Annotated in this window: 49 protein-coding genes and 1 other annotated feature (1 of these 50 running past the window's edge); of the genes, 35 read left to right on the top strand and 14 right to left on the bottom strand. The window is 71.5% G+C overall.

Annotated elements, in window-relative coordinates; translation table 11 throughout:
- The 5 genes from ASG29_RS04015 to ASG29_RS16975 all read left to right on the top strand — a co-directional run.
- Positions 1–434, top strand: partial view of a periplasmic heavy metal sensor gene (locus ASG29_RS04015; RefSeq protein WP_055980372.1) — the 3' portion only. It extends 4 nt beyond the left edge of the window; only the last 434 of its 438 coding nucleotides appear in the window; the start codon falls outside the window, past its left edge; the stop codon is at positions 432–434.
- Positions 431–991, top strand: a complete 561-nt coding sequence (locus ASG29_RS04010) for an RNA polymerase sigma factor (protein ID WP_055980369.1) — start codon at positions 431–433, stop codon at positions 989–991. The genes ASG29_RS04015 and ASG29_RS04010 overlap by 4 nt, the downstream gene beginning before the upstream one ends.
- A 95-nt stretch (positions 992–1,086) precedes the next feature.
- Entirely contained in the window at positions 1,087–2,931 is a 1,845-nt protein-coding gene (locus tag ASG29_RS04005; RefSeq protein WP_082515640.1) for a copper resistance system multicopper oxidase, read from the top strand.
- Positions 2,928–4,163: a copper resistance protein B gene (locus ASG29_RS04000; RefSeq protein ID WP_055980366.1), complete on the top strand. Its 1,236-nt coding sequence runs from the start codon at positions 2,928–2,930 to the stop codon at positions 4,161–4,163. The genes ASG29_RS04005 and ASG29_RS04000 overlap by 4 nt, the downstream gene beginning before the upstream one ends.
- A 175-nt stretch (positions 4,164–4,338) precedes the next feature.
- Entirely contained in the window at positions 4,339–4,713 is a 375-nt protein-coding gene (locus tag ASG29_RS16975) for a response regulator (protein ID WP_162242931.1), read from the top strand.
- Between the two features lie 41 nt (positions 4,714–4,754).
- On the opposite strand, the gene ASG29_RS03990 is transcribed toward ASG29_RS16975, so the two are convergent.
- Complete coding sequence (locus ASG29_RS03990; protein WP_055980361.1) at positions 4,755–5,123, bottom strand: hypothetical protein; 369 nt, start codon at positions 5,121–5,123, stop codon at positions 4,755–4,757.
- Between the two features lie 179 nt (positions 5,124–5,302).
- Between ASG29_RS03990 and ASG29_RS03985 the strand changes: the two genes are divergently transcribed.
- A complete protein-coding gene (locus ASG29_RS03985) occupies positions 5,303–8,665 on the top strand; it encodes a glycosyltransferase (protein WP_055980357.1) in 3,363 nt (1,120 codons plus the stop codon).
- 19 nt (positions 8,666–8,684) lie between these two features.
- On the opposite strand, the gene ASG29_RS17770 is transcribed toward ASG29_RS03985, so the two are convergent.
- Positions 8,685–11,534, bottom strand: coding sequence for a PAS domain S-box protein (locus ASG29_RS17770; protein WP_082515592.1), 2,850 nt, complete (start codon positions 11,532–11,534; stop codon positions 8,685–8,687).
- Between the two features lie 267 nt (positions 11,535–11,801).
- Between ASG29_RS17770 and ASG29_RS03975 the strand changes: the two genes are divergently transcribed.
- On the top strand, positions 11,802–13,313 hold the full coding sequence (locus ASG29_RS03975) for an ATPase domain-containing protein (protein ID WP_082515591.1): 1,512 nt from the start codon (positions 11,802–11,804) through the stop codon (positions 13,311–13,313).
- Between the two features lies 1 nt (position 13,314).
- Complete coding sequence (locus ASG29_RS03970) at positions 13,315–15,291, top strand: PAS domain-containing hybrid sensor histidine kinase/response regulator (protein WP_055980355.1); 1,977 nt, start codon at positions 13,315–13,317, stop codon at positions 15,289–15,291.
- A gap of 22 nt (positions 15,292–15,313) precedes the next feature.
- Here ASG29_RS03970 and ASG29_RS03965 read toward each other — a convergent pair whose 3' ends face one another.
- Complete coding sequence (locus ASG29_RS03965) at positions 15,314–16,807, bottom strand: diguanylate cyclase domain-containing protein (protein ID WP_082515590.1); 1,494 nt, start codon at positions 16,805–16,807, stop codon at positions 15,314–15,316.
- Positions 16,808–16,975: 168 nt separating this feature from the next.
- Between ASG29_RS03965 and ASG29_RS03960 the strand changes: the two genes are divergently transcribed.
- The 9 genes from ASG29_RS03960 (at position 16,976) to ASG29_RS16285 (ending at position 24,344) form a co-directional block, all read left to right on the top strand.
- Positions 16,976–17,764, top strand: coding sequence for a DUF1206 domain-containing protein (locus ASG29_RS03960; RefSeq protein ID WP_055980349.1), 789 nt, complete (start codon positions 16,976–16,978; stop codon positions 17,762–17,764).
- Between the two features lie 227 nt (positions 17,765–17,991).
- The gene (locus tag ASG29_RS03955; protein WP_055980346.1) at positions 17,992–19,503 is read left to right on the top strand and encodes a B12-binding domain-containing radical SAM protein; all 1,512 of its coding nucleotides are present in this window, start codon (positions 17,992–17,994) and stop codon (positions 19,501–19,503) included.
- Positions 19,500–20,768, top strand: coding sequence for a nitric oxide synthase oxygenase (locus ASG29_RS03950; RefSeq protein WP_055980342.1), 1,269 nt, complete (start codon positions 19,500–19,502; stop codon positions 20,766–20,768). Before ASG29_RS03955 ends, ASG29_RS03950 begins: the two co-directional genes overlap by 4 nt.
- Positions 20,769–20,852: 84 nt before the next feature.
- Entirely contained in the window at positions 20,853–21,047 is a 195-nt protein-coding gene (locus ASG29_RS03945; protein WP_055980341.1) for a hypothetical protein, read from the top strand.
- A 106-nt stretch (positions 21,048–21,153) separates the two neighbouring features.
- The gene (locus ASG29_RS03940; protein ID WP_055980338.1) at positions 21,154–21,519 is read left to right on the top strand and encodes a CsbD family protein; all 366 of its coding nucleotides are present in this window, start codon (positions 21,154–21,156) and stop codon (positions 21,517–21,519) included.
- Positions 21,520–21,526: 7 nt separating this feature from the next.
- Entirely contained in the window at positions 21,527–23,047 is a 1,521-nt protein-coding gene (locus tag ASG29_RS03935; RefSeq protein ID WP_055980334.1) for a PAS domain S-box protein, read from the top strand.
- Positions 23,044–23,244: a hypothetical protein gene (locus ASG29_RS03930; protein WP_055980331.1), complete on the top strand. Its 201-nt coding sequence runs from the start codon at positions 23,044–23,046 to the stop codon at positions 23,242–23,244. The genes ASG29_RS03935 and ASG29_RS03930 overlap by 4 nt, the downstream gene beginning before the upstream one ends.
- A 35-nt stretch (positions 23,245–23,279) precedes the next feature.
- Entirely contained in the window at positions 23,280–24,161 is an 882-nt protein-coding gene (locus tag ASG29_RS03925; RefSeq protein WP_055980328.1) for a hypothetical protein, read from the top strand.
- Positions 24,162–24,185: 24 nt separating this feature from the next.
- Positions 24,186–24,344, top strand: coding sequence for an entericidin A/B family lipoprotein (locus ASG29_RS16285; protein WP_082515588.1), 159 nt, complete (start codon positions 24,186–24,188; stop codon positions 24,342–24,344).
- 100 nt (positions 24,345–24,444) lie between these two features.
- Here the strand turns inward: ASG29_RS16285 and ASG29_RS03920 are convergent, their stop codons facing one another.
- Positions 24,445–25,953, bottom strand: a complete 1,509-nt coding sequence (locus tag ASG29_RS03920; protein WP_235532751.1) for a DUF389 domain-containing protein — start codon at positions 25,951–25,953, stop codon at positions 24,445–24,447.
- 191 nt (positions 25,954–26,144) lie between these two features.
- Here ASG29_RS03920 and ASG29_RS03915 point away from each other — a divergent pair, with 191 nt between their 5' ends.
- Entirely contained in the window at positions 26,145–27,842 is a 1,698-nt protein-coding gene (locus ASG29_RS03915) for a class I adenylate-forming enzyme family protein (protein ID WP_055980325.1), read from the top strand.
- Positions 27,843–27,878: 36 nt separating this feature from the next.
- Here ASG29_RS03915 and ASG29_RS03910 read toward each other — a convergent pair whose 3' ends face one another.
- The 6 genes from ASG29_RS03910 to ASG29_RS03885 form a co-directional block, all read right to left on the bottom strand.
- Complete coding sequence (locus ASG29_RS03910; RefSeq protein WP_055980322.1) at positions 27,879–29,123, bottom strand: acyl-CoA dehydrogenase family protein; 1,245 nt, start codon at positions 29,121–29,123, stop codon at positions 27,879–27,881.
- Positions 29,124–29,154: 31 nt separating this feature from the next.
- A complete protein-coding gene (locus ASG29_RS03905; protein ID WP_055980319.1) occupies positions 29,155–30,138 on the bottom strand; it encodes a LysR family transcriptional regulator in 984 nt (327 codons plus the stop codon).
- Entirely contained in the window at positions 30,135–31,853 is a 1,719-nt protein-coding gene (locus ASG29_RS03900) for a tryptophan-rich sensory protein (RefSeq protein ID WP_162242930.1), read from the bottom strand. The genes ASG29_RS03905 and ASG29_RS03900 overlap by 4 nt, the downstream gene beginning before the upstream one ends.
- Before the next feature lie 67 nt (positions 31,854–31,920).
- Positions 31,921–32,157 (bottom strand): hypothetical protein, encoded by a 237-nt coding sequence (locus tag ASG29_RS03895; RefSeq protein ID WP_055980317.1) that lies wholly within the window; start codon positions 32,155–32,157, stop codon positions 31,921–31,923.
- Positions 32,154–32,546: a hypothetical protein gene (locus tag ASG29_RS03890; protein WP_055980314.1), complete on the bottom strand. Its 393-nt coding sequence runs from the start codon at positions 32,544–32,546 to the stop codon at positions 32,154–32,156. The genes ASG29_RS03895 and ASG29_RS03890 overlap by 4 nt, the downstream gene beginning before the upstream one ends.
- 244 nt (positions 32,547–32,790) lie before the next feature.
- On the bottom strand, positions 32,791–33,396 hold the full coding sequence (locus ASG29_RS03885; protein ID WP_055980311.1) for a TetR/AcrR family transcriptional regulator: 606 nt from the start codon (positions 33,394–33,396) through the stop codon (positions 32,791–32,793).
- An 89-nt stretch (positions 33,397–33,485) separates the two neighbouring features.
- Here ASG29_RS03885 and ASG29_RS03880 point away from each other — a divergent pair, with 89 nt between their 5' ends.
- Entirely contained in the window at positions 33,486–34,748 is a 1,263-nt protein-coding gene (locus ASG29_RS03880; protein ID WP_055980309.1) for a serine hydrolase domain-containing protein, read from the top strand.
- Between the two features lie 8 nt (positions 34,749–34,756).
- Here ASG29_RS03880 and ASG29_RS03875 read toward each other — a convergent pair whose 3' ends face one another.
- Positions 34,757–37,948 (bottom strand): TRCF domain-containing protein, encoded by a 3,192-nt coding sequence (locus ASG29_RS03875; RefSeq protein WP_082515587.1) that lies wholly within the window; start codon positions 37,946–37,948, stop codon positions 34,757–34,759.
- Positions 37,949–38,089: 141 nt separating this feature from the next.
- Between ASG29_RS03875 and ASG29_RS03870 the strand changes: the two genes are divergently transcribed.
- The 9 genes from ASG29_RS03870 to ASG29_RS03830 all read left to right on the top strand — a co-directional run bounded on the left by ASG29_RS03870 (position 38,090) and on the right by ASG29_RS03830 (position 46,366).
- Positions 38,090–38,407 carry a hypothetical protein gene (locus tag ASG29_RS03870; RefSeq protein WP_156457855.1) on the top strand — a complete coding sequence of 106 codons (318 nt, stop codon included), beginning with the start codon at positions 38,090–38,092 and terminating at the stop codon, positions 38,405–38,407.
- Complete coding sequence (locus tag ASG29_RS03865; protein ID WP_055980305.1) at positions 38,404–39,999, top strand: methyl-accepting chemotaxis protein; 1,596 nt, start codon at positions 38,404–38,406, stop codon at positions 39,997–39,999. Before ASG29_RS03870 ends, ASG29_RS03865 begins: the two co-directional genes overlap by 4 nt.
- A 131-nt stretch (positions 40,000–40,130) precedes the next feature.
- The gene (locus ASG29_RS03860; protein ID WP_082515586.1) at positions 40,131–41,249 is read left to right on the top strand and encodes a glycosyltransferase; all 1,119 of its coding nucleotides are present in this window, start codon (positions 40,131–40,133) and stop codon (positions 41,247–41,249) included.
- Positions 41,246–42,166 (top strand): glycosyltransferase, encoded by a 921-nt coding sequence (locus tag ASG29_RS03855; protein WP_055980302.1) that lies wholly within the window; start codon positions 41,246–41,248, stop codon positions 42,164–42,166. The genes ASG29_RS03860 and ASG29_RS03855 overlap by 4 nt, the downstream gene beginning before the upstream one ends.
- Positions 42,163–43,194, top strand: coding sequence for a glycosyltransferase (locus ASG29_RS03850; RefSeq protein WP_055980299.1), 1,032 nt, complete (start codon positions 42,163–42,165; stop codon positions 43,192–43,194). Before ASG29_RS03855 ends, ASG29_RS03850 begins: the two co-directional genes overlap by 4 nt.
- Positions 43,191–44,288 (top strand): acyl-CoA dehydrogenase family protein, encoded by a 1,098-nt coding sequence (locus ASG29_RS03845; RefSeq protein ID WP_055980296.1) that lies wholly within the window; start codon positions 43,191–43,193, stop codon positions 44,286–44,288. The genes ASG29_RS03850 and ASG29_RS03845 overlap by 4 nt, the downstream gene beginning before the upstream one ends.
- A complete protein-coding gene (locus tag ASG29_RS03840; RefSeq protein ID WP_055980292.1) occupies positions 44,279–44,959 on the top strand; it encodes a PIG-L deacetylase family protein in 681 nt (226 codons plus the stop codon). Before ASG29_RS03845 ends, ASG29_RS03840 begins: the two co-directional genes overlap by 10 nt.
- Complete coding sequence (locus ASG29_RS03835) at positions 44,949–45,533, top strand: SAM-dependent methyltransferase (protein ID WP_055980288.1); 585 nt, start codon at positions 44,949–44,951, stop codon at positions 45,531–45,533. Before ASG29_RS03840 ends, ASG29_RS03835 begins: the two co-directional genes overlap by 11 nt.
- Positions 45,530–46,366 carry a glycosyltransferase family 2 protein gene (locus ASG29_RS03830; protein WP_055980835.1) on the top strand — a complete coding sequence of 279 codons (837 nt, stop codon included), beginning with the start codon at positions 45,530–45,532 and terminating at the stop codon, positions 46,364–46,366. Before ASG29_RS03835 ends, ASG29_RS03830 begins: the two co-directional genes overlap by 4 nt.
- A gap of 21 nt (positions 46,367–46,387) precedes the next feature.
- Here ASG29_RS03830 and ASG29_RS03825 read toward each other — a convergent pair whose 3' ends face one another.
- A complete protein-coding gene (locus ASG29_RS03825; RefSeq protein ID WP_055980286.1) occupies positions 46,388–47,884 on the bottom strand; it encodes a SulP family inorganic anion transporter in 1,497 nt (498 codons plus the stop codon).
- 58 nt (positions 47,885–47,942) lie between these two features.
- Positions 47,943–47,998: a sequence feature (sul1 is cis-regulatory element that is thought to sense ions involved in sulfur or methionine metabolism; They are found in Alphaproteobacteria), on the bottom strand.
- Positions 47,999–48,230: 232 nt separating this feature from the next.
- Here ASG29_RS03825 and ASG29_RS03820 point away from each other — a divergent pair.
- A complete protein-coding gene (locus ASG29_RS03820) occupies positions 48,231–50,324 on the top strand; it encodes a TonB-dependent siderophore receptor (RefSeq protein ID WP_055980832.1) in 2,094 nt (697 codons plus the stop codon).
- A 13-nt stretch (positions 50,325–50,337) separates the two neighbouring features.
- Here the strand turns inward: ASG29_RS03820 and ASG29_RS03815 are convergent, their stop codons facing one another.
- Entirely contained in the window at positions 50,338–51,240 is a 903-nt protein-coding gene (locus tag ASG29_RS03815; RefSeq protein WP_055980284.1) for a LysR family transcriptional regulator, read from the bottom strand.
- A 106-nt stretch (positions 51,241–51,346) separates the two neighbouring features.
- On the opposite strand from ASG29_RS03815, the gene ASG29_RS03810 reads away from it, so the two are divergent.
- Genes ASG29_RS03810 through ASG29_RS03795 form a run of 4 tightly spaced genes read left to right on the top strand, consistent with a single transcriptional unit; the run spans position 51,347 to position 55,422 of the window.
- A complete protein-coding gene (locus tag ASG29_RS03810) occupies positions 51,347–52,084 on the top strand; it encodes an SDR family NAD(P)-dependent oxidoreductase (protein WP_055980281.1) in 738 nt (245 codons plus the stop codon).
- Between the two features lie 29 nt (positions 52,085–52,113).
- The gene (locus tag ASG29_RS03805; protein ID WP_235532749.1) at positions 52,114–53,142 is read left to right on the top strand and encodes a phosphotransferase family protein; all 1,029 of its coding nucleotides are present in this window, start codon (positions 52,114–52,116) and stop codon (positions 53,140–53,142) included.
- 10 nt (positions 53,143–53,152) lie between these two features.
- Entirely contained in the window at positions 53,153–54,388 is a 1,236-nt protein-coding gene (locus ASG29_RS03800) for an acyl-CoA dehydrogenase family protein (RefSeq protein WP_055980279.1), read from the top strand.
- Complete coding sequence (locus tag ASG29_RS03795) at positions 54,385–55,422, top strand: alcohol dehydrogenase family protein (RefSeq protein ID WP_055980276.1); 1,038 nt, start codon at positions 54,385–54,387, stop codon at positions 55,420–55,422. Before ASG29_RS03800 ends, ASG29_RS03795 begins: the two co-directional genes overlap by 4 nt.
- Here the strand turns inward: ASG29_RS03795 and ASG29_RS03790 are convergent.
- Positions 55,419–55,847: a PaaI family thioesterase gene (locus tag ASG29_RS03790; protein WP_055980273.1), complete on the bottom strand. Its 429-nt coding sequence runs from the start codon at positions 55,845–55,847 to the stop codon at positions 55,419–55,421. The genes ASG29_RS03795 and ASG29_RS03790 overlap by 4 nt on opposite strands.
- A 174-nt stretch (positions 55,848–56,021) precedes the next feature.
- Between ASG29_RS03790 and ASG29_RS16970 the strand changes: the two genes are divergently transcribed.
- Positions 56,022–56,756 carry a hypothetical protein gene (locus ASG29_RS16970; RefSeq protein WP_055980269.1) on the top strand — a complete coding sequence of 245 codons (735 nt, stop codon included), beginning with the start codon at positions 56,022–56,024 and terminating at the stop codon, positions 56,754–56,756.
- Positions 56,753–57,628, top strand: a complete 876-nt coding sequence (locus ASG29_RS17160; protein WP_200932347.1) for a metallophosphoesterase — start codon at positions 56,753–56,755, stop codon at positions 57,626–57,628. The genes ASG29_RS16970 and ASG29_RS17160 overlap by 4 nt, the downstream gene beginning before the upstream one ends.
- Positions 57,629–57,671: the final 43 nt, after the last annotated feature.

The raw sequence follows: 57,671 nt of genomic DNA, 5'->3' as shown, positions 1-57,671 counted from the left end.
CCGCGCGGCGGCTGTGGCTTACCGCATTGGTCGTCTTCCTCGCCGCCGTGGCGGGGGTGTTCGTCGGACGCCACCTGTTCCCCGCCCCGACGCCGCCGACCGGGGAACTGCACGCCCTGCTGCACGACAGGATCGACCTCGATCCCGAACAGGACCGCCAGCTGCACGCGATCGAGCGGCATTTCGCGGGGCGGCGACAGGCGCTGGAGGCGGCGATGCGCGCGGAGAACGCCCGCCTCGCCCGCGCCATCGCCGCCGAGCACCGGATCGGTCCGGAGGTCACCGCGGCGATCGACGCGTCGCACCGGACGATGGGCGCGCTCCAGAAGGAGACGCTGGCGCATGTCTTCGCGATGCGCCGCCTGCTGCGGACCGACCAGGCGGCCACGTTCGACGCCGCCGTCATGAAAGCGCTGACCGAAGACACGCAGTGAGCGCGGCCCTCGCCGACCATAGCGACGGCGACCTCGCGCGCCTGAGCCGCGCCGGCGACGCCGCGGCGTTCGGGGAGATCGTCCGCCGCTACAAGCAGCCGCTGCACCGGACGGTGGCGCGGCTGACGGGCGACGAGGACGAGGCGGTCGACATCGTCCAGGACGCCTTCATCGCTGCCCATGCGTCGATCGCCCGGTTCGATACAGCGCGACCGATGCGCACGTGGCTGACGCGCATCGCGGTCAACAAGGCGCGCGACTGGCGCCGCCGCCGCATCGTCCGCCGGCTGATCTCCGCTATCCTGCCCGACGAGGCGGTCGAGGTCGCCGACGACGTGCCCCCGATCGACGAGGCGGTCGCCGACCGTGCCGAACTGGCGCGCGTGGAGGCCGCGATCCGCCGCCTGCCCGCCCCGTTGCGCGAGGTGCTGGTGCTGCGCACGATCGACGGCCTGACGCAGGCGGAGGCGGGCGAGGCGCTGGACGTCAGCGAGAAGACGGTGGAAACGCGCCTGTATCGCGCGCGGGCGAAGCTGCGCGCCGACCTGGGCCGCTGACGCGATCCCGGCGGCGCGGAGCGGCCCGATGGTGTAGCGCGAGGGATCGCGGCCCGCGCCGCGTATCATGGTCGACAGTTTTTGCCGGAAGAATGATGACAGTCTCGATCGACCGCCGCGACCTGATCCGCGGTTCCATGGCCCTTGGCGGGACCGCCGCCATGTCGGGATGGTTCCCCGCCTGGGCACGGCCCGTGTCGGCGGGCATCGTGCGCCCGCTGCCGACCGTGTCGGGCGAGGACATCCGCCTGCGCATCGCGCACCGCATGATGACGATCGACGGGAAGGAGAGTCATGCCATCGCGGTCAACGGCACCGTCCCGGCGCCGCTGATCCGCCTGCGCGAGGGGCAGAACGTGCGGCTGCACGTCGAGAATGCGCTGGACGAGGACAGTTCGATCCACTGGCACGGCCTGATCGTGCCGTTCCACATGGACGGCGTGCCCGGCGTCAGCTTCCCCGGCATCGCGCCGCGGTCCACCTTCACGTACGAATTCCCGATCGTGCAGTCGGGCACCTATTGGTACCACAGCCATTCCGGGTTGCAGGAGCAGCTGGGCCATTACGGCCCGATCGTCATCGATCCCAGGGGCACCGATCCGATCGCGTCCGATCGCGAACACGTGATCGTGCTGTCGGATCACAGCCCGATGCACCCGCACGCGATCTTCCGGAAACTGAAGCAGCAGGGCGGCTATTTCAATTTCCAGAAGCAGACGCTGTCCGGGCTGCTGGCGGGGAAGGATCAGGCGGCGGGGGAACGGCGCGCCTGGGGCGCGATGCGGATGGATCCCACCGACGTCGCCGACGTAACCGGCAGCACCTACACCTATCTGGTCAACGGCCACGGCCCGCGCGACAATTGGACCGGGTTGTTCCGCCCCGGCGAGCGCGTCCGCCTGCGCGTGGTCAACGCGTCGGCGATGACCACCTTCAACCTGCGCATTCCCGGCCTGACCATGACGGTGGTGCAGGCGGACGGCCTGCCGGTCCGCCCGGTCGGGGTGGACGAGATGCAGATCGCGGTCGCCGAAACCTACGACGTCATCGTCCAGCCGACCGACGACCGCGCCTATACGATCGTCGGCGAGAGCGTCGACCGGTCGGGGATGGCGCGCGCGACGCTGGCCCCGCGCGAAGGCATGGTCGCCGCGGTCCCGCCGCTGCGCCGCCGTCCACTGGCGGACATGAAGGACATGGGCATGGGGGCCATGGGAGGCATGGACCATGCCGCCATGGGCCATGCCGCCCCCGCCGCCCCCGCCGCCGCAGCGTGCGCGCCGGAACATGCCGCGATGGGACATTGCACCCCCGCCGACGCGTCGGCCCCCGCCGCCGCGGCGGCGGCGTCCGGCATGGATCACGGTTCGGGCGGCATGAACCATTCGATGCGCGACTTCTCGGTCGCGCCGGAGGTGAAGAAGACGCCGACCGTGCAGACGATCTCGCCGATGCCCGTCGACCGGATGGGCGAACCCGGCCAGGGGCTGGACGACGTCGGTCACCGGGTGCTGGTCTATACCGACCTGAGGGCGGTCGACCGCAATCCCGACGTGCGCGCGCCCGACCGCAGCCTGCGCATCCACCTGACCGGCAACATGGAACGCTACATGTGGGCGTTCGACGGCGAGAAGCTGAACGAGGTGAAGGCGCCGATCGCGTTCCTGAAGGACGAACGGGTGCGCGTGACGCTGGTGAACGACACGATGATGGGGCATCCCATCCATCTCCACGGCCATTTCTTCGAACTGGTGACGGGACACGGCGAATATGCGCCGCGCAAGCACACGATCCAGGTCCAGCCGGGCGGCACCGCCACGTTCGACGTCACCACCGACGCGGTCGGCGACTGGGCGTTCCACTGCCACATGCTGTACCACATGCACGGGGGGATGATGCAGGTCGTGTCGGTCCGGCCGCGCGGGGGAGACGGGGCATGAGGTCGCTGCTCCTCGCCGCCGCCGCGCTGCCCGCGCTCGCCAGCGCCCTGCCCGCGGCGGGACAGGGGATGGAGCATTCCCGGCACATGCCCGGCATGACGATGCCCGCCCCGGCCGCGACGCCCAAGACGCCGCCGCGCAAGGCCGCGCCGACGCCCCAACGGCGCAAGAGCGTGCGCAGGACCGTGCGCCCCACCCCGAAACCGGCCGCACCGCGCGCGTCGCCGATCGCCGCGGACGCGGCGGATGGCGCCTGCATGCCCGAACACGCCGCGATGGGCCATTGCACCCCCGCGGCCGCGACGACGGCGGCCCCCGCCACGCCCGCGCCCGCAACGGCGGCCGGGGCGCCCGACGACCCGACCTGCCCGCCCGAGCACGCCGCGATGGGGCATTGCGTACCCGCGGCGCGGACGGCGGCGCCGGCTGCGGCGGGCGCAGGAACGGGGGGCACAGGAACGGCGGGCATAGGGACGGGCGGCACCGCCCTGCCCGCCGGAAACGCCCCGGCCCCCGCGGCGCCCGATCCCACCTATGCGGACCGCATCTGGGGCCGCGACGCGATGGCACCGGCGCGCGCCGTCCTGCGCCACGAACATGGCGGGATGACGCTCTGGCAGGTCATGTTCAACCTGGCCGAGGTCCAGTTCCGCAAGGGCCGGGACGGATACCGGTGGGACGGCGAATTCTGGTCCGGCGGCGACGTCGACCGGCTGACGGTGAAGAGCGAGGGCGAGGGCACGTTCGGGGACGGCGCGGGGGGCGAGGTGCAAGTGCTCTACAGCCGCGCCGTCGGCCCGTATTTCAACCTGCAAGCCGGGGTCCGGCAGGATATCGCGCCCGGTCCCGACCGGACCTACGCCAGCGTCGGGTTCGAGGGGCTGGCGCCGTATTGGTTCGACGTCGAGGGCGCGGCGTTCCTGTCCGACCGGGGCGACGTGCTGGGCAGGCTGGAAGGATATTACGACCAGCGCATCACGCAGCGGCTGATCCTGCAACCGCGCGTCGAGCTGAACCTGTCGGCGCAGGACGTGCGGTCCGGCCGATTGGGGTCGGGCGTAACCGATGCGGAGGCGGGCCTGCGGCTGCGCTACGAAGTCGTGCGCGAGTTCGCGCCCTATGTCGGCGTATCGTGGGAACGCCGGTTCGGGGGCACCGCCCGCTATGCCCGGGCGGACGGCGAGGATACCGGCGGGTTCAGCCTGGTCGCGGGGGTCCGCGCCTGGTTCTGACCGCCGATCCGCGACCGGTTTACCCGTAACGGACCCGCCGGACGCCTTCGGGTCGGGTCCGGGCGGGGGAATTCGCGCGCGGGTCGCGAAAAAGCTTATGCATCCGGCCGCATCGCCGCTACCCAGCCGGGGCGTCCCCGGGACGCTGGTCCTCTTCCGCTGTCGGGAATTTGATGTGGCACCCGTGGTTCTGATCGTCGAGGACCAGCCGCTGCATGCCAAGCTCTTCCGCGACACCCTGAACGCCAGCGGGTTCAGGAGCGTGACGTCCGCCACCGGGCTCGAGGGCGGGTTGATGGCCGCGCGGATCAGGCCCGACCTGATCCTGATCGACGTCATCCTGCCCGACATGGACGGCCGGACCCTGATCGCGACCCTGTCGTCCGATCAGGGTGCCGACACCGTTCCCATCATGGCGATCTCGGCCCGCCAGGATCGCGAGATGGAGGAAAGCTGCCTGGCCGCCGGGGCCAGCAGCTTCACCGCGAAGCCGGTCGTGCTCGCCGCACTGGTGCGCGAGGCCAGACGACTGGTCGGCGTCACCGCCTAGGGCCGCGCACGCGCCCGTATCGGCGGTCGATGCCGTGCGGGTCAGCCCGCCGGCGTCGCCAGCCAGTCGAGCGCCGACGCCCGGCTGGTGAACACGAACATGTTGGACCGGTTTTCGCAGATGCGCTCCGCCTGCCGCCGGGCCAGCACGCCCTCGGTATACATCGCCACGCGGCGGTGGGTCATGGCGGGATTCTCCGCCAGCGCCTTCATCGCGGCCACGACTTCCTGCGTCTGGATCGTCGCGCCGGTGAAATCGTACAGCGTGGCGGGCGGGGCGTCACCGACCGGGAACCTCGCGATCGCATCGCGCAGTTCGATGACGAACGTCCGGAATTCGTCCATCGAACACAGCCCGTCGAGCTTCACCTCGATTATCCGTCGCGCCACGTCGCTCGTGATCTTGTGCACGCTCGCCTCCGTCCTGGCGCCCGCATAGCGACGATGAATTAAAATACGGTATTTCCGTCGGTTGCCATGACCTGTCCGCGCGCGCGCCGGCACCGCGGCCGCCACGGACGGTCAATCGCGGTTAACCGTATCTTGGGTCGTCGCCGCTAGAAGCGGGCCGACACCGATCGAGGGCCAGCGTGACGATTCCGATCTTCTACGACGCCAGCGGGCGACGGGCCCGCTGGATGCGGTTGGGCGTGGCCGGAGCGGCCCTGGCGGGGATGGCGATCCTGCTGATGCTGGTTGCCGCCCTGACCGGCGCGCGCGCGCGCCCCGCGCTGGCGCTGCCCGAGGATGCGGCGCGCCCGCGCGCGATCGCAAGCGTGCCGGTCGCGGGCGAGCGGGGTCCGTGGGTGCCCGGCGGATCGCGCGTGGGCACGGCGCGGCGCCTGCCGGTCATGGGATTCTACATGCCGTGGGACGGACCGTCGCGGCGGTCGCTGGCGCGACATGTCGCGGACGTCGACTGGCTGGTGCCGGGCGTGGCGTCCGTCGTCGGGCCGGACCACCGTTTCGCGTTCGAGCGCGACGACCATCTCCACGCCGTGCTGGCGCGCGCGCCGCGGCGTCCGGCGCTGCTGCCGATGGTGCAGAATGCGCGCGACGACGGCAGCTGGGACGGACCGGGCACCGCCGCGTTGCTGGCCCGGGCGCCCGCCCGCCGCCGCTTCGCACGGCAGCTGGAACGGATGGTGGCGGCAGAGGGCGCCGAGGGCGTCGTCCTGGACCTGGAAAGCCTGCCGGCGGGCGCGCACCGCGACTATCGCCGCTTCCTGTCCGAGCTGCGCGCCCGCTTCGCCCCGCACGACTGGCAGGTGGTGATCGCGGCGCCGGTGGCGGACGAGGCGTGGGACCTGAGGGCCTATGCCGCGGTGGCCGATCGCATCGTGCTGATGGCGTACGACGAACATTGGATGGGCGGCGAGGCCGGGCCGATCGCATCGCAGCCGTGGTTCGCCCGCGTCGTCGCACGGGCGGTCGCGGACACCGGGGCGAAGGGCATCGTGGCGCTGGGCAATTACGCCTACGACTGGGCGGGGCGCGCGACGACGCCGCTGCGCGTCGACGACGCCTGGGCACTGGCGCGCCGCGCGGGCACGGTGCCGCGGTTCGACCGCGCGAGCGGAAACTGGCATTTCGCCTATCGCGCGGACGGCCGCGACCATCAGGTGTGGCTGCTCGACGCCGTGACCGCCGCCAACCAGCGCCGCGCCGCGGCAGCCGCGGGCGCATCCGCGCTGGCGCTGTGGCGGATGGGGAGCGAGGACCCGCATTTCTGGACCGCGATCCGCGACGGCGCGGCGGGCGCGCTCAGGACGATCCCGGCGCAGGAGCAGGTGGCGGTGCTGGGACAGGGCGAGGTCATGCGCCTGGACGCGCAAGCCACGACGGGCCGCCGCGTCCTGACGGCGGATGGCGCGGGCATGATCCGCGACGCGCGGGTCGATCGCCTGCCGGGTTCCGACGTCGTGCAGCGGGTCGGCGCGCGGCGGCGACTGGTCGCGCTGACGTTCGACGACGGCCCCGACCCGGTCTGGACACCCCGGATCCTGGACGTGCTGAAGCGCGAGGGCGTGCCCGCCACCTTCTTCGTCACCGGGGCGAATGCGCTGGGCCACGGCGACCTGTTGCGGCGGATCGTCGCGGAGGGCAGCGAGATCGGCAACCATTCCACGCTCCATTCCAACCTGTCGCACCGGTCGCCGGAGGCGATCCGGCTGGAACTGGGCGCGACCGAGCGGCTGGTCGAGGCCTATACCGGGCGCGCGATGCGGCTGTTCCGCCCGCCGTTCCTGGGCGATGCCGATCCCGACCGGCGCGACGAGCTTCACGCCACCCGCGTCGGCGCCGCGATGGGGTATCTGACCGTCGGCCTGAACGTCGACCCGCACGACTGGCAGACCCCTTCCCCCGGACAGGTCGTCGCCCGGACGATCGCGCAGGTCGAGCGGGGCACCGCGATGCGACCGGCGCAGATCGTGCTGCTGCACGATGCCGGCGGCGATCGCAGCCGGACGCTGGCCGCGCTGCCCGCGATCATCCGCGGCCTGCGCGCGCGCGGCTACGACCTGGTCGGCGTCTCGCGGCTCGTCGGCCTGTCGCGGGAGCAGGTGATGCCGCGCCTGCGCGGGGCGGAAGCCAGCGAGGCGCTGGGCACGCGCGGCCTGTTCGGCACGGTGGCGTGGATGCGCGACGCGCTGACGGTCCTGTTCGTCGTGGTGATCGCGGTCGGCATCGTGCGTGCGCTGACCCTGACGGGGCTGGCGCTCGCGTCGCGCGATCGCGACCGTGCGCCCGACGCGCCGCCGCACCTGGTCCCCACCTTCGTCTCCGTCCTGATCCCCGCGTTCAACGAGGCGCGCGTGATCGAGGCGTCGGTCCGCCGCATCCTGGGCAGCGTCGGCGCCCGGCTGGAGGTGATCGTGGTGGACGACGGGTCCACCGACGGCACGCGCGACGTCGTGGCGGGCGCGTTCGGCATCGACCCGCGCGTGACGCTGCTGACGCTGCCCAACGGCGGGAAGGCGCGCGCGCTGAACGCGGCGTTGCGGGTCGCGCGCGGCGACGTGGTCGTCGCGCTGGACGCGGACACGCAGTTCGAGCCGGAAACGATCGCCCGGCTGTTGCGATGGTTCGCCGATCCCGCGATCGGCGCGGTCGCGGGCAACGCCCGGGTGGGCAATGCGGTGAACCTGGTCACGCGCTGGCAGGCGCTGGAATATGTCACGGCGCAGAATCTGGAACGTCGGGCGCTGCATGCCATGGGCGCGGTGACGGTGGTCCCCGGGGCGGTGGGGGCGTGGCGCCGGACCGCGCTGGACGCCGTCGGCGGCTATCCCGACGATACGCTGGCGGAGGACCAGGACCTGACGATCGCGATCCAGCGGGCGGGATGGCGGATCGCGTGCGACATGACCGCGATCGCGTGGACCGAAGCGCCGGAAACCGCGCGGGCACTGTTCCTGCAGCGCTACCGCTGGGCCTACGGCACGCTGCAATGCCTGTGGAAGCATCGCGGCCTCCTCGGCCGCGGCAGGCCCCGCGGCCTGGCGCTGGTCGGCCTGCCGCAGACGTTGGTCTTCCAGGTGCTGTTCGCGATCGCGGCCCCGCTGATCGACGTCGCGCTGCTGGTCACCGCGGCGCAGAGCGCCTGGCGCGTCGCCGATCGCGGCTGGGCGGCGGCGGGCGGCGACGTCGGCTGGGTCGCGGCGTGCTGGGCCGCGTTCACCGCCGTCGACCTGGCATGCGGGTGGGTCGCCTACCGGCTGGAAGGCCGACGCCTGCCGGTGCTGCGGATGCTGGGCCAGCGGTTCGGCTATCGACAATTGCTGTACCTCGTCGTCCTGCGCGCGCTGGCGGCGGCGGCGAGCGGGCCGTGGGTCGGCTGGGGCAAGCTGGAACGCAGCGGCAATGTGGAGGCGCCGTCGCCCGGCGCGGGCATCGCGACGGCGCGGTCCACCGCGGCGAACGATCGCGCGGCGTTGATCCACGCCGCCTGACGTCCGACCGGCCCCGCGGTCAGGCGCGGTGGCGGGCCGTCGTCGCTTCCGCCAGCGCGGCGGCCAGCCCGTCGCGCTGATACGGCTTGCTCAGCCGCGGAAGGTCGGGAGCGATCCCCTCCAGCTCGGCATAGCCCGACACGACGAGGACCGACGTCTGCGGACGACGCTTCGCCACCTCGCGGGCGAGTTCGGCGCCGCTCATCCCGGGCATCAGATGGTCGGTGACCAGCACGTCGAAGGGCGTGCCGCCGTCGACCAACACCAGCGCCTCCTCCGCCGATGCGGCCTCCAGGACGGTATAGCCCAGGTCCGCGAGCATGTCGGCCGTGCTGAGGCGCACCAGTTCCTCGTCGTCGACGAGCAGGGCGGTGCCCGCCGCACGGGCCGCCTCCCCCTCAGGCGCGGCGGCCGCGACGGGCGCCACCTCCGCGCTCGCGGGCAGCCACAGGTCGATGACGGTGCCCTTCCCCGGCTCGCTGGCGATCGCGAGCCCGCCGCCGAGCTGTGCGGCCAGGCCGTGGACCATCGACAGTCCCAGCCCCGTGCCCTTCCCCACGCCCTTCGTGCTGAAGAACGGCTCGATCGCGCGCGCGAGCGTGTCCTCCCCCATGCCCGACCCGTCGTCCGCGACGGTCAGGCGGATATAGTCGCCGGCCGGGACCGCCCGCCGTTGCGCGTCGTCGACCCGTTCGAACCGCGCCCCGATCGTCAGGACGCCGCCCTCCGCCATGGCGTCGCGCGCGTTCACGGCCAGGTTCAGGATGGCCAGTTCCAGCTGGTTCGCATCGGCCTTCGCCGGGGGCAGGTCGGGCGCCAGATCGATGTCCACGCGCACGCGCGGGCCGGACGTGGCCTCGATCAGGTGCGCCATGCCGACCACCAGCGCGGCGACGTCGACCGCCACCGCCTGCAACGGCTGGCGCCGCGCGAAGGCCAGCAGGCGCTGCACCAGCAACCGTGCGCGCTCGGCCGATTGCAGCGCGCCGTCGATCATGCGCCGTTCCCGATCGGTCCCCACGCCGCGGCGGTGCAGCAGGTCCAGGCTGCCCATGATCGGGGTCAGCAGGTTGTTGATGTCGTGCGCCACGCCCCCGGTCAGCTGCCCCATGCTTTCCAGCTTCTGGCTCTGCCGCAGGGCGGCCTGCGCGCGATCCAGTTCCGCCTCGGCCAGCAGCCGTTCCGAGATGTCGAGCGCCTGGTGGAAGGCGCCGACGATGCGTCCCGCTTCGTCGCGTAGCGGGGTGTAGTTGATCTCCCAACGCGGCGTGCCAAGTTCGGGCCGACCGAACGCCTCGACCACCGTGAAGCTTTCGCCCGACAGGGCGCGTGTCATCAGGGCGCGCATGACGCCGCGCTGGTCGCCCGCGAACAGGTCGGGAAACACGTCGCCGACCCGGGTGTCGAACCCGTTGACGCGGCGGAATTCGTCGTTGTGCGCCCGGTTGAACGCGATCAGGCGATAATCGGCGTCGAAGGCGCAGATCGGCGACGTCGTGGCCTCCACGATCTCGCGATAGCGGCGGACCTCCACCGCCTGCCGGCGGTCGGCGGTGACGTCGCGCCCGGTGGCGTACGTCATCTCGCCCGCCGGGGCGGCGGTCCAGGATATCCAGCGGATCGTCCCGTCCTTGTGCCGGTAGCGGTTGAGCATCGTGGGACGCCCCCCGGCCGCGGCCAGTTCGTAGGCGTCGACGGTGTCGGCATGATCGTCGGGCACGACGAATTCGTTGACGTGATGCCCGACCAGTTCGTCCTGCGCATAGCCGAGCAGCACCGTCCACGCCGGATTGACGCGCCGGAAGACGCCGTCGAAATCGATGACCAGCATCAGGTCGGGCGAGGTGTCCCACATCCGGTCGCGTTCCGCCGTCCGCTCGATCACGCGGGCCTCCAGCGTCGCGGTCAGATGCCGCAGCTCGCGTTCGGCGCGGCGGCGCTCGACGGCGAAGCGGGTCCGGTCCGCCACGTCGCGGATGAACGCCAGCTCCTCGGGCAGCCATTCGCGCGGGGCGGCGCAGTTCAGCAGGAGGATCGCGACCAGGCGGCCGTGTTCGATGATCGGCAGGTTGACGATCGCCCGCGCGCCGATGGTCGTCATCGCGCCGGCGGTCGCGGCCGTGCGCGGATCCAAATCGGCATCGACGATCACCACGGGCTCGCCCCGCTTCAGGTCGTCGACGAACGTGCCGAACCGGCGGAACCGATGCACGCCCGCGACGCTCGCCACGCCCGGGGCGGTCCAGTCGCGCTCGATCCGGGCGGTTTCCGCGATGTCGTCCACATCGGCGTAACCGGACCGGTCGACGTCCAGGATGCGCCCCAGCACCTCGGCCGCGGCGAAGGAGATGTCGGCGGGATCGTCAAGGATGCGGAAGCGATCGGCCAGCTCGACCAGCCCGGCGCCGCGGCGCAGCGACGCCTCCGTCTCGAGATGGCGTCCGATCAGTTCGGCGAACAGCTCGAACGTCGCGCGGATCGCCGGGTCGCTCGGCCGCGCCGGCGCCGGATCGAGCGCGCACAATGTGCCGAAGAACGCGCCGCGGCGCAGGATCGGCGTCGATATGTAGCTCTGGAACCCGTAACGCTGCGGCGTATGGTGGTCGCGATACACCGGGTCGAGCGCGACATGGTCGATCGCGATCGTCCGGCCGCGGGCGCCGACCTCACGGCACAGCGTCGATTCAACGTCCAGCTCGTCGCCCGGACGAAGCCCGAATGCGATCGCATCCTGTACGGCGCAGGCCAGCCACCGGTCGGCGGTGACGCGCGCCACCGCGGCGAAGCGCATGCCCGTCAATCGACAGGCGGCCTCCAGGATCTTGTCGATGGTCCCCAGGCGATTGATCGCCGCGGCATCGTCCAGCACCTGCGTAGCGATATCCCGCCCCCCTGCCCCGCGCACGCGATCGTGCCCGGGAAACAGTGAAATATCCCCATTCACAGTCACATGCCACCATCATCATGCGCCCGCGACGAAACGGCCCGCGGCGCGTATCGGCGGGTCGCGGCGACATTATGCCCCGCAAAGCGACACCGCCGTCGAAAGGGCGATGACGGATGCCGCACACCGCCTTACGGTCGCGGGCGACCGTTCCGTCTTTCCGGCGCGGTCGCCGTTCACAAGGATATCGTGTTGGTCGCGTTCGATGCCCCCCTCCCGCCGGCGCTGACCGGGATCGTCGGCCTCGACGACATCCTGAACGGCGGCCTTACCCCGCACCGCATGTACCTGGTCGAAGGCACGCCCGGCACCGGCAAGACCACGCTGGGGCTGGGTTTCCTGCTGGCGGGCGCCGCGATCGGGGAGACGGGGCTGTACATCACCCTGGCCGAGACGGAGGTGGAACTGCGCGCCGTGGCCGCCACGCACGGCTGGACGCTGGACGCGCTGAGCCTGTTCGAGATGATCCCCGCCGACGGCCTGGGCGAGGATCAGGAGCAGACCCTGCTCCACCCCAGCGAGGTCGAATTGGGCGAGACGATCCGCGCCGTGATGGCGAAGGTGGAGGAGGTGCGGCCCGCGCGCGTGGTGCTCGACAGCCTGTCGGAGCTGCGGCTGCTGGCGCAGAGCCCGATCCGCTATCGCCGCCAGATCCTGGCGCTCAAGCACTTCTTCTCCACCCGGCAATGCACGGTCCTGTTCCTGGACGACAAGAGCGGGACGGGCAGCGACCTCCAGCTGCACAGCATCGCGCACGGCGTCGTGTCGCTGGAGCAGACCCTGTCGGGGTTCGGGGCACAGCGCCGGCGGCTCCACATCGTGAAGATGCGCGGCCTTCGCTATCGCGGCGGCTATCACGATTTCGAGATCGCGCCGGGCGGCCTGCGGGTCCATCCGCGACTGGTCGCGTCGGACCACGCCACGCACGACACCGGCGATGCGGTATCGACCGGATCGGACGCGCTGGACGCGCTGCTGGGGGGCGGGCTGGTTCCCGGCACCGCGACGTTGCTGACCGGCCCGGCGGGCGTCGGCAAGACGACCGCGACGGTGCAATGCATGATGGCGGCGTTGAAGCGCGGCGAGCGGGCGGCGTATTTCCTGTTCGACGAACGCCTGCCGACGCTGCTGACGCGCAGCGCGGCGCTGGGCATGGACTTGCAGCCCTATGTCGACAGCGGCCAGCTGGAACTGCGCGCGATCGACCCGGCGGAGATGTCGCCGGGCGAGTTCGCGGGATCGATCCGCGTCGCGGTCGAGCAGCGGCAGGCCGCGTTCGTGGCGATCGACAGCCTGAACGCCTATCTCCAATCGATGCCCAACGAACAGTTCCTCGTGCTCCAGATGCACGAGATGCTGAGCTATCTGGGGCAGAAGGGCATCGTCAGCCTGCTGATCCTGGGCCTCCACGGCGTGATGGGGGACATCCGCTCCGACGTGGACCTGAGCTACCTGTCCGATACCGTCGTCCAGCTGCGCTATTTCGAGGCGCACGGGGAAGTGCGGCAGGCGATTTCCGTCATCAAGACGCGCACCGCCCGGCACGAACGCACGATCCGCGAATTCCAGATCGGCCACGACGGGTTGCAGGTCGGCGATCCGCTGCGCCAGTTCCAGGGCGTGCTGACCGGCGTGCCCACCTTCTCCGGCGAGGCCAAGACGCTGATGGCGAGCCGGATGGGCACCCCGGAGGCGCACGGCTGAGATGCCGGACCGCGTCCTCATCCTGGCACCGCGCGGCAGGGACGCGGCGATCGCCGCCGACCTGATGCATCGCAACGGCATCCGGGCGGACGTATGCGCGGACCAGGCGGCGTTGATCGCGCAACTCGATCGCGAGGCCGGGGCGGTCCTGCTGACCGAGGAGGCGCTGGCGGTCGACATGGGGGCCATGGCCGCCTGGGTCGCCAGGCAGCCCGCATGGGCCGACATCACGTTCATCGTCCTGGCGAACGGCGCCCGCACGCCGCGGACGAAGATCGCGACGCAGCGGCTGAGCGACCTGGGCAATGTCGTCCTGCTCGAACGGCCGCTGCATGCCGAAGCGATGCTGGACGCGGTGCGGTCCGCGCTGAAGGCGCGTGCGCGTCAGTACGAGGTGCGGGACGCGGCGGACACGCTCGAACGGGCGGTGGTCGATCGCACGCGCGAGCTGGAGGCGGCGCGCGACAGCCTGGAGATCGCGCTCGACGCCGCGGGCATGGGCAGCTGGGATATCGACCTGCTGACCGGTCAATCGACGCGCACCCTGCGGCACGACGAAATCTTCGGCTATTCCCGTCCCTTGCCGCAATGGACCGTCACGACGTTCCTCGATCACGTCGCCGCCGACCAGCGCGCTGGCGTGGCCGACGCCTTCGATCGTGCGATCGAAAGCGGCGTCCTGGACGTGGAATGCGGCATCGTATCGGCCGACGGCGCGGTCCGGTGGATCGTGGCGAAGGGGCGGGTCCGCTACGACGACGACGGTGTCCCCGTGCGGATGACGGGCGTCGTGTCCGACGTGACGGATCGCAAGGACGCCGACGCGCAACTGGCGCAGGCGCAGAAGATGGACGCGATCGGCCAGTTGACCGGCGGCGTCGCGCACGATTTCAACAACCTGCTGACGCCGATCGTCGGCAGCCTGGACCTGGTGCGGCGTCGTCACAAGGACGACGAGCGGACGCAGCGGATGATCGGCGGCGCGCTGCACGCGGCGGAGAAGGCGGCGACGCTGACGCAGCGGCTGCTGTCCTTCGCCCGGCGGCAGGCGTTGCAGCCGCGGGCGGTGGACGTCGGCGCGCTGATCGACGGCATCGTCGACCTGATCCGCCGGTCGCTCGGCCCGTCGATCGCGGTGGTGCTGGAAGTGCCGCGCCACATGGCGTCGGCGCGCGTCGATCCCAACCAGCTGGAACTGGCGTTGCTCAACCTGGCCATCAACGCGCGCGACGCGATGCCGGGGGGCGGCAAGCTGACGCTGACCGCCGCCGAGGTGGTGGTGGACGAGCGCAACGCGGTGGGGCTGAAGGCGGGCGGCTACGTCCGGCTGCTCGCCTCGGACACCGGGGTGGGCATGGATCGCGCGACGCTGGCGCGCGCGATCGAGCCGTTCTTCTCGACCAAGGGGATGGGGAAGGGAACCGGGCTGGGCCTGTCGATGGTGCACGGCCTGGCGGCGCAGTCGGGCGGGACGCTGCGGTTGCGGAGCGAGCCCGGCACGGGGACCGCGGTGGAGCTGTGGCTGCCCGCCACCGACGAACGCGCGGCCGTGGTCGACGATCGCCATGCCGAGCCGGTGGCCGCGCGCCATCCCGCGACGGTGCTGCTGGTCGACGACGAGGATCTCGTCCGGTCAGCCACCGCCGACATGTTGCGCGACATCGGCTATACCGTGGTGGAGATGAGCTCCGCCTCGCAGGTGCTGGCGGCGGTGCGGTCGGGATTGCAGGCCAACATCCTGGTGACGGACTATCTGATGCCCGGCATGACGGGGGGGCAGCTCATCCACGAACTGCGCGGTGCGGGGGTGCGGATGCCCGTCCTGCTCGTGACGGGCTATGCCGCGGCGGGCGCCGACGTCCCGGTCGACGTCGCGCGCATGGCCAAGCCGTTCCGGCAGGTCGACCTCGCCGCGCGCGTCGACGAACTGTTGCGGACGCCCGCGGCCGCGCGACCGGACCTTCGCTCGGTCGGCTGAGGCGACCGTTTCCGGCGCCCCTTTACGGTTGGCCGGGTTCGATCGTCAGCGACGCGTCCGATCCGTGGATGCGTGCGGTGCCGCGCCGGTTCCGCTTCGCCTCGTACAGCGCCAGGTCGGCGCGGTGGGTGAAATCCGCCTGGGTCGCGATGTCCGGCGCCAGGAACGCCGCGCCGACCGTGGCGGTGACGCCGCGCCGCTGCCCGTCGCGGTCGACGGTGTGACGCAGCGAGCGCAGGATGTTCAGGATCAGACCCTCGATCCGCGCGCAGTCGCGCGGGCGCGTCACCAGCATCGCGAACTCGTCGCCGCCCAGCCGGGCCACGAACGCCTGCGAGAAGGCGAGCCGGCGCAGGCGATCCGCCACGAGGCGAAGCACCTCGTCGCCGGCGGCATGTCCGAACGTGTCGTTCACCGCCTTGAACCCGTCCAGGTCCAGCAGCAGGAGGCAGGCCGGTTCGCCCGCATGACGCGCCGCGGCCATCGTCTGCGCCAGCCGCGTTTCGAAACAGGCACGATTGGGCAGGCCGGTCAGCGCGTCGGTATCGGCGGTCAGGCGCAACGATTGTTCGCGCGCGTGGCGATCGGTCACGTCCTGGAACACGCCGATGATCGCGGCGGGGCGCCCCTCGATCATCTGCGCCTCCCCCATCGACCGGACGCGGCGCTTCAGCCCGTCGGCGGTGTAGAAGTCGCTTTCGAAATCGAACGGATCGCCGGTGGTGGACGCGCGGGTCAGCATCGCGGCGATCTCCGCGCGCCGATCCGGCGGATAGAAGCTCAGGCCCGTGTCGACCGACGGCATCTCCCCCGGCGGCAGGCCGTGGATCGCATACACCTGGTCCGACCAGTGCAGGCTCATGTCCGTCAGGTCGAGCCGCCACGACCCGATGCCCGCCATCCGCTCCGCCTGACGCAGCTGGAGGTGCTGGCGTTCCATCATGTCCGCGTGGCGGCGCGATTCGTTCGACAGGCGAAGCGCGGTCGCGGCGCTGGACCGGGCGCCGATCAGCGAGCTGACGAGCGCCGCCAGCTGGCGCAGCACCCGCCGGTCCGCCTCCGTCAGGACGCGCGGAACCGTATCGATGATGCACAACGTGCCGATGCCGGGCAGGTCGTCCGCGAAACCCTCCGCGCGGGGACGCAGCGGGACGCCGGCGTAGAAGCGGACGTGCGGATCCTGCGTGACGAACACGTTGTCGGCGAACCGGGGATCGCGCGACGTATCCTCTACCACCATCATGTCCTCGACCATGATCGCGTGGGAGCAGAAGGCGTCGCCGCGCGTGCCGCCGGTGGCATCCAGCCCGCATCGCGCCTTGAACCACTGGCGGTGGTCGTCCAGCAGCGACACCAGCGCGATCGGCACGCCCAGCAGGCGCTGCGCAAGCAGCACGATCGTATCGAATTCGTCCTCCCGCGGCGTATCCAGGATCGAGAAGCTTTTCAGCTTCTCCACCCTTTCCGTCTCGCGGACGCGGGTCAGGAGTGCGGCGCTGTCCATCCGGCCAGCCATGCCCGAATTTGGTTAACACGCGATGGCCGCCGCCGCCCGAACGGGCCGGCCCGCGCGCGTCCGGCGGCGGGACGAGGGCCGCGACCCCAGGCGCGGCACCGCGGCAAGGCCATTGCGCGTGTGGAACGAACGCCCCGCGGCACTGTTGTCAGGATCGAAGGAAAAAGCATGGACACCAATTCGCGCCTGACGACCCTGACCAGGATCGGTTTCGCGACCCGCGGTCTGCTGTACCTCGTCATCGCCATGCTTATCCTGCGGACCGGGCGGGCGGAGGACCCGAGCGGCGCGCTCGAATATCTGGGCAACGGTGGCGGACAGCTGCTGCTGGGCATCATGGCCGCGGGCCTTATCGCCTACGGCATCTGGCGCGTCGCCGATGCCGCGTTCGACCTCGAACGCCATGGATCGGATCGCAAGGGCGCGATGGAGCGGCTCGGCGCGGGCGTCAGCGGGATCGTCCATCTCGCGCTGGCGTGGCAGGCGATCGGGCTGATGCGGGGGGTCGCGATCTCCGGCGACAGCACGCGCGAAGGGACGCGGACCGCGTTGCAGCTTCCCGGCGGCTGGGCGCTGGTGATGGCGGGCGCCGCGGTGTTCGTCGTCCTGGGCGCGGTCCAGTTGCTGAAGGCGGCGAAGGGATCCTTCCTCCGCCATCTCGATCCCGCGGTCGCGCAGCAACCCTGGGTGAAATGGAGCGGCCGCGCGGGCTATGCCGCGCGCGGGCTGGTCTTCCTGATCTGCGGCTACCTTCTGGTACAGGCCGGTATCGAGGAGCGGGCGGGCGAGGCCGGGGGCATGGCGCACGTCCTGTCGTGGCTGACCAACCCGTTCGACCTGATCGTGGGCGCGGGCCTGTCGGCCTTCGGCCTGTTCAGCCTGGTGGAGGCCCGGTATCGCCAGTTGCACGACGTGCCCGTCGATGCCGCGATCCGGCGCGCGACCAGCCTGCGGTAACCGACCCGACCGGCAAACGGCCCGACCGACGAATGCGGGCGTGAGAAAATGCCCTCGCATCGTCCCGATCGGGCACGGTTCCGCCCGGATCCATGCCGTTGCGATCATGCGGCCGCCCTGTCGGCGTGATCTTTCCGTTACTTGGCGGATACTGTCCGGTCGTCGCGCCGGACCTTGAAATACCCGCCCCTGTTGGTAGGAATCGGTCCTACGCCGAGGGGGCTCGCATGATATCGTCATCCGCGCAGGTGCGCCGCCTGTCGACGGCGCGCAGCCACGACGCGTTGTTCGTCGACCTGAACAATTTCGCCTCGTTCCCGACGCTGGCGGTCGGTATCCTCGTCGCGGCGTTGCGCAACGCGGGGCACCGCGTCGACCTGCTCGTCCCCCTCGCCTACGACGTGCCCGCCAGCGCGCGCGAAAAGCCGGACCGGTTCGTCCATCACCTGATGCGGCGCATCCACCTGTCCACCGCACCGGGCACCGCGGCGATGATCGACCGCCTGCGCAGCCTGTATTACCGGCGACAGCGCCGCCCGCACCGCATCGTGGTGCGCGAGGTCGCCCGCGCGCTGGACCGCCGACCCGACGTCCTGCTGCTGTCCGCCTATCTGCAACATCACGCCACCGTCGTCGCGCTGTGCCGGCTGGCGAAGGAGCGCGGCGTTCCCGTGCTGCTGGGCGGACCGGCGTTCAACCTGAAGCGGACCGCGGACGAATGGCGCTCAATCGACGGCCTGACCGCGATCTACGGCGGGGAGGCGGACGTCGTCATGCCCGACATCGTCGATGCGATCGTGGCGGGTGGGGACCTGCTCGCCTTTCCCGGCATCCAGCTGCCCGACGGGCGCGGCGCGGTCGGCGCGCCGCCGCTGCGACAGCTCGACCGTTCGCCCGTGCCGGACTTCTTCGACTTCCCCTGGGATCGCTATCCGGTGCGGATCATCCCGATCATGACCGGCCGGGGCTGCCAGTGGGGACGCTGCCTGTTCTGTTCCGACGTGGTGTCCGCCAACGGACGCACCTACCGCACCCGCAGCCTGGACATGGTGCTGCACGAGATGCGCGAACAGGCGCGGCGGTTCCGGACGTCCAGCTTCCTGTTCCTCGACCTGAAACTGAATTCCAACCCGCCCCTCCTGCGCGGGCTGGTCGAGCGCGTGCAGGCCGAGGTGCCGGGCGCGCAATGGATCGGGACGGTCCACGTCGACCTGCGCAAGGACAACGGCCTGACGCAGCGGGAGATCAAGGCGGCGGCGACCGCGGGCATGCGGCGCGTCAGCTTCGGCCTGGAATCGGGTAGCCAGCGGATGCTGGACCTGATGGACAAGGGTGCGTCGGTCGAGGCGAACGAAGCGTTCATCCGCCACGCGAGCGAGGCCGGCATCTCCGTCCGCTGCACGATGTTCAAGGGCTTTCCGGGCGAGACCGCGGACGATCTGGAACGGACCGCGCACTTCCTGGAACGCAACGGCGACCGCATCGACCGCGTCCGGTTCAACGACTTCTCGATCCTGGAGGACACCCCGATCTGGCACGCCGTCACGTCGGGGGACGACCGTTATCCCGACGTCCACCTGCGCGGCGCCGATGTCCGCCACGCCCGCCTCCGCTACACGCGCAGCGGGGGTGAAGGCCGCGCCTATCGCGCCGCGAAGGCGCGCGTGCTGTCGGCGGTGTACGGGATCAACCGGCGCCCGTTGCGGGACGAGGCGCGCATGTTCGACGGGTTGATGTGACCGATCGCTTCACCGCGTCCGATCCCGTGCGGCGGCGGCTGCGCCGGTTGTCGCGCGGCGAGCGGCTGGACGAGGCGATCGCGTTCCTGCGCCAGTTCGCGCGCGAGAACGATGTCGCCCCGACCGCGCTGCGCGATCGCGAACGCGCGGTCCGCGCGGCCGTCCGCCGGCACGGCCATTACGTGCATACCGCGCAGGAGCTGGCGTTCGGCGCGCGCCTCGCGTGGCGCAACCATGCGCAATGTTCGGGACGGCTGACGTGGAAATCGTTGCGCGTCGTCGACCGCCGCGACGTGCGCGATCCCGAGGCGATCCTCGCGCGGACGCTGGACGACCTTGCCGCCGCGGTGGGCGACGGCCGCATCCGCGCCTCGATCTCGATCTTCGCCCCCGCGACGGAGACGACGCTACCCGCCACGTTCGACAGCGTCCAGCTGTTCCAATACGCCGGATATGCCCGCCCCGACGGATCGGTCCTGGGCGACCGGGCCGGTATCGAGCCGACGCGCACCGCCGAACGACTGGGCTGGCGACGCCCCGACGTTCCCGGCGCGTTCGATCTCCTGCCCGTCACGATCCGGGACGAACGCGGCGCGCGCCACGCCTTCGAACTGCCCGCCGCCACCGCGCGCGAGGTGACGATCGCGCACCCGACCCTTCCGGGCCTGCGCGACTTGGGGCTGCGCTGGTACGGGGTGCCCAGCGTGACGAACATGGTGCTCAGCATCGGCGGCATCGACTATCCCTGCGCGCCGTTCAACGGCCATTACGTCGCGACCGAGATCGCGTCGCGCAACCTGACCGACGCCGGGCGGTACGACCTGCTGGAACCCGTCGCGCGCGCGCTGGGCATCGCGGTCGGCGACGGATCGCGGTCGTTGTGGCGCGATACCGCGCTGACCGAGCTGAACCGCGCCGTCCTGCACAGCTTCGACCGCGACGGCATCCGCATCGCGGACCATCACGAGGTCAGCGCGCAGCATATGGAATTCGCGCGCCAGGAACAGCGCGCGGGGCGCGCGGTGTCGGGTGAATGGTCCTGGGTCGTCCCGCCGCAGGCGAGCGCGGCGTGCCCGACCTTCCACCTCCCGATGCGGAACCTGCATGCGGTGCCCAATTTCTACCACACCCGCGCGTCCGGCGGCGGCGCGTTGCGGATCGACCGCACGTACCTGCGCGACGGCAAGTGGACGCACCGATGGGAACGGATGAAGCGCCGGGTGCGCGACTGGCGGCGCCGGCGCGACCACCTGTGGCAGCGGTGACGGCCCGCCCGTAGCGGCGATCTACCATGCGGCAGGTACATCCGCATGATGTCGGGCACGGACATTCGCTGGTAGCACAAGCGGATGGACGCCGACCATGACACCCGCCACCCGTTCCGTTCCGCGACGCAGGAGAGCGACTACATGCGCCGCCGCGCCGAGGAGCACCGCGTGCTCGCCGACCGGACCGAGGAACCCGGCGCGCGATCGATCCACCGGCGGCTGCAACAGCTGTACCAGGAACAGGCCGACCTGCTCATGATGGTAGTTCCAGACTAGGTACATACGCAAGAATACCAGGAACGCGCGTCCCGCCGATCGGTTGATGCGCCCGAACCGGCCGCGCTCTTGCGGTCCGGCCGGGCCAGTCCACCGAGGAACGACGATGAACGATGACGAATTCCGGGGCGGCGCCCGCTATGTCGGCGGCAAGGTCGAAAAAGCCGTCGGCGACGCGGTCGACAGCCGCGCGTGGCAGGTCGACGGTATCGTCGATCAGGTCGCGGGCGCCGCGCAGCACGGGTACGGCCGCGCCCGGTCGATCGTCGGCGACGCGATCGACAGCGCACCCGAACTGGCGGAAGAAGCGCGCGACCGCCTGACGGCGGCGGGCGAGCGCGCGGCGGACACCGCGCAGCGCGGCGGCCGGGCCGCGGCGCGGGCGGTCGAGGACACGCCGGTCCTGTGGGCGGTCGCCGCGGCCATCGCCGGCTACGGCCTTGCCTGGTTCGTGCACGGTCGTCGCGACTGATCCCGCCATGGCCGCCGCGACGTTCAAATCCCTGCGCGAGACCGCCGACCTGCGCCATCTGCGCCAGATCGTCGTCGGCCTGGACGAGGGCGTGATCCTGATCGATCCCGACCAGAGCCTGTTGTGGGCGAACGACGCCGCGCTGGTCATGCACGGCGTGGACGATATCGCTGCGCTCGGCGCGACGGTGGACGAATATCGCGCGCGGTTCCAGCTGCGCTATCGCAACAACCACCGCGTCGAGGCGGACGATTACCCGATCGAGCGCGTCGTCGCGGGCGATTCCTTTTCCGAGGTGGTCGTCGAGGTGACCGTGGCGGGGGAGGACAGCCCGCGCTGGGTGCACCAGGTGCGCAGCCTGGTCCTGAACGACGCCGACGACGCCGAACCCGCGTGCCTCGTCCTCATCATCCAGGACGTGTCCGCACGGTTCGAGGCGGAGGACCGGTTCGAACAATCGTTCAACGCCAACCCCGCGCCCGCGGTGATCTGCCGGTTGGGCGACCTTCGGTTCGTGAAGGTCAACCAGGGGTTCCTGGACATGACCGGGCACCGCCGCGACCAAGTCTTGTGCAGGACGGTCTACGACATCGACGTGCTGCGCGCGGCCGAGCGCCGCGACCTGGCGAAGGAGCGGCTGGGCGAGGGGCGCACGATCCCGCAGATGGAGGCCGAGCTGGAGCTGCCCGACGGCGGCACGAAGCTGGTGATCGTGGCGGGACAGCCGATCGACATGGGCGAGCAGCCCTGCATGCTGTTCACCTTCGCCGACCTGGAACCGCGGCGCAAGGCGCAGGAGGCGCTGCGTCACAGCGAGGAACGCTTCACCCGCACGTTCCAGATGGCCCCCGTCCCGATGGCGATCGGCGCGCGCGACGGCCACCTGCTGTGCGAGGTCAACGCCAGCTTCACCGCCCTGACCGGCTATGGCGCGACCGAGATCATCGGCCGTCCGCTGGGCGACGTCGAGCTGTGGGAAAGCGGCGCGGTCCGCCACGGGATCGAGGAGGCGATCGCCGGCGGTCACGACCTGCGCGGGCATGAGGCGCGGATCCGGGCGAAGGACGGCGCCGCGATCGACTGCATCGTGTCGACCGAGGCGATCCGCCTTGGCGACGACGCCTGCATCCTGTGGGCGTTCCAGGACATCACCCAGCGCAAGGCGACCGAACTGGAACTGGTCGAGGCGATCGAGGCGGTGATGAAGGACACCAGCTGGTTCAGCCGCTCGATCATGGACAAGCTGGCGCGGCTGCGCGCGCCCCAGACCGAGGTCGACGGTCCCGGCCTGGACGACCTGACCGCGCGCGAGCGCGAGGTGCTGGCGCTGATCTGTCGCGGCTACGACGACAAGACGATCGCGCGGACGCTGGACGTCGCGGGCAATACGGTCCGCAACCATGTCGCGCGCATCTACGCGAAGATCGGCGTCAACCGGCGCATCGCCGCCGTCGCCTGGGCACGCGCCCGCGGGTTCGACGGCGAGGGCGTCCGGTATCACAAGATCGAGCAGGAGACGGCAGCATGACCGCCCGACGCCCAGGCGCCGATGCGCGCGACGATTCCGGCGCGAAAGCCGCGGCCGCGACCCGCACGGCAAAGGGATCGGTTCAGGAAGCGATCGGCAAGCTGATCGGCGACGATGCGGCACGCGCGCGCGGCACCGCCGAGAAGGAAGCCGGCGCGGCCGATAGCGCCGACATCGAGAAACCCCCGCGGCGCTGACCGCGGCGACCCATCCGTTTCAGACAGGAGCAATCATGGCGACCAACGTAGTAACCGGCCTCGTGCCGGCCGAAGAGGCATATTTCGGCAAGACGCCGACCCGATTGTCGTGGGGGGCGATCTTCGCCGGCGTCGTCATCGCCGTCGCGGTGCAACTGGTGCTCGGCATCCTGGGTGCGGGCATCGGCCTGACCATGGTCGACCCGGTCGACGGCACGACCCCCGGGGCGACCGGGTTCGGGATCGGGGCGGGCCTGTACTGGCTGGTCACCACCGTGCTCGCGCTGGGCGCGGCCGGCTATGCCGCGGCGCGCGTCGCGGGGGTCCATGACCGGTTCGACGCGCTGGTCCACGGACTGGTCGTGTGGGGCGTCACGTTGATCCTGACGCTGTATCTCCTCACCTCCGCGGTCGGCGGCATCATCGGCGGCGCGTTCCGCACCGTCGGCGCGGTCGCGGGCGCGGCGGGCAGCACCGTAGCCGCCGCCGCACCGAAGGCGGCCTCGATCGCGGGCATCGACGAGGGCGACGTCCGCAGCGAGGCCGCGGCCTATCTGTCCGACGCGCCGACCGATCCGGCGCAGATGACGCCGGAGCAGGCGCAGAAGGAGATCGCGAAGCAGCTTCCCGCGTTGGCGCGCGGCGGCGACGAGGGCATGCGTGCGGAAAATCGCGTGGTCGACATCGTGGCCGCACAGCGCCGCATCCCGCGCGAGCAGGCGCAGGCGCAGGTCAGCCGCGCGAAGGCCGATGTGGTGAAGGCGAAGGACGCCGCCGTCAGCACCGCCAAATCGGCGACCGACGCCGCCGCGGGCGCCGCGGCGGGGACGTCGTTCATCCTGGTCCTCGCCCTGCTGGCGGGTGCCGGTGCGGCCGCGTTCGGCGCCTCGGCCGCGACACGTCGGCGTCTGCGCTGACATCTTCATCGAAAGGACAGGATCATGACGAACAAGATCGCACTGGCGGCCGGCCTGACCGCCCTGATGACGCTCGCCGCCTGCAACACCGTCGACGGCGCGGGCAAGGACCTGAAGTCCGCGGGCACCGCGGTGTCCGACGTGTCGGGCAAGGAAGGCAAGCGGAAGAGCGGCGACAAGTAACGATCGGTCTGCCGGTTCTCCGCCGGTCGGGGAGGGCCGGACGCCGGTCGGGTCGACGGCCATGCCGTGCGCGGGTGACGACGTGGCGTGCGCCGCGGCGTCACCCGCCCGTCGTTCGGCGCTCTTCCGGCGGCGCCCAGGCAAGCGACAGCGGGCCGCGCGCGCTGCCCGTGACGGCGGTGGCGCCCTGGTCGCCGATACCGGTCGCCACCGCCGCACGTTGCGCCGCGGTACCGCCGTCTACCACGATCGCACGCCCGGTGCGTGCGCCCGCCCACGCGGCCGTCGCCAGCGCGGTGACGTCGATCACCCCCTCCACCAGGCCGATCGACGGCAGGCCGACATCGGACGGCGGCGCGAGTGCGACGGTCCAGCCGGGCAACGCCCGGGCGGCGCGCTGCTCCAGCGCGCGATAGCCGCGCGCGTCCACCCCCGGCAGCGTGGCCGACGTGGCCGTCAGCCGACGGTCCTGCGGATCGACGCGCACCGCGGCCTCGTCGATCCCGGCTAGCAGCGCGAGGTCCGCGACGGCACGACGGCGACGGCCGTCGTCGTCCGCCTTCGCCGCGCCCGCCTGCGCGATCTGCACCGCCTCCACGCCGCCTTCGTCGGACGTGGCGCGCAGCTGATCGACGTGCAGGTCCACCGGGCGGCCGAGCCGGTCGACGAGCGCGGCGTTCAGCACGCGGTCCGCGCGCGGATCGATCCGGGGGGTCAGGACCATTGCGCGTATCCGCATCGGGCGGGCGGCGTAATCGATGTCCAGCTGCCCCAGCCGCGAGGCCCCCGCGAAATGATCGCGGATGGCGTCGCGCACCTGCCTTTGCGCGGCGGCCTCGAACGCGATCTGGCGCAGGGCGGTGCCCAGCGGGACCGACAACAGCCCCAGCCCCCCGACGAACAGCGCCACCTGCCACCCCGTATGCTGCGGCGACAGGTGACTGCCGAAACCATGGACGCGCGCGACCAGCGCCGCCGTTAGTGCGATCGTGATCGCGTTGGTCAGGAACAGCAGCGATGCGCCGGAAAATATGGTCCAGTTCATCGTCGCGATCCCGAAGCCGACGACCGCCAGCGGCGGCATCAGCGCGATCGCGATGGCGACCCCCACGACCGTGCCGCCGCGACCGCGGATCAGCGCATAGGCGCCCGCCACCGCCGACAGCAGCGCCACGAGCAGGTCGAACAGGGTCGGCCGGGTCCGTCCCGCGATCTCGCCCGTGATGGTCTGGATCGGCGAGAGCGAGACGAACACGACCGACAGCACGACCGCGATCGCGCTTCCCGCGACAAGCGCGGTCAGGGCGCGGCGGATTTCGTGAGTATCGAAGGTCGCGATGCCGAAGCCCAGGCCGATGATCGGCATCATCAGCGGCGACAGCAGCATCGCCCCGATCAGCACCGCGACCGACGGCATCAGCAGACCCAGCAGCGAGATCGCGGCGGAAACGACGATCAGGAAGGCGTATCGCCCGGTCCAGCCGGAATCGGCCGCGATCTGGCGCAGCACCGCGTCGTGATCGACGCCCCCGACCACCCACATCCTCCACCATCGTCGCAACTTGCCGCGCTGCGGCGCATGGCGCCCGTCGTCCATCCGATCGTCCATGGCCAGCACCGCTATCGCAAAGGACCCGCGATGCGAACCTGCCGGAACGGTTGCTTCTGCCGCGACGAGGGTGCATTCCCCGACATAACGAAAGTTACGGGAGCCGCGATGCCGCCGCCTGCGGCCCATCGCGCGACGCCCGATCGACGGGCCGGACGGCGATAACGCCGCGGCAGGAGAGGACCGGACACGTGCATTACGCGGAACTGAAGCAGGCGCGGGAAGAACTGACCGGACCCGGCGGCATGTTCGAGATCGTCCGGACCGACGTGCTCGGGCGCGACGTGCTGGCGTATCGCAACGCGCCGGGGTCGGTCCGCGACATGTGGCGGGCCACCGCCGCCTTCGCCGACCGCGACTATCTGGTCTACCGCGACGAACGGCTGACCTATCGGGACGCGCACCGGCAGGTGGACGCGGTCGCGGCCTGGCTGTGGGCGCGGGGCGTGCGGCCGGGTGATCGCGTCGGGATCGCGATGCGCAACTATCCCGAATGGATGCTGGCCTATTGGGCGTGCGTGTCGATCGGCGTGGCCGCGGTGGGGCTGAACGCGTGGTGGACCGCGGAGGAGATGGCATATGCGCTCGACGATGCGCGGCCCGCGTTCCTGTTCCTGGATGCCGAACGACTGGCGCGGCTGCGCGAGCGCCCGGGAATGGGCGACGGCATCGGGCTGATCGGCGTCCGCCTGTCGGGGGCGGAACCGGACGTCACCCCATGGGCCGACGTCGTCGCGCACGGCGGCGCGATGCCCGACGCGGACATCGATCCGGACGCCGACGCCTGCATCTTCTACACGTCCGGCACCACCGGCCATGCGAAGGGGGCGCAGCTGACGCACCGCGGCTGCGTCACCAACCTGTTCAACATGCTGTATTCCGGCGCCTCGACCGCGCGGGCGATGGAACTGGCCACCGGGGTCGCGCCGCCCGCCGAGCCCCCCGCCCCACCCGTCACGCTGCTGACCACCCCCCTGTTCCACGTCACCGCCAACAATTGCGGCGCGTATCTGACGACCGCGGCGGGGGGCACGCTGGTGCTGATGTACCGGTGGGACGCGGGCGAGGCGCTGCGGCTGATCGCGGATGAGCGCGTGTCCTCGATGAGCGGGGTGCCGACGATGGCGCGGGAGATCATCAATCATCCCGCCTTCGCGACCACCGACACGTCCAGCCTGCTGGCGCTGGCGGGCGGCGGGGCGCAGGTTCCGCCCGACCTGGTCCAGCGGATCGACGCGGAGGTCGGCACCGCCCGCCCCAGCACCGGCTACGGCATGACGGAGACGTGCGGCATCATCACCTCCGTCGGCGGCGATTTCTTCGTCGACCGGCCCGACAGCGCGGGCCCGGCGATGCCGGCGTACGAGACGATGTGCGTCGACGACGACGGCAATCCCGTCCCGCCGGGCGCGATCGGCGAATTGTGGGTGAAGGGCGCGGCCGTCATCAAGGGCTATATCAACCGCCCCGATGCGACCGCCGCGACGATCACCGACGGCTGGCTTCATACCGGGGATATCGCGCGGATCGACGGGGACGGCTTCATCTTCGTCGTGGATCGCAAGAAGGACATGGTGCTGCGCGGGGGAGAGAACATCTACTGCGCGGAGGTGGAGGCGACGATCTACCGCCACACCGCGATCGCGGAATGCTGCGTCTTCGGCGTGCCCGACGAGCGGCTGGGCGAGGAAGTCGGCGTCGCGGTGGTGGCGAAACCGGGCGCGACAGTGTCGATCGATGCGCTGCGCGACCATTGCGCGGCCCTGACGGCACGGCACAAGGTCCCGCGCTACGTCTGGATCCTCGACGAACCGTTGCCCCGCAACGCCAGCGGCAAGTTCCTGAAGCGCGAATTGCGCGCCCGCCTGGTTCCCTCGCCGATCACCTGACCGGCGAGGGCGCGACGCGCCGCGACGGCCGGTGGATCAGTGCAACGCCAGTTCGTTGCGCCCCACCACCATGTGGTGCACCTCGTCCGGCCCGTCGGCGAAGCGCAGGTGGCGCACGTCGGCGTACAATTCGGCCAGCGGGGTCCATTTCGAAATGCCCGTCGCGCCGTGGATCTGGATCGCCTGGTCGATGATCTGGCACGTCTTTTCCGGCACCATCGCCTTCACCATGCTGACCCAGACGCGCGCCTCGCGATTGCCGAGGACGTCCATCGCCTTCGCCGCCTTCAGCACCATCAGCCGCATCGCCTCGATCTCGATCCGCGCACGCGACACCAGTTCCAGGTTCTTGCCCAGCATGATGAGCGACCGGCCGAACGCCTCGCGCGAATTGCCGCGCTTCACCATCAGGTCGAGCGCCACTTCGGCCTTGCCGATCGTCCGCATGCAATGATGGATGCGCCCCGGCCCGAGCCGGACCTGCGAGATCTCGAACCCGCGCCCTTCGCCCAGCAGGATATTCTCCTTCGGCACGCGCACGTCGTCGAAGCGGATGTGCATGTGGCCGCGCGGCGCGTGATCGGCGCCGAACACGTGCATCGGGCCCAGGATCTTAACGCCCGGCGCATCGATGGGCACCAGGATCTGCGACTGCTGCTGCGACGAGGGTGCGTCCGGGTTCGTCTGCACCATCGTAATCATCACCTTGCACCGCGGATCGCCGGCGCCGGAGATGTAGTATTTCTCCCCGTTGATGACCCATTCGTCGCCGTCGAGCCGCGCCTGGCAGCGGACGTTCTTGGCGTCCGACGATGCGACATGCGGCTCGGTCATGGCATAGGCCGAGCGGATCTCGCCCGCGAGCAGGGGTTCGAGCCACTGCTTCTTCTGCTCCGGCGTGCCGACGCGTTCCAGCACCTCCATGTTGCCGGTGTCGGGCGCGGAGCAGTTCAGCGCCTCCGACGCCAGCGGCGACTTGCCCAGTTCGGCGGCGATATAGGCATAGTCGAGGTTCGACAGCCCCTCCCCCGTCTCGGCGCTGGGGAGGAAGAAATTCCACAGTCCCGCCGCCTTCGCCTTGTCCTTCGCGCCTTGCAGCAATTCCAGCTGCCCCGGTGCGAAGCTCCAGCGGTCGGCGCGTCCCTCGCCCAGCCGCTGATATTCGTCGTATATCGGATCGACGTGATCGTGGATGAACCGCTTGACCGCGTCGAACAACGGGCGCGCGCCTTCGGACATGCGCAGGTCGTCGAGTTCGGGGATCGTGAAGATGTTCGTCATGGCGGGACCCTGATGATGGACTGCCCGCGTGCTACCGCGCCGCGGACGATCGCGCCAATGGCGGTTCCCCATCATGGCCATGAACCATGTTCATGACCATGTCCCGCCGGTCGGCCATGAAACGATCGAGGATCAGCGCACGCAGCCAGCCGTTGCCCGGGTCCCGCTCCGCCACGGGATGCCACAATAATTGCAGCGGACGCGGGGCGATCGCGAAGGGCAGCGGCACGATGCAATTGTCCGCGACCGGCAGCAACGCATCGGCATGGGTGCCCAGCAGCGTCAGAAGCATGTCCGACTGCGCGACGATCCGCCATGCCGACCAGATGTTCTGGCACCGGACCGCCACCCGCCGCGTCCGGCCCATCGCCGCAAGCGCCTCGTCCTCCAGCCCGGGACCCGACGACCGGGGCGAGGCGAGGACATGGTCCGCGGCCAGATACGCCTCCAGGTCCAGCTGCGCCGCGATCCCCGGATGCCCGCGTCGCGCCGCGACGACCATCGTGTCGCGCTGCACGGGGATCGCGCACAGGCCGGCGGTCGCGTCACTGGCCACGTCGATGGCGAGGTCTAGGTCGCCGCGTGCCAACGCACCGGCGACGTCGCTGCGACGGAAATCGACGCTTGCCAGCGTCACGCCCGGCGCCGCGCGCATCGCGCGATCCACGATGCCCGCGAACACGCGAGCTTCGTTCGCCTGGCGCAACCCGATCCGGAACGCGCGCGTCGCGGTGGCGGGATCGAACCGCGTCGCGGCCACCAATGCCTGTTCCAGCCCCCTGAGCGCGTCGCGGACCGGATCGATGATCGACCGGGCCAGCGCGGTGGGCACGATCTCGTTCCCCGCGCGCACGAACAGTTCGTCGTCGAACACCGCACGCAACCGGGCCAGCGCATGGCTGATCGCGGATTGCGACAGGTTCAGGTGGCGCGCCGCCGCGGTCACGCCGCGATGCGTGTAGATCGCCTCGAACGTGCCGAGCAGGTTCAGGTCGATCCGGTTGATCGCCTTCATGCGCGCGGCGCGGGATTGTCGCGCCAGATGCGCGTGGCGAGCAGGGTGGCGAAGCCCAGCCACAGGGTCAGCGGCACGCCCGCGGCGGCGGCGGGGCGGTCCACCTTCGCCGCGGTCGCGACATAGGCCGCGCTCGTCGCGACCATCGCGCCCGACGCCACCGCGCTCGCGCCGAGCCGCTTCCGGCGGAAGAACAAGGCGGTCCACCCGCCGATCATCGCGCCGTTCGCCAGCCACAGGCCGACCGCGGCATCGCGCGCGGGCCCAGGGGGACGGCGCAGCAGGCGGTATCCGCCGACCGCAAGGCCGGTTTCCAGCACCGGCCAGACCGCGCCAAACACCGCGTCCGGCGGCGTGACGCCCGGCTTGTCCAGCCCGCGATACCAGCGGCGGATGCCCGGATGCGCCGGATCGGGCGCATTGCGGCGCCCCACCACGGCGCTCACGGCCAGCACCGTACCGACGATGCCGAGTGCGATCGCGGGCGACAGGCCCGCGGGCGGGGCGGCGTCCGTCGCCACGGGCGGCGCGCCGTCGTAGCGCGACAGGTCGGGCGCCGTCGATCCGCCGCCGGAGAACGTCGCGGCGATGCCGCGCACCGCGGGCAGGCTGGCGACCGACAGCGCGGCGTGGAGCACGCGGATACCCGTCGCGCTGTGCGGGTTCATCAGCCGCGGCGCGATCTTGGGCACTCCCTGCGCATCCTCCACCATCGGGCGCATCGCCCGTTCGTAGGCGGCGAACGCCGCGCGGACATCGTCCGTCCGCGCCAGCTCCCCCGCCAGGACATAGGCGCCGGTGACGGCCAGGGTCGTGCCGTAGCCCGCGATCGGCGTGGCGCACCAGGCCGCGTCGCCGGTCAGCACGACGCGGCCCATCGACCAGCGCGGCATCCGCACCTGCCGCAGGACGTCGAAATAGAAATCGTGGGTCGCCTCCATCCCGTCGAGCACGCGGCTCGCCTGCCACCCGGCATCGACGAACCGCTCGCGCAGCCACGCCTTCTGCCGCCCGACATCCCAGTCCTGCTCCCCGCCCGCCGGCCCCTGGACCGACAGCATCGCGCGCGTCGTCCCGTGGCGGTCGGGACGAAGCGATATGCTGCGCCCGCCGGTGGCATTGTACCAGCGCCACATGCGATCGTCGTCGGGAGTGCGGGGGATCGTGAAATAGGCGATCGTCAGGTCCATCCAGCGCGGCCTGTTCTCGCCCGCGAACGACCGTTCGCGCGTCGCCGATCCGACGCCCTCCGCGACGATGACCGCGTCGTAGCGTTCGACCGCGCCACCCGCGAAGGTGACGCAGGCGCCCCGGTCGTCCTCCACGACCCCGGCGACATGGTCCCCGAACCGGTACGTCGCGCGGTCGCGTGCGGGCTCGTACAACAGCCGGGCCAGGTCGCCGCGCAGGATCTCCATCTCCGCCGTAGGCCCGTCGCCCGCCGCGTCGCCCGCGGGGAAGGACGCCGCAGGCCGCCCTTCGGCATCGATCCAGACCGTACCTTCCTCGCCGGTGCCGTGGTCGAGCGCCGCCTGCTCCAGCCCCATGCGGCGCAGCACCTCGCGGCCCGGGCCGCGCACGTCGATATTCTGGCCCCCGTCGCGGAAGGCGGGCGTCCGCTCGACGACGGTCACGTCGAAACCGGCGCGGCCCAGCCACCAGGCCGCGGTGTTGCCCGCGACGCTGGCGCCGGTGATGAGGATCTTGCGGGACATCGAACGGCGCTCCTTTCCCCTTCAACGCACGAGGGACGGTAAGTCGCCTTCGTCGCGCGATCCGCGATCACCGTCGTACAGGGGCGGGCGGCAGCCGATCCGGCGGGACCGCTTCACCGGCAGTCGCGATCCGCACCGGCATGGCCGCGATGGCGGCCCCTTCGCGATCCAGCACGTCCCAGGCGGCGGCCGACGCGACGATCGGGAGGACGATCCAGGCCATTCGGCGCCAACCGCCGCCGGCGCGCCGCGGCATCGTCCGCCCGCCGTCCGGCCCCTCCACCGCATTCGCGACCGTGGTCATGCATGCATTCCCCGGCGCGAGCGCGCGGCGGCGATGCTGGTCAGCAGCGCGCGATACTGCGCCGGGGAGAAACCGGCGTCGAGAAAGGCCGCCAGTTCGTCGGCCGACACCGCCCGGCCGCGATGCCAGCTGAGCACCGCCATCCGCCGCAACGCCTCCAGCCGCGGGTCGGCGAGGTGTGGACTGTGACGGCGGCCGCCGAACACCGCGCCGAGGGCGATCGACACGGCACCCGGCCGGGACAGCGACGACAGGCGGTCGCGACGGGCCAGCGCCACCACCGACCATTCCAGCGCGCTCAACCCAGCGGGCGCCGCATCGACATCGTCATGTCGCGGCGCGCGATCATGGACGAGCAGCGGATCGATCGAGAAATCGACATAGGCCATGGATCATTCCCCTTTTTGATGCCGCGGACGGACACGATCCGACGATCGCGGCGACACGCCTTTCCGGCGTGGCGACACGTGGCGGTCGATCCGCGATGCGGACGGTTTTGGTACGGAAGGTGCCGGTCGTCCCGACACGCCACCCTGGACGCGACTTGTTCTGTACTGGCTGGTATATAAAGCGTGACGGAGGTCGTCAACGCTTTTGTACCGGTCGGTACGGATTATTTCGCGGCGACGCGGCCTATCGTGTCGGCCATACCATCAGGCTGGTTTCCACCACCCGTTCCAGATCGGCGCGCGTGGCGCCCGATCCGGCCTGCACGGCCATCCCCTGCAAGATGGTGTACAAGTAGGCGGTCAGGCCTGGCACATCGACATGATCGGGCAGGTCGCCGTCGCGCTTGGCCTGTTCGAACCGCTCGACCAGCGCGGCCTGCGACGACGCGCGTCGCTGGATCACGTCGGCCTTGATCGATTCGGCCTCCGCGCCGCACGCGGTCGCACTGATGACGCCCAGGCATCCCCTGGGGTCGCAACTGCTCATCTGCGCATCGATCGACCCGCGCATGAAATATTCCGCCACCGCCCGCGCGGTCGGCTGCTTCAGCGCCTCGCGCGTGTAGGCCAGCTTCTCGATCTCGTACAATTCCAGCGCCTTGTGGAACAGCGCTTCCTTGTTGCCGAAGGCGGCGTACAGGCTGGGCTTGGTGATGCCCATCGCGGCGGTCAGGTCCGCCATCGACGCGCCGTCATACCCCTTCGCCCAGAACACCCCGAGCGCCGCCGTCAGCGCCCGGTCGGTGCAGAATTCGCGGGGACGTCCCTTGCTGGCGACTGCGGCTTCCATAACGGCCGGTATATAATGCGGTGCGCGGTCGACGCAATCGTCCGGACCGACCGACATTCTTCGTCCCCCATCTGGACAAGGCGGGACCCGTGGCGGATGGGGCCGCGATGCACGTCACGCGATCGCTCCTCCCGGTCCTGGGCGTCGGGATCGCCACCGTCGCGGTCGCCGCGCTGGTCGTCGCGGCGCCGTCGTCCGATCGGCGGGGCGGGGACAGCACCGCGCTGGTCCGGCAACCCGTTCCCCCCGTCATGGCGTTGCCGCAGACCGCGTCGACGGTGGATTACCGCCGCCTGGAAAGCCGCATCCGCGGCCTGATGCAGGATCCGGGCATGGTGGGGCTCGCCGTCGCGACGGTGGAAGGCGGGCATGTCCGATATGCGAAGGGGTTCGGTTCCGTGGCCGCCGGCGGGACCGAGCCGGTGACGCCGGACACCGTGTTCCGCTGGGCATCGCTGTCGAAATCGGTCGCGTCGGCGCTCGTCACGCGGCTGTCCTACGACGGCAAATTCTCGCTCGACACGCCATTGTCGCGGATGGGAACGACGCTGCGCCTTCCGGGCGACAGCAGCCGCGTGACCGTCGCGGACGTCCTGTCGCACCGGCTGGGGCTGGTCCGCAACGCTTGGGACGACCGGCTGGAGGCGGGCGAGGATCCCCGGGTCATCCGCTCGCAACTGGGGACGCTGCCGCCGGCCTGTCCGCCCGCGACCTGTTACGCGTACCAGAATATCGCGTACGACGCCGCCAGCGAGATCGTGGAACGCGCGACCGGCCGCCCCTATGCGACGGTCGCCGCCGAACGCCTGTTCACCCCCCTGGGCATGAAGCGGGCGAGCGTCGGACGGTCCGGCCTTGAACGCGCGGCCAGCTGGGCGCGGCCGCATCGCAGCCGCACCGCGCCGACGGTCGTCAACGACAGCTATTACCGCGTGCCCGCCGCGGGCGGCGTCAATTCCTCCATCCGCGACCTGGCGCGCTGGATGCAGGCGCAGATGGGGGAGATGCCGCGCGTGCTGTCCCCGGCCGTGCTCGACACGATGCACCGGGCGAGGGTCCGCACGCCGCCGCACGGCCGCCGCGGCCCGATGGACCGCGCGCTGACGAACGCCGCCTACGGCCTGGGGTGGCGCAGCTTCGATTACGCGGGGCACCGTCTGGTCGGCCACCGCGGCTCGGTCGACGGCTATGGCGCGCTGATCCTGTTCGATCCCGCGCGCAGGAGCGGCATCGTGATGTTGTGGAACAGCAACCAGCACAAGGCGGCCCGCCTGCAACTGGAATTCTTCGACCTGCTGTACGGCCTTCCCCCCACCGACTGGCTGGACCTGCCCGCCGCGGCCGCGAGATAGGCGCCGGCTCAGTCCCCCGACCAGCCGTCCAGCACGGCATCCACGCGGTCCAGCCGCACCGCAGCGTCCGCGATCCGCTCGTCCAGCAGCAGGCGCCCGCCCTTCTCGCGCAGGGCGAGCGCGGGCGAGGGCGTCTCGGCGCCGGGACGCGTCGTGATCGCGATCGCCGCCGGCCCCGCGTCGATCCGCGCGATCCCGATCTCGCGCATCTTCAGCCGGATGCGCGCGATCGTCAGCAACCGCGCCGCCGCCTCGGGCAGGGTGCCGAACCGGTCCTCCAGTTCCATCTCGAACGCATCCAGGTCGCGCGCGGCGTCGATGCGGGCCAGGCGTGCATACAGCGACACGCGCATGTCCACCTCGGGGATCCACGCCTCCGGCAGGTCGCCGTCGATCCCGAGGTGCAGGACCGGCGTCCACCGTTCCACGTCCTCCCCCCGGATCGTGCGCAACGCGCCCTCCAGCAATCGCTGGTACAATTCGACCCCGATCAGCCGCATGTGCCCCGCCTGCGTATCGCCCATCAGGTCGCCCGCCCCGCGCAGGTCGAGGTCGCGTGCGCTGATCGCGAACCCCGCGCCGAGCCGGTCGAACGCCTCCAGCGTGCGCAGCCGCTTCAGCGTGCGCGGCGCGATCGCATCCTCCTCCTTCGTGAACAGCAGCACCTGCCCGCGCCGATGACCGCGCCCGACGCGACCGCGCAACTGGTGCAGCTGCGACAGGCCGAAGCGATCGGCGTTGAGGATCGCCATGGTGTTGGCGCGCGGCACGTCCAGCCCCGCCTCGATGATGTTGGTCGCCAGCAGCACGTCGCCGTCACCGCCCGCGAACCGGACCATCGCCTCGTCGATCTCGGCGGCGGGCAGCTTCCCGTGCGCCTCCAGTATCTCCAGCTCGGGGACCAGCGTGGCGAGCGTCTTGGCCAGCGGCGCCATGTCGGCGATACGCGGCACCACGACGAAGCTCTGCCCGCCGCGGCTGCGTTCGTGCAGCAGCGCCGCGCGCAGCGTTTCCGGCTGGAACGCGCTCACCGCGGTGCGGATGGGCTGGCGCCGCGCGGGCGGGGTGGCGATGATCGACATCTGCCGCAGGCCGACCATCGCGGACTGGAGCGTCCGCGGGATCGGCGTCGCCGACATCGTCAGCACATGCCCCTGCGACAGGTCCTGGAGCCGCTGCTTGTCCGCCGCGCCGAAGCGCTGCTCCTCATCGATCACGACGAGCGCGAGCCGCGCATAGGCGACATCCTTCGCCGCCACCGCACCCGTGCCGACGACGACGTGGATCGATCCGTCGGCCAGCCCGGCCTTCACGCGCTTCTTCTCCGCCGCGCTCGACAGGCGCGACAGCCCGGCGACGACCACGCCCGTGCCCGCGAATCGCGCCGCGAACCCGTCCAGGTGCTGGCGCGCGAGCACCGTCGTGGGCGCCGCCACCGCCACCTGCCGCCCCGCCAGCGCCGCGACCGCGATCGCGCGCAGCGCCACCTCGGTCTTGCCGAATCCCACGTCGCCGACGATCAGCCGGTCCATCGGGCGGCCGGAGGCGAGATCGGACCGTACCGCTTCGATCGCGGCGAGCTGGTCGGCGGTTTCGGAATACGGGAAACCCGCGGCGAAGCGTTCGTAGGCCGCGGGATCGGGATCGAGCAACGGCGCGGTCCGTTCGGCGCGTTCGGCGGCCAGCGCGGTCAGCTGCCGCGCGCTCTCGGCGATCCCGGCGTCGATCGTGCCGCGACGCTTTCGCCAGCTTGCGCCGTCGAGCGTGTCGAGCCTGACGGCATCCTCCTCCGCGCCGTAGCGCCACAGGCGGTCCGCCTCCCATATCGGCACGAGCCGGATCGCGTCGTCGGCATAGGCCAGCCGGATCGCGTCGCCGCCGTCGTCGGGCAACGCCTCCAGCCCCGCGACGGTGGCGATGCCGTGATCCTCGTGGATGACGACGTCGCCGATCCGGATCTCGGTCGCCTGTTCGAACGTCGTGGCGACGGCGGGCGGCGCAGCGCCGTCGCGGACCGCCCGGCTGCCGATCAGGTCCGCAGCCGCCACCGCGAACACGCCGTCGCGGCGAAAGCCGCGCTCGGCGGGCAGGTCCAGCGTCAGCAGCGCGCCGGGATCGGCCGCGACCACATCGGCCCAGCCCGTCGCCGCCCGGGCCGTCGTCTTCAGGACGTTGGCGACGCGCGGCGTCAGGAAGCGCAGGTCGCGCCCGCCGCCGAGGAGGACGATCCGGTCGCCCGCCGCTGCCGCCGCGCGCGCGGCCCTGGCGAAAGCGCGCAACGGCGCCGGTCCCTCGACGAACCGCGGCGGCGGATCGCCCGCCCGCTCCAGCGTCGCGACCGTGCGCGTCGCGACGGCGGCATCCCACGCCGCCGCGTCGATCACGTCGGCGCGCGCACGGCGCGATCCGCGCGCGACCGCATCCGCCACCAGCAGCAGCAACCGCCGCCGCCGCTCGTCCGCCGCCGCCCCGATCACCACGCACGCGCCGGGCAGATGGTCCAGCAGGACGGTCCGCGCACTGCCCAGTGCCGGCTCCGTCACCCGGCCCAGTTCGCGACGCGCGATCTCGTCGGTGCTGCGCTGGTCGACCGGATCGTAGCGGCGGATCGCGGCGATCCGCCCCTCGGCGATCTCGATCCGCAGCGGCAGCGCGGCGTCCGCGGGGAAGACGTCGAGCACCTGCCCGCGCATCGCGACCTCGCCGGGTTCGTCGACGCGGTCGTCCGCGACATATCCGATGTCGAGCAGGGTCCGGTACAGCACCGCCAGGTCGACCGCGTCGCCGATCGCGACCGTGGGCGGCTCGGCATCGAAGTCCGCGGGCGGCGGGTAGGCGCGCGCCAGCGCCTCCCCGGTCGTCACCAGCGCCACCGTCGCCCGGTCGGCGCGCGCCGCCAGCCGGCGCAGCGTACGCAGCGCCGACACGCGCTGGCCCACGTTCGCGGGCGACGACGGCGCGGCATCGCCCGGCAGGGCATCGCTGCCCGGGCAGATTACGACCTGCGCGCCGGGCACCGCGGCGGCGAGCGCACGACCCAGCGCGGCGGCGCGCGCCTCGTCCGCCGCGGCGACGATCACGTCGCCGTCGGCCAGCAGCGGCGCCAGCGCGGCGGCGCTTTCGGCGATGCCCAGGTGCGGCGTGATCACATCCCGATCGACCGCGACGGCGACCAGTTCTGCTTCGGATAATTGTTTCATCGCGCGCACTTACCCCCGTGAGATAAGGCCGAACGACCCTTGCGCCCGCGCGTTCCGCGCGGTTCGCGGCCGACGCGCGCCGGTCGCGCGACGCCGTATCGGTGACGGCCCGTTAACCACTCCCCGGCATCAGTCCTGCCGATGCCGATACGTCGACCCGGAACAATCATCGTCGCGCAGGCCGCCGCCGCGATGACGGCGCTGATCGCGCTGCCGATGTGGCCGCCGGCCGCAGGAAAGCTGCTGCTTGTCCCGATCACCGGCGGGAATGCGAACGACATGGCGAGGATCGCCGTCGCGGGCGGCGCCGCATTGGTCGGTGCCGGGCCGTTGCCCGGTTCGCTGGTCATCGCGGGCGATCGTGCGATGGTGATGCGCGCGACGCCGCCCTTCGCCGCGGTGGCCATCGCCGCCCCGGCCGTCGCGTGCGGGTCGCAGAACCGGGTGGAACGGACATGACGATCGATGCGGCGCGGGCCCCTTCTCGCGACATCCCCGCCCCCGACGGCGACGCAAGCCCGCTCGACCGACTGCGCCGCAACGGCGTCGTGGCCTGGGCCGTCGTCGGCTGGGTCGCGCTCGGGCTGCTGCTGATCGCCAATGCGGTGCTCGGCGCGGGCGCCGCCGCGGGCATCCTGCTGACCGGGACCATCGTCAACGCCGGCCCGACGCTGATGGCCGTCCGCGGCCGCTTCGACGCCGAGGCGAGGACGCTGTGCGGATCGATCGCCGCCGTGGTTCCGGCGATGCTGGTCTTCCTGCTGCGCGGCCATGCGTGGCAGATGGACGGCCACATGTACTTCTTCGTCGGGATGGCGGGCCTGGTGTTCCTCGCCGACTGGCGGCCGATCGCGCTGGCCACCGTGATCGCGGCGGTCCACCACCTGGCCCTCGACTGGATCGCGCCCGAATGGGTCTTCGCCGGCACGGGGGACCTGGCCCGGGTCGCCTTCCACGTGCTGGCGGTTGCGTGCCAGTTCGCGGCGCTCGCGACCGTCACGATCCTGCTGGAACGATTGTTCGGCGTGCAGCAGGACGCGCTGGCGCGATCCCGCGAGGCGGCGGTTGCGGCGGAAGCGGGACGCCGGGACGTCGAACACGCGCTGGACCTGGCACGATCGGCGGAAGCGCGCGCGGACCTGGAACGGCGCGAGCGTGCGAAGGAAACCGCCCGGCTCGCCCGCGAACGCCGCGGCGAGTTGCTGACCCTGGCCAACGCGTTCGAGGAATCGGTGACGTCGTTCGTCAAGGACATCGGCAAGGCCAGCAGCCAGCTGGAGGCGGCCGCGGTCCAGCTCGACACCGTGGCCAGCGGCGCCGATCGCGACGCGAACGACGCGTTCACCGGCACCAGCGCCGCGGCGGCGAGCATCGGGCAGGTGGCGTCGTCGATCGGTTCATTCTCGCAATCCATCGTCTCGATCGCGGATGCGGCGGACCGTCAGTCGCGGCTGACCCAGGATGCCAGCAGCGCGGCGCAGCGCAGCGTCCGGACCGTCGCGATGCTGGAGGAACATGCGGTGGAGATCGAGGGGTTCCTGGACGACATCCGGACGATCGCGGCACGCACCAACCTGCTGGCGCTGAACGCCACGATCGAGGCGGCGCGGGCGGGCGCGGCCGGGCGCGGCTTCGCCGTGGTCGCGGGCGAGGTGAAATCCCTGTCGGCCGAATCCGCCCGCGCCAGCGACCGGATCGGCACGCTGCTGGGCAACATGCGCGAAGGGGTCGCCAACACCGGCGACAAGCTCCGCAGCGTCAGCGCGGCGATCGGGGAAGTATCGGCGGCCGCGTCCGGCATCGCCCGGACGGTCGGCGAGCAGCGCATCGCCGCGGTCGAGGTCGACCGGGGCGCCAGCAGCGCGGCGGACATGGCGGGCGAGATCCGCGACCGGATCGACGATGTGGCCAAGGCCGTGGCCACGACGTCGACGCTGTCGGCCGCCGTCCGCAACGGCGCCCGCGCGCTGACCCTCAGCAGCCGCGACCTGCGATCGTCCACCGACCTGTTCGTCTCGTTCCTGCGGTCAGACGACCCCGTCGCCGCCTGACGCACAGGCGCCCGGCCGCGGCGCGAACTTGATCCCGATCGATACGATTCCCGCCGTCCGTCCGGGCCCGAACAGGTATGCCCGATCGTTACGGCATCCCAATCATCCTTTGGGAGGGAGCCGGGCACCACATGCGGATCGCGATCGTCGCGCATCTCAAACACGCGATCGGGGAACCGTTCGCCGGCGGGCTGGAGATGCATACGCATCTGCTGGCGACGTCGTTGCGCGCGCGTGGGAACGACGTGACGTTGTTCGCGTCGACGAAATCGGACGCGGCGACCGGCCTGTCCGCGATCTGCGACGAAACCACGCTGAACGCGGCCGGGGCGGCGGAAGCGACCGACATCATGTTCTTCCGCGAGCATCACGCCTATCTGCGGCTGATGTCGGAGCTGCGGCGCAGCGATTTCGACATCGTCCACAACAACTCGCTGCACTACCTCCCCGTCGCCATGGCGGATACGTTGCCGATGCCGATGGTGACGACATTGCACACGCCGCCGTTCTGCTGGCTGGAAAGCGGGATCCGCCTGTGCCGTGCCGAAACGTCGCGCTTCGTCGCGGTGTCCGAGGCGATCCACGCGATGTGGTCGCCGATCGTCGCGGTGGATCGCGTGGTGGGCAACGGCATCGACCTGGCCCGCTTTCCCTTCCGCGCGGCGCCCGACCCCGCGCCCTACCTCGTCTGGTACGGCCGGATCGTGCCCGAAAAGGGGACGCACCTGGCGATCGCGGCGGCGCGGCGGGTGGGCCTGCCGCTACGGATCGCCGGTCCGATATCCGATCCGGCCTATTTCGCGGCGGAGGTCGCGCCGCATCTGGACGACGACGTCCGGCATGTCGGGCACCTGGACCATGACGCCCTGTCGCGCCTGATCGCGGGGGCGCGCGCGTTCCTGTGCACGCCGTGCTGGGACGAGCCGTACGGACTGGTCGTGGCGGAGGCCCTGTCATGCGGCACCCCGGTGGCGGCGTTCGCGCGCGGCGCGATCCCCAACCTGCTGACCATGGACAGCGGCGTGCTGGCGGTGCCGGACGACGTGGCGTCGCTGGCCGACGCCGCGCGCCGGGCGATGTCGCTCGACCGGGCGGCATGCCGCGCCCGCGCGGTGGCGATCTGCGACGCGGATGCGATGATCGACGGATACGAGGCGCTGTATCGCGAGATGCTGCGCGACGACGCGGTCATGCCCGCGATCGGCGTCGCGCGCGCGGCGACGGGCCTGACGCTGGTCGGCACCGCATGACCGGGCGGCGGTTCTGCGTCTGCGTTCCCGCGCGGGACGAGGCGGCGCGGCTTCCGGTCCTGCTCGATGCGCTCGCGGCGCAGACGGTCCCGGGTCCGATTGCGGTCGCGCTATGCCTGAACAATTGCGCGGACGACAGCGTCGCGATCGTCGCCGACGCCGCCGCCCGCCATACTGCGCGGCTGGACATCCGGATCGACGAATGCGTCCTGGAACCCGCCGTCGCACATGCCGGCACCGCGCGGGCGCGCGCCATGGATGCGGGGCTGGGAATCGTCGACCCACGCGGCGCGCTGATATCGACGGATGCCGATTGCCGGCCGCCGCCGGGATGGATCGCCGCGAACCTTTCGGCGATGGAGGCGGGGGCGGACATCGTCGGCGGCATGATCGTGCTGGACGACGCCGACGCGGTCCCGTTCGCCATGACCGCGATGCGGGCGCGGTACGACCGTTACTGGGCGACGGTGCGCGCGATCGAGGATGCGATCGATCCCCCGCCGCACGATCCGGCGCCGCGACACGGCGACCATACCGGCGCCAGCCTGGCGATCGTGGCGTCGCTGTACCGCGCGGTCGGCGGCGTTCCGGCGCTTGCCTGCGGGGAGGACCGTGCCCTGGTGATCGCCGCCGTGGCGGCGGGCGGGCGCCTGACGCATCCGACGGCGGTCTGGACACGGGTGTCCGCGCGCGTCGACGGGCGCGCGGCCGGCGGCATGGCGACCGCGATGGCCGCGCTGGAACGCGCGATCGCGGCGGGCGAAGAGCCGCGCGTGGCCGCCTACGACCACTGGCGCGCGCGCGCGGAATGGCGCCGCGACGAACGCGCGCGCGCGGGCACGGCCGCGATGCTGGCGCGCGAACGGCGGCTGGCGCCGATGCCGCTGGACATGCCGTTGCCCGGGCCGGGCGCGTGAGCCGGGCGATCGGATATTACGTCCACCACCACGGCGCGGGCCATCGTGCGCGCGCGGCGACGATCGCGGACCATGCCGGCGGGACGATGACGCTGCTGGGTACGGGCCTGTCCGCGCATGCGAGCGGGCATCCGGTGCTCGACCTGCCGGACGATCGCCTCGACGCGGCGTTCGACGGCGCGGACCGGGCCGTGCACCGGCCCGCGGCGCTGCATTACGCACCGGTCGATCATGAAGGGGTGCGACGGCGCGTGGCCGCGATCGCGACGTGGATCGCGGCGACGACGCCCGCGCTGATGGTGATCGACGTGTCGTGCGAGGTGGCGATGCTGGCACGGCTGGCCTCGGTACCGACCCTGTACGTCCGTCTGGGCGGGCTGCGCGTGGACGAGGCGCATCGGCAGGCGTTCCATGCCGCCACCGCGATCATGGCGCCCTTCGCCGCCGCGCTCGACGACCCGGACATGCCGCCGTGGGTGCGGGAGAAGACCACCTATATCCCCGGCCTCGCCAGGCGTCCGGAACCGGGCCCGGTCGAACCCGACCTGGTGACCGTGATCGGCGGCGGGGGCGGCTCGTCCGCGGGCGGCGCGGACTGGGCCCGCGCCGCGCGCGCGATGCCGGACCGGCGCTGGTGCGTGATCGGGCCCTGTACCCCGGTAAGCGATCGGCCCGAGAACCTGCATATCCTGGGATGGGTCGACGATGCGGCGGCGTGGATCGCGCGCGCGGGGATCGTGGTGGGCAGCGCGGGGAACGGCGTGATCGGCATGGTGCTCGCCGCGCGTCGACCGTTCGTCTGCGTCCCGGAACCGCGCCCGTTCGGTGAGCAATGGTCGAACGCCCGCGGGCTGTCCGCGGCGGGGGCGGCGGTCGTGTGCGGCGATGTCGCCACGGCGGACTGGCCCACCCTGATCGCCGCCGCCGGACGGCTCGACCCGCGCGCCTCCGCGGCCCTGGACGACCCCCACGGCCCGGCACGCGCCGCGGCGTTCGTCGCCACCGTGGCGAAAGGGGCGACGGCATGACCGGTTCGCGCTCCATCCTCGACGATCCGCTGGTCGCCACCCTGGCGCTGCTGGGCGTCGGCTATGACGAGGCGACGGCCTATCCCGCGGACAGCGTCGCCGCACTTGCCCAGGCGGGCCTGCTGCGACGGTTCGCGCCGGTGGCGTCGGGGGGGGAACGGTTCGCCGATGCGACCGCGCGTCACGACGCGATGTTCGACGCGCTGCGCCGCGTGGGACGCGGCGACCTGAGCGTCGGGCGCCTGTTCGAAGGGCATGTGAACGCACTCGCGCTGTTCGACTGGTATGCCACCCCGGAACAGCAGGCATGGCTCGGCGCCGCGCTCGACGCGAACGCGATGTTCGGGGTGTGGGCGACCGAGCCGCCGCCGGGCGTCGCGTTGGTCTCGGACGGCGCGGATCGCCACCTGCGGGGGGCGAAGGGTTTCGCCAGCGGCGCGGGGGGGATCACCCATGCCGTCGTCACCGCCCGCCCGGCCGACGGCCCGCGCGTCATGATCGTGGTGGCAGCGGACGATGCGCACCGGACGGACGCAAGCGCGTGGCGCGTCCGCGGCATGCGCGCCAGCGTCAGCGGCCGCTACGACCTGACCGGCCATCGCGTCGACGACGGCGCGATCCTGGGCGCGCCGGGCGACTACGATCGCGAACCGCGCTTCACGGGCGGGGCGTGGCGCTTCACCGCGGTACAGCTGGGCGGGATGGAAGCGCTGCTGGCCGAAACGCGCGCGACCCTGTCGGATGCGGCACGGGCCGATCCGCTGGCGCGCGCGGCGTTCGGTCAGGCGATCGTCGCGACGCGCACCGCATGGCTGTGGGTGCGCGAGGCGGCGCGCCGCAACGCGCGCGAGGATGCCGACGCGGCCACGTTCGCGCGGATGACGCGCGGCGTGGTCGAACGTGCCGCGCTGGACGTGATGGAACATGCCGCGCGACTGGTCGGGACGCGCAGCGCGTTCGCCGGGCAGCGCGTGGACAAGATCATCCGCGACCTGAGCCTGTACCTGCGTCAGGCCGGGCCCGATCACGTCCGCGACACGGCGGTGCGCAGCTGGCTCGACCGGGATCGCTGGGGCGAGGACGAATGGTGGTGATCGCCCGGCCCCTGGCGACCAGCCGCTTCGCCGCCGCGCGCTGGCTGGTGCTGGCGCCGCACGCGGACGACGAGACGCTCGGCGCCGGCGCGCTCGTGGCGCAGGCGGCGGCGGTCGGGCGGCTGGCGGGGATCATCTACCTGACCGACGGCGCGGCCTCGCACGCGCACGGCGGGCCGTGGCTCGCGCGCGTACGCCGGCGCGAGGCGGCATTGGCGGGGCGACGCCTGGGCGTCGGCGTACCGCCGCTGTTCCTCCACTGGCCCGACGCGCATCCATATGGCCCGGGAAGCGCCGAATGGCGTGTGGCGGTACGGGCGCTCGCGGCTGTATTGCGTCGCCGCCGGGTGGATGCGGTCGCGGTGACGGGCGCGCAGGAACCGCATTGCGACCATGCCGCCTTCCACGCCCTTGCCGGCGCGGCGATACGCGCGGCGCGGCGGCCCGTGGCGCTGTTCGACTATCGGGTGTGGAGCGATCCGGCGCTCCCCCCTGCGCGCCGAACGTTCCGGACCGATGCGATGCCCCCCGGACGACGGCGCCACGCTCTGGCGGCGCATCGCAGCCAGACCGGCCCCGCGTTCGGGCCGGGCTTCCGCCTGGCGCGCACGGCATGGCGCATGCCCGCGGCCGATGTCCTGCATCTGCACGAGGCCCGCCATGACCGGTGACCGCAGCCTGGACGCGGCCTATTTCGACGGCATCTTCGCGAGCACCGACGATCCGTGGTCGCTCGCGCGTAGCGATTACGAGGCGGCGAAGTTCGCGCATACGATCCGCGTGCTGGACGACCGGCGCTACGCGACCGCGCTGGAGGTCGGCTGCGCGCACGGCGTGCTGACCGATCGGGTGGCGCCGCTGTGCCGCGACCTGCTGGCGATCGACATCGCCGCCGCCGCCGTCGCCGCCGCGCGCCGGCGATGCGCCGCGCACCCGCAGGTCCGTTTCCGGCGGATGGCCTTTCCCGGCGAGACGCCGCCGGGCGCCGCGTTCGACCTGGTCCTGCTGTCGGAGGTCGCCTATTACTGGAGCGACGCCGACCTGGCGACCGCGGCGTCGTGGCTGACCGGCCACGTCGCGCCGGGCGGGACCGTCCTGCTCGTCCATTATACCGGCGAAACCGACTATCCGCAGACGGGCGATGGCGCGACGGACATGTTGCGCGCGCTGTTGGGCGACGCGATATCGGTCGCGCACGCCGAACGCGCGGAGTGGTACCGGCTCGACCGATGGACGCGTCGATGACCGGCCTCGCCGTCCTGACGATCGTCCGGAACAGGGCGGCGCATCTCGACAATCTGGTCGAAGGGTTGCGGCGATCGTCGCATCGCCCCGACGAACTGGTCGTGGTCGACATGAACGATGCGCCGATGGCACCGCCGCTTGCGGAGTTTCCGGTCCGGATGGTCCGGCTGGAAACCGACGGCCTGCCGCTGGCGGTGGCGCGCAATCGCGCGGCGGCGGCGACGACCGCGGCGCACCTGCTGTTCCTGGACGTCGATTGCATTCCGCTGCACGATTGCCTGTCGTCGATGCGATCCACGCTCGTCCGCCGCGACGCGCTGATCTGCGCCGATGTGCGCTATCTGGGGCCGGACGATGCGCGCGACGGGTGGACCGAGGCCGGGCTGCTCGCCGCGGGCAGGCCGCATCCGGTTCGCACATTCCCCGTCGCGGGCGTCCGGCGCGAACGCAATCCCGGCCTGTTCTGGTCGCTCGCCTTCGCGATGCGACGCGCGCGGTTCGACGCGCTGGGCGGCTTCGACGAGCGGTTCACGGGCTATGGCGCGGAGGACACCGATTTCGGGTTCCGCGCCGATGCCGCCGGCGTGCCATTGCTGTTCGTCGGGGGCGCGATCGCGTGTCACCAGCATCACGCGGTATACGATCCGCCGTTGCAGCATTTCGCCGACATCGTCCAAAATGCGCGACGGTTCCGCGCGATATGGGGCCGGTGGCCGATGGAGGGCTGGCTGACCGCCTTCGCGGACATGGGGCTGGTCGCGATCGGGCCGGACGACCTGCGGATCGTACGCGCACCGACGCCGGACGACGTGGCCCGCGCCCGCGTGTCGTGAGCGGACGCGCGCCGCGGCGGGTCAGTGCGGCGCCAGTCCCATCTCCACGCCCGTCCGGTCGTGCAGCGCGAAGCGATCGACGATGGCGGCGCTGGCCTGGTCGTAGCCGACGACGTCGACCCGGCGACCCGCGCGCCGCAGCCTCGCCACGACCTTGTCCAGCGCCGCGACGCCGGAGATGTCCCAGAAATGCGCGGCGGTCACGTCGATGACGATGTCGCGTGCGTCCTCCTCCCCCGCGAACGCGCGGGTGAAGCGATCGACGGAGGCGAAGAAGATCTCGCCCGACACCCGGTACGTCGCGCAGGCCCCGTCCGGCGACGCCGTCCGCGTGACCGAGAACATGCGCTGCACCTTCCCGGCGAAGAAGATGCCGGACAGCAGCACCCCCGCCAGCACGCCGAGCGACAGGTCGCGCGTCGCGACCACGATGGCCACGGTCGTCAGCATCACCACCGACGACGTCGGCGGATGGCGGCGCAGATTGGGGATCGAATTCCAGCTGAACGTGCCGATCGACACCATTATCATGACCGCCACCAGCGCGGGCATCGGCACCCGGCCGACATAGGGTCCCAGCGCCACCAGCAGGAACAGCAGGAACGCACCCGCGACGAAGGTCGACAACCGGCCGCGCCCGCCGGACGAGACGTTGATGACCGACTGGCCGATCATGGCGCATCCGCCCATGCCGCCGAAGATCGCGGCGACGATGTTCGCGCCCCCCTGCCCCGCGCATTCGATCCGTTTGTCGCTGTCGGTGTCGGTCATGTCGTCGACGATCTGCGCGGTCAGCAGCGATTCCAGCAAGCCGACCGCCGCCATCGTCACCGAATACGGGAGGATGATCCACAGCGTGTCCAGCGTCAGCGGCACGTCCGGCAAGGCCGGGCGGGGCAGGCCGTCCGGCAGTCGGCCCATGTCGCCGACGGTATTGACCGACAGGCCGAAGCCGATGCCGATCGCGCTGAGGACGAGGATCGCCACCAGCGGCGACGGCACGGCGCGGGTGATGCGCGGCAGGCCGTAGATGATGGCCAGGCCGCCCGCGACCATCGCATAGGTCTGCCACCCGACGCCGATCAGCTGCGGCATCTGCGCCATGAAGATCAGGATCGCGAGCGCGTTGACGAAGCCGGTGATGACGGACCGCGACACGAACCGCATCACCAGGTCGAGGCGCAGGAGGCCCGCGATCCCCTGTATCACGCCCATCAGGATGGTGGCGGCGAACAGATGGTCGACGCCGTGGTCGCGGACGAGCGGAACGACCAGGACCGCGACCGCGGCCGTGGCGGCGGAGATCATGCCGGGGCGGCCGCCGATGAACGCGATCGTCATCGCGATCGCCACCGACGCGTACAGGCCCACGCGCGGATCGACGCCCGCGATGACGGAGAAGCCGATCGCCTCGGGAATCAGGGCCAGCGCGACAACGATGCCCGCCATGACGTCGCGACGCGCCGCGGCGACGTCGGTGAACCATTGCCGGCGATAGGAGGACGGATCGAAGGTCATCGGGATTCCACAACAGGGCACGGCGCGCCGGACGGCGCTTGCGACGAGGGGTGCGTGTTGTTGTCCGGCGGATCGGCGGCCGGAATAGCCACCCGGAATTGCACCGGGTCCTTGCGAATGCCGGGCGCATAGGCGAACCCGCCTGCCGATGGCAACCGCCGGCGGCGCCATGCGACCGGTTTTCCACCCGCACCAAAACCGCAGCCGATGATTGCAATGATACAACATAACCTGCATGGGGCCGGCAGGGTGACGCATCCGCGTGGCCGTCGAGTCCCGAGGGGTGTTTCGCTTGCTTCGTTCCATCCACGCCGTCGTCCTGGCGGCCGTCGCCCTGCCCGCCACGATGCTCGTCCCCGCGCTCGCACGCGCCGAGCCGGTCGCCCCGGGCGAGGACGGCGACGCGATCACTGTCACCGGCGTGCGCCAGCCGTATCGCGGCGATTTCGCGCTGCGCGAGATTCCGCAGGCGATCGCCACGATCGACGCGGACGTGATCCAGGAGAATGCGATCCTGCGCCTGACCGACGCGCTGGACCTGAACGCGTCGGTCACCCGGCAAAGCACGCTGGGCGGGCTGTGGGACAGTTTCGCCGTCCGCGGCTTCGCGGGCGACGAGAACCTGCCGAGCGGCTATCTGGTCAACGGTTTCAACGCCGGGCGCGGCTTCGGCGGCCAGCGCGACGTGGCGGGGATCGAGCGGATCGAAGTGCTGAAGGGTCCCGCCGCGGCGGTGCTGGGCCGCGGCGAGCCCGGCGGCTCGATCAACCTCGTCACCAAGCAGCCCCGGCTCGGCCGCACGTTCGGCACCGCGTCGCTGCAATATCGCAGCTTCGATACCGTGCGTGCGGACGCGGACGCGAACGTGGCGCTTTCCGGCGCGGTGACCACGCGCGTCATCGCCTATGCCGAGGCGGGGGGGACGTTCCGCGACACGGTGGACCAGAAGCGCTGGGGCCTGCTGCCGTCGATCGGCGTGGGGCTGGGCGATGCCACGCGGCTGACGTACGATTTCGAATGGACGCGGGTGGAGGTGCCGTTCGACCGCGGGATCGTGGTGCTCGACGGAAATTTCGACACCGTCCCGCGCTCGCGCTTCCTGGGCGAGCCGGGCGACGGCGACACGGTGGCGCGCGCCACCGGCCACCAGGTGCGGCTGCAACATGATTTCGACGATCGCTGGAGCCTGCTGGTGGGGGCGAGCCATCGCGACACGCGGCTGACCGGCGCGTCGTCCGACGCCGAGACGTTGCGGTCGCGGCAGAAGCTGTACGTCGACGGCCGCTCGCTGTCGCGTCAGCGCCGGACCCGCCGCTACACGTCGGAGCACAGCGTGTTGCGCGCGGAGATCGCGGGTTCGTTCGCGACGGGGGCGCTGCGCCATCGCGTGCTGATCGGCGGCGACCTCGACCATTTCGACACCGACCAGGTCTTCACGCGCTATCGCGGGCCGGTGGTGACGGCGGCCACGACCGACCGCGCGGGCTACGTCCTCGACCTTGCGAACCCGGTCTACGGCCGTTTCCCGCGACCCGTGACCACCGCCTTGACCGACCGGCTGGATGTGCAGCGGATGCTGGGCGGCTACATCCAGGATCAGATCGCCGTCGGCGACCGGTTGCACCTTCGCATCGGCGCGCGCTACGACGATTTCCGGTTGCGGGTCGACGACCGGCTGACGCGGGTGACCGGGCAGCGCGCGCGCGGACGGATCAGTCCGCAGGCGGGCGTCGTCTACGAATTGTCCGACGCCGTGTCGCTCTACGCCGCCTATGGCGAGGGTTATCGCGCCAATATCGGCGCCGACGCGGCGGGCACGGTGTTCGAGCCGGAGGTCAGCCGATCGACGGAGGCGGGGGTGAAGCTGGTCGCGCCCGGCGGGCGCCTGACCGGCACGCTCGCGGTCTTCGGGATGGCGAAGTCCAACGTCCTGGCGACCGACCCGCTCAACCCCGGCTTTTCCGTCGCGATCGGCCGGGCGCGCAGTCGCGGCGTCGAGGTCGACCTGACGGGGCGGCTGCCGGGCGGCGTCGACCTGCTGCTGAGCTACGCCTATACCGATGCGGAGGCGCGGTCTCGCGTGCTCGACCCCAATTTCTCCTTCGCGATCGAACCGGGCGACCCGCTGATAAACGTTCCGCGCCATAACCTGAACATGCAGGCGGCGAAGCGTTTCGCGATCGGCGCGCGACGCGCGACCCTGGGTGCGGGCGTGCAGCATGTCGGCGCGCGCAGCGGGGAGACGGGAACCGATTTCATGCTGCCGCCGCATACGATCGCGCGGCTGTTCGGCGAAGCGGACCTGACCGATGCGGTGACGCTGTACGGCGCGGTCGCGAACCTGTTCGACGCGCGGTGGTTCGCCAACAGCTACGCCCCGGTGTGGGTGCAGCCGGGGACGCCGCGGACCGCGACGATCGGCCTGCGCGCCCGTTTCTGACGCCGGTCGCGGCTCAGGCGGGCCGCGCGGCCAGCCGATCGACGAAGCGGCGCGCCCCGTCGCGGCGGTCGCCGGGCTTGGCCAGCGCGACCAGCCGGGTCCGCGCGGTCCACCCCGCCACCGCGTGCGAGCGGACCGCGGCGCCGGGCGGCGGGAACCAGCCCAGGTCGATCGCGCACAGGCCCAGCAACGCGCATTGCCGCGCCACCGATCGCGCATCCCCTTCGGGCAGCGACCGCAGGATCGCGCCCGATTGCAGCAGGACCCGCCCCGCCAGTTCGGCGACCGCGACGCCGTGGGCGCGATCGATCATGCCGACGGGCAGGTCGCGCACCGCCTCCGCCGGGATCGTCGCCTGCGCCGACAAGGGGTGCGCGACCGGGACCCACAGCCGCAGGGGACGCTCCGCGATGATCCAGCAGGTCGCCCCGCGCGCGTCCGGCCCCTCCCCCGTCGCCGCCTCCCCCGGCACATCCAGCAGGATCGCCACGTCGACGTCGCCGCGGTCCAGGTCGTCGTACAATTGCGGCGGACTGCGGCGCAGGACGCGCAGCGGGACGTCGGGAGCTTCGCGCAGGAAGCCGTCGATCACGTCGTTGCGCGCGGCGATGTCGCCGCTGTGATGCGCGGCGCCGATCCGCAGCTGGTTGGTGCGGATCTCCCGCGCCGCATTGTTCGCCCAGTCGGTTTCGGTCACCAGCCGCCGCGCGCGATCGATGAACAACCGCCCTTCGGGAGTCAGCGCGACGCTGCGGCTCGACCGGGCGAACAGCGCGAAGCCCAGCCGGCGCTCGAATTCCTTGATCTGCGCGGACAGCGCGGGCTGGCTCACGTGCAGCGTCTCGGCGGCGCGGCTGAACGATCCGGTGTCCGCGACGGCGAGGAAGGCGCGATAGGGGCGGGCATCCAGATCCACGCCGCGATCTATAAGCAGGTTGGATCGTCACGCCAAAGATCGGATATTGGACGCGCCCGCCCCCACGCCGCAGGTTCGCACCGATAACGGCGGGGCGAGGGCGGCGATGGACGTGCTGGATTTCACGGGCAGGACGGTCCTGGTCGTCGGCGGATCGAGCGGGATCGGCAACGGCATCGCGCGCAGCTTCCTGGCGCGCGGCGCGACCGTCCACGTCTGGGGCACGCGCGCGGTCGCAGCGGATTACGACGGGGAGGCGGGGTCCGATCTGTCGGGCCTGCATTACTCGTGCGTCGACGTCGCCGACGCCGATGCGATCGAACGGTGGGAGGCGCCGTTCGCGACGCTGGATGTGCTGGTGCAGTCGCAGGGAACCGTCGTCTATCGCCGCGGCGAGTTCGCGCGCGAAGGCTGGGACAAGGTCATGGCCGTCAACCTCGACAGCCTGATGCTGATCGCCACGCGCTTCCGCGCCGCGCTGGCGGCGGAGGGGGGCGGCGCGATGATCGTGGTCAGCTCCATCTCGGGCTTCCAGGCCAACATCGGCAATCCGGCATACAGCGCGTCGAAGGCAGGCGCGATCAGCCTGACGAAGGTGCTGGGCAAGGCATGGGCACGCGAAGGAATCCGCGTCAACGGCATCGCCCCCGGCCTCGTCGCGACGAAGCTGACCGCGGTGACCACCGAGAATCCGGAACGGCTCGCCGGCGCGCTGGCCGCGATCCCCGACGGGCGGCAGGGGACGCCCGCGGACATGGGCAACGCCGCGCTGTTCCTCGCCTCCCCGCTCGCCGCCTATGTCACCGGGCATACCCTGGTCGTCGACGGCGGCCTCAGCCTGTGATCGCGCATGACAGGGAAGCATGGGCGGAGTTGATCGACCTCGATCGGCTCGCGCGCTGGATGGACGCGTGCGGGCTTCACGGTGGGCCTATCGCGGATGCGCGGACGCTGGGCGGGGGGACGCAGAACATCCTGCTCCACTTCACGCGCGGCGCGCGCGCCTACGTCCTGCGCCGCCCGCCGCGCCGTCCGCGTCCCGAAAGCGACGAGGTGATGCGGCGCGAGATGCAGGTGCTGTCCGCGCTGGCGGGATCGGCCGTGCCGCATCCGGGCTTCATCGCGGGCGAGGGCGATCCCGCGGTCCTCGGCACCGCCTTCTACCTGATGGAGCCGGTCGACGGCTTCAATCCGACGCAGGGCCTGCCCGCCTATCACGCGGGCGATCCGCAGGTGCGACGACGGATGGGCGAGGCGATGGTCGATGCGATCGTTACCCTGTCGCGGATCGACCCCGATGCGGTCGGGCTGTCGACGCTGGGAAAGCTGGACGGCTGGCTGGAGCGGCAGGTGCCACGCTGGCGCGCGCAGCTCGACGGCTATGCCGCGTTCGACGGCTGGACCGGGCTGGACGCGCTGCCCGGCGTCGCGGCGATCTGCGCCTGGCTGGAGGCGAACCGGCCCGCGTCGTTCCGGCCGGGGCTGATCCATGGCGACTTCCACCTCGCCAACGTCATGTTAGCGCCCGATTCCGCCGAACTGGCGGCGGTGGTCGACTGGGAACTGGCGACGCGCGGCGATCCGATGCTCGACCTCGGCTGGCTGACCGCGACATGGCATGATCCCGACGAGGGTGCGCCGCGCGTCGCGGTGACGCCGTGGGACGGCTTCCCCACCCTGCCCGAGATCGTCGACCGCTACCTCGCCGCCACCGGGCGCAGCGCGGTGGAGGCGCGGTGGTACAGCGTACTCGCCCCGTTCAAGCTAGGCGCGATCCTGGAAGGGACGCACGCCCGCGCCTGCGCCGGCCTCGCCCCGCGTGCGATCGGCGACCAGCTTCATGCCCACACCATTTCGCTGTTCGAACGCGCGTTGCGGCGCATCGACCGGCCCCTCGTCTGAAAGGCACGTCATGGATTTCGACTATAGCGGGAAGACCCGCGACCTGATCGCGCGGCTCGACGCCTTCATGGACGCGCACGTCTATCCCGCGGAGGATGCGCGGCACGATTTCGTGATCGACCCCGCGAACCTGTGGCAGGAATGGCCCGGCCTCGCCGCCCTGAAGGACGCGGCGCGCACGGCGGGGCTGTGGAACCTGTTCCTGCCGCACGAATATGGCGCGTTCTCGCCCGGCCTGACGAACCTCGAATATGCGCCGCTGGCCGAGATCATGGGGCGGGTCCCGTGGTCGAGCGAGGTGTTCAACTGCTCCGCGCCCGACACGGGCAATATGGAAGTCCTCGCGAAATACGGCAGCCCCGCGCAACAGGCGCAATGGCTGACGCCCCTGCTGGAGGGAAAAATCCGCTCCGCCTATGTCATGACCGAGCCGCAGGTCGCCTCGTCCGACGCCACGAACCTGGAAATGTCGATCGTCGCGGATGGCGACGATTACGTCCTGAACGGGCGAAAGTGGTGGATATCGAACTTCATGCACCCCGCGACCACGCTGTTGCTGGTGATGGGCAAGACCGACTTCGACGCCCCCCGCCACGCCCAGCATTCGACGATCATCGTGCCGCGCGACACGCCCGGCATCACCGTCGTGCGGCACCAGCGCGTGTTCGGCAGCCTGAATTCCCCCGGCGGCGAGTGCGAACTGCGGTTCGACAACGTGCGCGTGCCGAAGGAGAATCTGATCCTGGGCGAGGGGCGCGGGTTCGAGATTGCGCAGGGGCGGCTGGGGCCGGGGCGCATCCACCATTGCATGCGGTCGATCGGACAGGCGCAGCGCGCGCTGGAGATCATGGCGCGGCGCGTCGATTCCCGCGTCGCCTTCGGAAAGAAGATCGCGGACCAGTCCTCGATCCGGCAGGATGTGGCGAAGGGGTTCTGCGAGGTGGAGATGGCGCGCCTGCTGACGCTGAAGGCCGCGGACCGGATGGACAAGGTGGGCAACAAGGACGCGCGCGACCTGATCGCCGCGATCAAGGTCGTCGCGCCGCGGATGGCGCAGGAGGTGTGCGACCGCGCGATCCAGGCGCATGGCGGGATGGGCGTCAGCGACGATACGCCGATCGCGGAATTCTTCACCATCAACCGCTTCGTGCGGATCGCGGACGGGCCGGACGAGGTGCACATGAGCCAGCTCGGCAAGCAGAAGATTCGCGAATATGTCGCGATGAACGAGGGAGGCCCGCGATGAAGGCGCTGCGCTATTTCGGGGCGCGGGACATCCGCTACGACACGATGGACGATCCCGTCCTGCTGGACGAGGGCGACGCGATCGTGCGGATGGACGCCTGCTCGATCTGCGGCAGCGACCTGCACATCTACCACGGCCACGGGTTCAGCGAGGATGTCGGCTTCTGCGTCGGGCACGAGGCGGTCGGCGAGGTGGTGGAGGTCGGCCGCGGCGTGCGCCAGTTGCGCGCGGGCGACCGCGTGATGATGCCCGCCGCGGTCGGATGCGGCGCGTGCCGGTCGTGCCTGTCCGGCGACGTGATCCACTGCGCCAACGGGCAGAGCGGATGCTACGGCCTGTCCGCGAAACTACAGGGCGTGCAGGCGGAGGCGTTCCGCGTCCCCGCCGCGGACATGAACGCGTGGAAGATCCCCGACGGCCTGTCGTCCGATCAGGCGCTGATGCTGACCGACGCGATGGCGACGGCGTGGTTCGGCGCGCGGCAGGCGGACGTGCGGCCGGGCGGCGGGGTCGCGGTGATCGGGCTGGGACCGATCGGGTTGATGGCGGTGGAGAGCGCGTTCGTGATGGGCGCGGGCGTCGTCTATGCGATCGATCCGGTCGCGGGACGACGCGAGATGGCGGCGGCGGCGGGCGCGATCGCGCTGCACCCCGACGTCGCGCTGGACACGATCCGGGAGGATACGCGCGGCCGCAAGCTGGAAAGCGTGGTCGAGGCGGTGGGCGGCGACGCCACCGTCGACCTCGCGCTGCGGCTGGTCGCGCCGCGCGGCACGGTGTCGGTGATCGGCGTGCAGCAATCGCGCCGCTACGCCTTCCCGCTGGAACGCGCCTTCGCGGCGGGGCTGACGTTCCGCACCGGCACCTGTTCGGTGCCGGAGGAATGGCCCGCCCTGATCCCGCTGGTGCAGGCGGGGCGGCTGCGTCCCGAACGGTACATCAGCCACCGCCTGCCGCTGAGCGCGGGGGAGGATGCGTACCGCCTGTTCGACAGCCGGGCGGAGGGCGCGTTGAAGATGGTGCTGACCGGCTAGGCGCCGGTCGCGGCCTGCGACGATTTCTCCACGCGGTCGCGCTGCGCCAGCATCAGCGTGGAGCTGGCCTTCGCCAGCACCTTGCCCGCGGCATCGCGCAACTGCCCCTCGAAGAAGCAGGTGCTGCGCCCGCGCCGCTCGACCCAGCCTTCCGCGACGACGAGGCCGGGGCGCGCGGGCGCGAAGAAGCTGACCTTCAGTTCCAGCGACATCGGCACGACGTCCGGCCCCGCCATCGCGATCGCGGCATGCGCCATCGCCGCGTCGATCCAGCCGGTGACGAAGCCGCCCTGCACCACCCCGCCCGAATGGCACATGTGCGTGCCCGCGCGATACTCGATCGACGCGCGTCCCGCCGGATCCAGCGCGACGATGCGGACGAACCCCAGCGTCTCGCCCAGTTCCCCGGTTTTCGTTTCGGTCACGCGCGTTCCTCCCGATCGTCCTGTCTTTCGCGCAGCACCAGCACGAACCGCGCGGCGACGCCAGCGCCGTCGCCCGGCGCGGGTCGCAGGAACGGGGTTACCGACCAACGCGGAACCCGCGATACAGGGTTCAGACAGGTCGCCGATGCCAGGACGGCAGGAGGAGAGAAGCCGATGTCCACCGTACCGAGCGCCGACGTGTCCGCGGACATGGCCCGCATCTTCGCCCCGCTGGCCGGTCGTCCGGTCCCCGTCCGGGACGCCGCGGCCCCCATGGCGACGGCGGCCACCGGATCGCGGCGTACCGCCCTGGTCGCAGGGGTGGCGCTCCTCGGCACCGCCGCCGCGGTCGCCGCCGGGATCACCTTGGGCACCGTACCCCCGGCCCGGACACCGGCGGCTTCGCCGTCGCGTGCCGGACCCGTGGCGGCGACGGATCCGGCGTCCGACCGGGCCGTCCTTCCGGTCGCGCGCGGCCCGGTCGCCCCGGTCGAACCCGCACCCCTGTCGTCGCCCGCCGTCGTGGCCGCCGCCGCTGCCGCGTCGCCCGTTGCCGCCGCGCCCCGGCGCCCCGACGCCCGTCCGCGCGACGCCGACCCGCGCGAGGGTCGACGGACCGGCGCGCGGGCGGTCGCGGCGGAGGCGGGAGACCGGCGGAACCGCCCGCGGGGCGAGGAATGCGCGGACGACGACTGCCTGTACGGCGACGTCCTCGCCGCCGACGCGCGCCTGCGGCGGTCCTACGATCGCGCGGCGCGCGCGGGTGCGTCGCCATCCTGGCTGGCGCAGGTCAATCGTCGGTGGTCGCGCGCGCGCCAGGGCGCCACGGACGATCCCGACGGCACCATCGCCCGGTACGACCGGCTGGCCGACGCGCTCGACGGCGAAGTGATGGACCTGTCGCGGTGATATCGATCGTCCCCGCGGGCGCATCCGTCGGCGTGCGGCGCAGCGATCTCGATCCCGTCGCGGCGCTCCGGCCGACCGACGGTCGCGTCGTCTACGCCGTCGGCCCCATCCACGGCCGCTACGACCTGTTCGCCGCGCTGTTGGAGGCGATCGTCGACGACGCCGCCGCGCAGCCGGCCGGCGCGGCCCCGCTGCTGATCCTGTGCGGCGACCATATCGATCGCGGACCCGCGTCGGACGCGGTCCTCGCCGGGCTGGTGTGGCTGTGGCGCCATGCCGCGCTCGACGTCCGCTTCCTGCGCGGCGAGCACGAGGCGGCGCTGCTGGATTTCGTTGACGATCCGCGCACGCTGCCGGCGTGGCTGGCGATCGGCGGCGCCACGACGCTGCGCGCGTATGGTATCGATCCCGACGGATCGCCGCGCGCGCACGCCGCGCTGCGCGATACGTTGCTGGACCGGATGCCCGCATCGCATCTGGCGCTGCTGCGCGCCATGCCGACGGGGACGGCGTGCGGCGGGTATCTGTTCGGCCGTCCCGCGCCGCGTGCGGAAGTGACGACGCAGGGACGGGACGATCGCGACCGCACGCCGGTCGCGGTCGACGGCCACGGCGGCGGAGCGGCGGAGCCGGAGGTGACGCGGGACCGGATCGGCATCGACACCGGCGCCTGGACCACCGGCGTCCTGACCGCGCTGCGGCTGGACGGCGCGACCGCCGTCCTCCTGCAAACGGGCGGGGCCGCGCCGCCCGATCCGGTGACCGACCGGGCGCCCGACCGCGTCGTCGCCGACACGCCGGATGACGAGGACGACGGCGGGGGCAGCGCGTCGCTGCGCGCCGCCCTGTCGAAACTGCGGCCGGGGTTCTAGCGCGGATCGACGTTCAGATGGCGGGGTGAGATGTTCGCGCGAA

The sequence above is a fragment of the Sphingomonas sp. Leaf412 genome, from assembly GCF_001425405.1.
Classification (GTDB): Bacteria; Pseudomonadota; Alphaproteobacteria; order Sphingomonadales; family Sphingomonadaceae; genus Sphingomonas.
Note: the sequence above shows the minus strand (reverse complement) of the source record. Positions and strands in the feature narration are given on the sequence as shown.

Coding starts and splice junctions, on each gene's coding strand:
- ASG29_RS03825 (WP_055980286.1), bottom strand. CDS start 47,884: ATGACCTTCGATCCGTCCTCCTATCGCCGGCAATGGTTCACCGACGTC.
- ASG29_RS03925 (WP_055980328.1), top strand. CDS start 23,280: ATGGCGACCAACGTAGTAACCGGCCTCGTGCCGGCCGAAGAGGCATAT.
- ASG29_RS03960 (WP_055980349.1), top strand. CDS start 16,976: ATGGACACCAATTCGCGCCTGACGACCCTGACCAGGATCGGTTTCGCG.
- ASG29_RS03800 (WP_055980279.1), top strand. CDS start 53,153: ATGGATTTCGACTATAGCGGGAAGACCCGCGACCTGATCGCGCGGCTC.
- ASG29_RS03905 (WP_055980319.1), bottom strand. CDS start 30,138: ATGAAGGCGATCAACCGGATCGACCTGAACCTGCTCGGCACGTTCGAG.
- ASG29_RS16285 (WP_082515588.1), top strand. CDS start 24,186: ATGACGAACAAGATCGCACTGGCGGCCGGCCTGACCGCCCTGATGACG.
- ASG29_RS03935 (WP_055980334.1), top strand. CDS start 21,527: ATGGCCGCCGCGACGTTCAAATCCCTGCGCGAGACCGCCGACCTGCGC.
- ASG29_RS03795 (WP_055980276.1), top strand. CDS start 54,385: ATGAAGGCGCTGCGCTATTTCGGGGCGCGGGACATCCGCTACGACACG.
- ASG29_RS03835 (WP_055980288.1), top strand. CDS start 44,949: ATGACCGGTGACCGCAGCCTGGACGCGGCCTATTTCGACGGCATCTTC.
- ASG29_RS03840 (WP_055980292.1), top strand. CDS start 44,279: ATGGTGGTGATCGCCCGGCCCCTGGCGACCAGCCGCTTCGCCGCCGCG.
- ASG29_RS03870 (WP_156457855.1), top strand. CDS start 38,090: ATGCCGATACGTCGACCCGGAACAATCATCGTCGCGCAGGCCGCCGCC.
- ASG29_RS03965 (WP_082515590.1), bottom strand. CDS start 16,807: ATGGCTGGCCGGATGGACAGCGCCGCACTCCTGACCCGCGTCCGCGAG.
- ASG29_RS03860 (WP_082515586.1), top strand. CDS start 40,131: ATGCGGATCGCGATCGTCGCGCATCTCAAACACGCGATCGGGGAACCG.
- ASG29_RS03885 (WP_055980311.1), bottom strand. CDS start 33,396: ATGGAAGCCGCAGTCGCCAGCAAGGGACGTCCCCGCGAATTCTGCACC.
- ASG29_RS03900 (WP_162242930.1), bottom strand. CDS start 31,853: ATGTCCCGCAAGATCCTCATCACCGGCGCCAGCGTCGCGGGCAACACC.
- ASG29_RS03845 (WP_055980296.1), top strand. CDS start 43,191: ATGACCGGTTCGCGCTCCATCCTCGACGATCCGCTGGTCGCCACCCTG.
- ASG29_RS03920 (WP_235532751.1), bottom strand. CDS start 25,953: ATGGACGATCGGATGGACGACGGGCGCCATGCGCCGCAGCGCGGCAAG.
- ASG29_RS03855 (WP_055980302.1), top strand. CDS start 41,246: ATGACCGGGCGGCGGTTCTGCGTCTGCGTTCCCGCGCGGGACGAGGCG.
- ASG29_RS04005 (WP_082515640.1), top strand. CDS start 1,087: ATGACAGTCTCGATCGACCGCCGCGACCTGATCCGCGGTTCCATGGCC.
- ASG29_RS03955 (WP_055980346.1), top strand. CDS start 17,992: ATGATATCGTCATCCGCGCAGGTGCGCCGCCTGTCGACGGCGCGCAGC.
- ASG29_RS04000 (WP_055980366.1), top strand. CDS start 2,928: ATGAGGTCGCTGCTCCTCGCCGCCGCCGCGCTGCCCGCGCTCGCCAGC.
- ASG29_RS03875 (WP_082515587.1), bottom strand. CDS start 37,948: ATGAAACAATTATCCGAAGCAGAACTGGTCGCCGTCGCGGTCGATCGG.
- ASG29_RS03865 (WP_055980305.1), top strand. CDS start 38,404: ATGACGATCGATGCGGCGCGGGCCCCTTCTCGCGACATCCCCGCCCCC.
- ASG29_RS03895 (WP_055980317.1), bottom strand. CDS start 32,157: ATGACCACGGTCGCGAATGCGGTGGAGGGGCCGGACGGCGGGCGGACG.
- ASG29_RS03910 (WP_055980322.1), bottom strand. CDS start 29,123: ATGACGAACATCTTCACGATCCCCGAACTCGACGACCTGCGCATGTCC.
- ASG29_RS16970 (WP_055980269.1), top strand. CDS start 56,022: ATGTCCACCGTACCGAGCGCCGACGTGTCCGCGGACATGGCCCGCATC.
- ASG29_RS03830 (WP_055980835.1), top strand. CDS start 45,530: ATGACCGGCCTCGCCGTCCTGACGATCGTCCGGAACAGGGCGGCGCAT.
- ASG29_RS03970 (WP_055980355.1), top strand. CDS start 13,315: ATGCCGGACCGCGTCCTCATCCTGGCACCGCGCGGCAGGGACGCGGCG.
- ASG29_RS03810 (WP_055980281.1), top strand. CDS start 51,347: ATGGACGTGCTGGATTTCACGGGCAGGACGGTCCTGGTCGTCGGCGGA.
- ASG29_RS03890 (WP_055980314.1), bottom strand. CDS start 32,546: ATGGCCTATGTCGATTTCTCGATCGATCCGCTGCTCGTCCATGATCGC.
- ASG29_RS03820 (WP_055980832.1), top strand. CDS start 48,231: ATGCTCGTCCCCGCGCTCGCACGCGCCGAGCCGGTCGCCCCGGGCGAG.
- ASG29_RS03945 (WP_055980341.1), top strand. CDS start 20,853: ATGGACGCCGACCATGACACCCGCCACCCGTTCCGTTCCGCGACGCAG.
- ASG29_RS03930 (WP_055980331.1), top strand. CDS start 23,044: ATGACCGCCCGACGCCCAGGCGCCGATGCGCGCGACGATTCCGGCGCG.
- ASG29_RS03940 (WP_055980338.1), top strand. CDS start 21,154: ATGAACGATGACGAATTCCGGGGCGGCGCCCGCTATGTCGGCGGCAAG.